The organism is bacterium, assembly GCA_028820935.1.
Lineage (GTDB): Bacteria > Actinomycetota > Acidimicrobiia > Spongiisociales > Spongiisociaceae > Spongiisocius.
The window spans coordinates 1-57,671 of record JAPPHZ010000018.1 but is presented as its reverse complement, the minus strand read 5'-3'; the positions used below and the strand labels follow the sequence as shown (position 1 = coordinate 57,671).

The following is a 57,671-nucleotide window of genomic DNA, read 5'->3' as shown; positions in this document are numbered from 1 at the left end:
TCCGCTCCACCGCCGTGCCGGACGAAACTCCGCGGCCCCCGAAGAGATGTAGTGGCATGTTCCCCACCATCCCTGACCTGCGGTGATAGGACCATTCCGACGGGGACTTCCACATTATCAGTGGGGGGGGACTTCCACATTCCCGCACATGCCCGCGCCATCCACCCGCAGCCACGGCCGCCGTTCCGCGGCCTGGTCCGTGAACGTCCATCCCGACCCCGCCCGTCTCTGACCCCGCTGGCCAGGGCACAGCCCCCCGCACCCGCTACGGATGCTAAGCCGGAGGCGGTGAACCCGGCCCGGTCGCCCTCGATGTGATCGAGGCTGAGCCGTTCGCCGCCGGCCGATGGTGGCGCGCCGCAAGCCCCGCCGGGCCAAGCGCCGGCCGGTCCCGGTATCGTGTTCTATCCTCGCCATGTTGGTACACGGTGCCGACGGTCGTACCCGGAGAGGCGTTGCATGACCGACACTGCGCGGCTGAAACCGGACACGAGGGCGGCGTCGTGGATGGGCGTTTCGGTGTTCTTGAACTCGTGGACTCCGCTCGCAGTGGCCCTTGTAGGCGGCACGGTCGGGCCTTTCGTGTTCCAATTCTGGGTTTACTCCACAGTGTCTCTGGTTTGGCTCGTCTATCTGATCTGGACTCATCCCGGGCTCGTCATACGAAGCGACTTTTGGGCCTGGATTCTTCGCCGACTTCCTACACGTGACGGTGTACTGGCAATGCTCAACGGCTTCAATTTGGCAGCCTTCGTGGGTGCCACTCTGTTCCTGGACACCGCATTAGTGACGGTCATTACGGGTGGCTGGCTTATTCTCTTCGTCGCTTATCGGAAGCAACACGACCCCCGGTACCAGCGGATGACTGGGCAGCATTGGCTGCTACTCAGTATTGCTATGGCCGGGGTTGCGCTCGTTACGTTTTCGCAGGCCGGTGGTATCACAACCGAGGGAGGTTGGCGTCTCCTGTGGGGTGTGCTGCTAGCCGCGGCGAGCGCGGTCTGTGGCTCCTGGATATCTTTTAGGTTTAGGTTAGGGATAGAACTGTATCATGATAGATGCAAGAGCATGTCAGATATATCTGATACTCAGAGGGATGAATTAGCCTGTGTACTAGCTGTTTCGATAGTAACAAGTGTGGCCAGCATACTAAGCGGCCTTCTAATCGGTCTGACCGTCTTCCCAGGCGATACAGGACCTGGCACACATCTGGGCGGTTTCGTGTCAACCCCGGTCGTCTGGTTGATCGCTATCGGGATAGTAAGTGCGTTGGGAAACATCGCTTTCCGTTACGCAAACCTGGAAGCGACGAATCTGGGTGTGAACGCCATGCAGTACCTGCGGCCGGTCCTGTCGCTGGTCTGGTTGGCGGCCTTCGCTACGATCACGGTGTACCGTACCGACTTTCTCTGGGTCGGCGCCGCGGCGGTGATAGCGGTAAGTGCGCTGATCAACTTCCGGTCCGAGGACCGGGCCGGGTTCAAGTGGCTTGTGCTGAGTCTGTTGGGGTTCGGGTTCGTCATTTATATGCGCGACGAATGGTTCACCCACATTCCCGGATACGGATGGTTCCCGGGATTCGGCGACTATTACGGCGTGCTGGGCGCGGGCGCGACGGTGTTCGTTCTGATCCTGTCGTTCCGCACTTCGCGTCTGACCGCCCGCACCGCCAGCGAGGAACAGCAAACCTACATGCTGTGGCGGCGGCTCGACGCGCTATCCGCCGACAAACAGACCCGCCGCGTCCTGCTGAACCATGTTCAGACCATTGACACGACCAGGAACATCGGCGAACTCGAACACGCTTACCACTATGTGACCGACCAGATCGAACAAGCCGGGTTGGACCGTTCCGAGGCGGCGGAGATGCAAGGGAACCTGGACACGCTGGTGAACAGCAAACAGAAGGGCCGGAACCTGGCCGAGCTGATCGTGCTGGTCATGCTGGCGTTCCTGGTGGCGGGTATGGCCGTGTTCGCCCGCACCGAAACGCAGGCGTGGCCCGCGCTGGTGAACGATGTGCTGTCGATGCTCTTGGCGTCGGCTGTCACGTTCATGACCGTTCACCTGTTCGACCGACGCTCCGAACGTGACCTTCCCCTCATCACAGGCGCCGGGAAGGTCATGTTCCGAACCGTCAAGACAGACGCGAAGCACAACCCCAGGGTGGAACAAACCACCACGGTCGGTATCGGGTTCGCCGTCATCGGAATCTACGTATGGCTGATGGCGGTCAAATGGCTGCCCCTCTGACCAGTCGGTCACACTAAGGGGGTCGGACAGTCCGCCGACGATCAGGCCGCCGCGGTGTGTCGGTTTGGCAGCCATTCGCCTAGCTCCGCGTCCGGTCCCCGCTGTTCGGCCAGGTGCGCAACCAGGACGACCTGTCCCAGGGGGCCGGCAGACGACCGTTCCGTCCGGGGTCGTTCCCCAGCGGTCCCGTTCCGGCTGTGTGGCGTCGCCCAGGGCCGGAAACCTCCACAACGGCACTTAAGGTTGTGGCCGTGTTCGGTGGACTCAGGCTTAAGCCGTTCCACGGGACGGGCCGGCGGGCCGCTAACCCTCCCCTGCGGGTGCCACTCGTCGGAGGGTTCCCGACGACGCGGGACCAGCCTTGATGAACGCGTTATCTGCCTATGGTCCCCAACTGGCGAGCCTCTTAGCCCTGTTCATTTGAGCCCGTCCGTCGTCCTCGATGAACCGCTCTGGGCTGTTTCGGCAGCACCCGAGGCTCCGACCTCTGACATGAGCAAACCATCCACAGAAGCCAGCACGCTGGTCGCCGCCGACGATCCGGGACGTCGGTAATGGCGAGTATCCCCTAGTGGCCCCGACGGGATTCGAACCCGCGTTTCTGGCTTGAAAGGCCAGCGTCCTAGGCCGGCTGGACGACGGGGCCTGTGGTTCCCGGATCCTACGCTTTCTGCAGAGCTGCGGAGAACCCTCGATCAACGGCCGGCGTTGCTCGGGTCCGGAGGCTAGTTGGGAATCAGCCTTGTTCGGACAGAGCGGCGGCGAGTTCGTCCGTGCTCAGCGACTCCTTGCGGACCCGCAGGTCCAGATAGATGACCGTGCCGAGCGCGGCGGTCAGCGGGATCGACAGCAGGCTGGCGACCTGCTGGACGAGGTAACCGGTCATACCACCGCTCACTCCCAGGCCGGCCGAAAGGATGAGCGCTATGACAGCCGAGATGACCCCTACGACGATGGCCATGAGGACGATGACGAGCACGCCGGCGCCGAACACCCGCCACCGCTCGCCCGACACGAGGCGCCACGACCGCTTGATGCTCTCCATCGGACCGATGCCTTCGATGATCAGGGCCTCCCAGACCACGGCGAGCGACACGAGAACGAAGATCCCGGGGATGATCAGGAGCACGAATCCGATGGCCAGCAGGATCCCGGCCACGATCGTCGCCGCGATGATCGCGACGATCCTCCGGATTGCGGCGCTCATCGCGCTCCGCCAGTCGGACGGGACATCTGCATACGCCTCCGCCGCCACCAGGATGGCGGCCACGCCCGCCACGAGCGAACCGACAACGCCCGCGTAATACCCGAGCCAACCAATGGGAGACGAGCACGTCGTCGTGCCGCCCGAGTCCAGGCTGCAGCCCCCGACCAGACTGACGAGGAAGGGGATGAACACGAGCACCAGCACGATGGCGAGCATCGGGCCGAAGCGGCGCCGGTAGACGGTGAAGGTAGCGTCGACGATCTCGCCGACACCGAGTGGACGCAGTTGTAGTTGAGCCATGTCGTCCAGCCTACCGGCCGACCTAAGCGCTGTCTATGGATTGATCGCCGGCCGGGCATTCAAGTACGTGCAATCGCTGGGTTGCTGTTGCTGCGGCCCGGATGCTCCAAACCCGTATTTAGGTCATGGTGACGGAGGCCGCGGGGTTCAGCAGCCCGTCCGAAACCAATGAGGTGGCGGCTACCTGACCACCCCAGCGGATACCACCTCTTTACGCTTCATGCTCCCGAACAGCCTCTTCATACTTTCTTCATACGTACTTCATGCTAAGGTTTCGATGGTTGGTGACGGAGGGACCGGACGGATGACTCTAACCGCCGACAGTGCGGTCACTCAGAAGCTCAGCCTGCTCGACGAACTCGTCCTCACACTCCTCAACGAGGAGAGTGGCTACTTCCGGCAGGTTCCCGGGTGGGATTTGAACTGTGCCGTTATCGGAGGGGTGCTGGGACAGCTGTCTCTCCTAACGCGTATAGACACGGATATGGATTCGCTGATACTTCTGGATCGGACAGAAACGGGCGATCCTGCCCTGGATCCTGTCCTTGAGAAAATCGCCTCCGAGCCGGTCCAACGAGACGCCCAGTACTGGATCGAGCGACTGGCCCCGCGCGCGGACTCAATTATCGACTTGACCCTTGAGCGGCTGGTCGATCTGAAGATTCTCCGGCACCACGACGGTGACTTCTGGTCGCTGGCGCGGGGCGCATGGCAACAGGATTCGTACGCCACGGCTGGAGAAGGTACCGCTGTTGACTTCGTCAAGATCCGCCTTAGTAGAGCCATCTTCGCCAACGAGATTCCGGATCCAAGAGATATCATCATCATCTGTCTCATCAATACATGCGACGTCTTGCGTTTCATATTCGAACTCGACGAAGCATCGGAGAAGCGAGTTGAGTTCATCAGCAACATGGACTTGATCGGCAGGTCCATCGCCGCAGCAGTTAGCCACAACCTCTCTCGTTCATTGTTCAGGCCTTCCGCTTTCGCCAAGCCGATTCCGGTTGTCCCACTTCGTAGGTTGCTGCGCAGCCGGCCCGCTCGCCAAGGCAATTTACCTGCTTTCTTTGCAGAGCTTGCCGAAGAATATGGACCGGTGTTCGAGCTCCGCCCGCCCTTGACCGGCCCGATGATTTTGCTTGCCGGCCCCGAGATGAATCACTGGGCACATCGGCATGGGCGCATGTACCTGAGATCCAGGGATTATCTGGAGGATTTCGAAAAGGTATACGGAGGATCAGGAATCCTGCCCACGCTGGACGGTGCCGATCATTTCCGGTACCGCAAGTCCATGCAGCCGGCCTATTCCCGCACCAGGTTGGAGGCTCGGCTGGATGAGTGCTACTCCACCGCCCGGGCCTACATGGCGGCTTGGTCTGTCGGTGACAAGCTCCCCGCAAAGACGATGTGCAGGCAGTTGGTCAATTCAACGTTGTCGCCGGCCATGGTCAGCATCGATACTCAGGATGTCGTCGCGGACCTGCACAAATTCAAGGAAAGAGCCCTGCAGACCCATGTCATCGGGAACCTGCCCAAGGTGATGCTGCGTACGCCCGCTATGAAGCGCCGGGCGAAGCTGGTCGGAGAGGTCATGGAACGAGTCCTGAGTAGCCACACACCCGCCCAGCGGGCTGGGTGTCCTCGCGACCTCGCCGATGACCTGCTGAGCATGCACGCGAGCGATCGGCAGTTCCTCCCGGAGTCGAACCTGCCCTTCGTGCTCTCGGCGGCGCTGATCGCAAGCATGTATGTCGGTGATCAACTCGGCCTAATCATCTACGCGATGCTGTCGCAGCCCGAGTTCCACGAGAGTATTAGCAATGAGGCAGACGCCCTGTTCGCCAAGGGGACGCCGGATCGTGACGAACTCACCGGGCCGGCGATCGACATCACACGCCGGTTCATCATGGAGTGCCTGCGTCTCTACCCGATCGTGCCAGCATCGTATCGAAATGTGATGAACACCTGCGCGGTCGAGGGATACGAGTTGCCGCAGGGGGCGCGGGTTCTGATTGCCCAGACGGCCACGCACTACATGGAGGACGTCTTCCCCGATCCCTTCTCGTTCGACATCGACCGCTACCTGCCTCCGCGCAAGGAGCACCTCGGGTCGTCATACGCGCCGTACGGCCTAGGTACCCATACGTGTTTGGGGTCCCGGTGGACATCCCTGCATCTGGCGATCCATCTGCTGCTGCTCGTTCACCATTTCAGGCTCGAGATCTCTCCCGCCAACTACAAGCTGAAGATCAGCTCCTTCCCGTCGTCGTCGGTGAACAACAAGCTGCAGTTCGTCGTCGCCGAGCAAAGGCACGAACTGCCGGTGTAAGGGAGTTCCATCAGATTCCCAGGCTAGTGGTCTGTCTGCGAAACAACCGGGCGCTCTGGCGGCCATCGGCGCCCCGTCGCTGCGTTCCGCTTCCTCAACGTACCGCTGCGGGTACGCCTTCGTCAGCGGGCCTTGCGAGGAACACCGCTGCCTCGCCATACCACACCGCCATTACACAGACAGGACCACTAGGGAGTCTCCAGATCGGCAGGATCGGGATAGAACTGGGCACAATAGCGCCGGAACGGCATGATCTCGCCGTCGGAGCGACAGAGGCGCGGGCGGGACCGGTACTGCTTGCGGCTCCAGATGATCTCATCCTGCTGGACGTCCCGGTATTGCTGGGACGAGATGAACCGGTTCATGATGGGCGCTCGCCACTTCACCGGTAGGAACCCCAGGCCTGCTATCCACCGGCCCGGATTTCGTATCTCCCGCACCTGCGAAACCAGCGACAGGTCGATGAGCGAACCGTCGACGGGCGTCGCCAGCACCCACAGCCGCAGATCCATCCCGATCGAGCGCTCGCGGATCTGCACGAACGAGTAACCCAACCCGAAGATTCGGGTGCGGGCGGCCACGTCGAAGGTGAGGGTCACAATCCCCGCAGTCGTCCGGGTACGCCTGAAGTCGAAGTCGCTCTCCAGACGCGCCCCGTCCACCGACACCTTCCCCACCCGGTCCACGCTGTCGTAGCCGTGGACGTAGCGCAGGTGGCCTACGTCGACCGAATTCTCCGTCGTCTCCTGCGGATGGCCGGGAAACCGGAGGGTCCTGATCTTGAGACCGGTCCATCCGGCCTGATCCAGTACATCGTCGGGCAGGCTCCACTGCGGCGCCCGTCCCCCGGCCCCCCACCAGGCGAAGATCAGCCCGGCGATTTCATGCGTCTCGAAGACGCGCAACCTCGCGGTCGTCGGCGGCGGGGAATAGGGGGTGGCCACGCACTGGCCGGTCGCGTCGAACTCGTACCCATGGAACGGGCAGACCAGCCGCCCTTCACAGATGCGTCCTCCTGCGGTCGGTCCCAGATCGGCGCCCAGATGCGGGCAATAGGCGCCGGCGACGCACACCTCCCCGTTCTCGTCGCTCCAGGCGACGATGTTCTCCCCCATCCACTTCTTTTCGATCAGCCCGGCTTCCAGCAGTGCCTCACGGCTCGTGACGAAGTACCAACCCTCGGGAAACGGAGACGGCAGCGGCGTATTCTCGAGCACCACCCTACGCCGGGTTGACATGGCTGACCCTTCTCATCCGGAACCTCGTCATGGGTCCGTAACCGTCACGCATAGGGCCTCCGGAACTGCTGTACACGACGCGGTCCGGCATACCCTAGCCCTGCCAATTCGCGTTTCCGGCACGCCATTGCGCATGAGACCACTTAAGAGTGATGAGTGCCAAGCGGCCGTCTTCGCCCGGCGACGAATGCCAGGCCGCTTCGGGTTGTCAAAAGACCGTGGCATCATCAGGACAGGCTTCGACAGGCCTTCCAGCAGAACGAGGATCGGAGCGCCGGATGAGTGATTGGACGAACGTGAACGACTGGAATGCGGCGATCATCGAGGAGTTCCGCGCCAACAACGGTCAGGTGGGTGGAATGTTCGAAGGGAGGACGCTGCTGCTCCTTCATCATACGGGCGCCCGCACGGGGACCCGCCGGGTCACACCGCTCGCGTACCAGGACCTGGCGGACGGCTACGCGGTCTTCGCCTCCAAGGCCGGCGCGGACACCAACCCCGACTGGTATCACAACGTGGTGGCTAATCCAGCCACAGAGGTGGAGGTCGGGACCGGGACCATCCGGGTCCGAGCCCGGGTCGCCTCGGGAGCAGAGCGGGACCGGATCTGGACCAGGCAGAAGCAGGACTACCCGCAGTTCGAGGAGTACGAGTCCAAGACGTCGCGGGTCATCCCGGTAATCGTGCTCGAACGCGCCTGAGCGCGTCAGCCGGGCCGGGTAGCTGGACGGCAGGCGGCTCGGACCGGCCCGATCTGGCAAACTCCGCCGTGTGAACCCCGAGCCGGAACCCCCGCTGCGGCCCTTGGACGTAGAGTTCGCCCGCCGCCAGTTTCCCGCCTTCTCCGACGCCCGACTCGCCGGGTGGGCCCACTTCGAGAACGCGGGCGGGTCCTACGCCTGTCGGCAGGTGATCGACCGGCTGACCGGCTTCTACCGCCGCACCAAGGTACAACCCGATCATGCCTTCCCGCTCTCGATCGAAGCCACCGAGGCGATGGAGCACTCCTACCGACGGATGGCGGAGTGGATGGGCGTGGGGGTGGACGAGATCCACTTCGGGCCATCCACGTCGCAGAACACCTACGTCCTGGCCCGGGCGTTCCGCTCGATGTGGCGCGATGGGGATGAGATCGTCGCATCCACGCAGGATCACGAGGCCAACGCCGGGGTTTGGCGGCGTTTGGAGGCCACGGGGATCGTGGTGCGGGAGTGGCGGGTAGATCCGGAGAAGGGAACCCTGGACCTGGCCGATCTCGACGGGTTGATGACCGAGCGCACCAGGTTGGTCGCCTTTCCCCACGCCTCCAACGTGGTGGCCGCCATCAACCCGGTCGCCGACGTGGTGGCGAGGGCGGCGGAGGTCGGCGCCCGGGTTGTGGTCGACGGAGTGTCCTACGCACCCCACGGCCTGCCCGACATCGGGGCGCTCGGAGTCGACGTCTACCTCTTCTCCGCCTACAAGACGTGGGGTCCGCACCAGGGGGTGATGTACGTCGGCCGCGAACTCGCCGACCGGCTCGGGAACGAGGGCCACTACTTCGTGGCCGACCAACCCCGCTCCAAGCTGGTGCCGGCCGGACCCGACCATGCCCAGGTGGCGGCGTGCGCGGGAGTGATCGACTACCTGGACGACCTATACACCCACCATGGAGGACCCTCCGCGACCCCGGTGGCGCGAGGCCGGGCGGTCCATGACATGTTCCGTGCCCACGAGACGAACCTGGCGGACCGGCTGCTCCGCTACCTGGCCGGGCGGGATGACGTACGGGTGGCCGGCCCGACCGACGCCACCCTGCGGGCCCCCACCGTCTCGATCGTCCCTTTGCGACGCCCGGTTACGGAAGTCGCGAAGTCACTGGTTCGCAGCCGGATGATGGTCGGCGTCGGGGACTTCTACGCCCCCCGCCTCCTCGATGAAATGCGGATACCTACGGAGCCCGGCGTGCTGAGGATGTCATTCATCCACTACAACACCGAAGGCGAGATCGACCGGTTGATCACCGCCCTTGACCGGGCACTCGATGATTAGTTTCTAGTCGGCGCCGGCCGGCAGGTCGAGGCGTGCGATGGCTGCGGTGATCCGGGCAAGGGCCACCTCCCTGGGGAGAGCCTCCAGGCTCTCGAACAGGGGTGGCGAGATGTTGGAACCCGTGATCGCCACCCTGATCGGCTGCCAGCCCTTGCGGGGGTTGAGGCTCTCGGCGACCAGCATCTCCCGCAGGGCCCTCTCGATGTCTCCGGCGGTCCAGCTCCCGACACCGTCCAGCATCCTGAGGGCGGCGGCCAGAGCTCGCCGGGCATCGGACTTCATCACCTTCCGCCAGGCCTTCTCGTCATAGGTGATGTCCGAGAACAGGAAGCGCGCCGCCGGACCGACATCGGTGGTCAGCTTGGCCCGCTCCTGTATGAGGGGCGCCAGTCCGGCCAGGCGGCTCCGCTCGTTACCATCCAGGTCGCGCCCCAGGTCTTCCTCGACCGAAGCTACCGCCAGATCGGTGAAGCGTCGCGTGGCCATCGACCGCATGTACACGCCGTTCATCCAACCCAGCTTGTCGGGGTCGAACACGGCCGGGCTCTTCTGTACATCCGCCAGATCGAAGGCGGCGATCGCCTCCTCGCGGCCGAAGACCTCGTTGTCCGGATCGAGCGACCAGCCCAGCAGGCCCATGTAGTTGAACACCGCCTCCGGCAGGTACCCGCCGTCCCGGTAGGCGCGTAGGGATGTATCGCCGTGCCGCTTCGACAGCTTCCGCCCGTCAGGACCGAACAGCAGCGGGAGATGGGCATAGACGGGCCGCTCCCCGCCGAGTGCCTCCGTGATCAGGATGTGCTTGGGAGTGGAGGAAAGCAGGTCCTCCCCCCGGGCCACATGCGTGATCCCGTAGTCGATGTCATCGACGGTGGACGCCAGGTGGTAGGTCGGGGAGCCGTCGGAGCGCAGGATCACGAAGTCGTCGATCGCGTCCGCCTCGAACAGCACCTCGCCCCGGACCACGTCCGTGAACCCCACCGCCCGGCCCGGATTGGAGAATCGAACCACCGCCCTCTCCCCGTCCCAGAGGCGCCGGCGGGCCGTGTCCGGGTCGCTGCCGGGCGGACGCCGCACGTAATAGCCGGGGGGCTTCCTCTCCGCCCGGGCCCGGGCCCGCAGGTCCTCCATCTCCTCCGCCGACCGGAAGTCGTGGTAGGCGCGTCCCATGTCGATCAGTTGGTCGGCCACTGCCCGGTAGCGATCGAAGCGGTCGGACTGGCGATAGGTACCGTGCGGCCCTCCCACCTCCACACCCTCGTCCCAGTCCAGACCCAGCCAGCGGAACCCGGAGACGATGTCCGCTATGTAGTGGTCGTCGGACCGGGCCCGGTCGGTGTCATCGATGCGGATGATGAAGACACCGCCATGGCGGCGCGCGAACAGCCAGTTGAACAGGGCCGCCCGCACGTTGCCGACATGGAGGTAGCCGGTCGGCGACGGGGCGATGCGGACCCGGACCCGGCGATGGCCGCTCACTCGGACACCACCGGATTGGTGAGGGCGCCCACTCCCTCGAGCGACACCTCCACCACATCGCCGTTCTTGACCGGCCCCGCGCCCGGAGGGGTACCGGTGAGGATCACGTCACCGGGCAGCAGGGTCATCACGGAGGTCACGAAGGAGATCAGCTCAGCCACCCCGAAGATCATGTCGTTGATCGATGTTCCCTGCCGCAAGACGCCGTTCACGTGGCACTCGAGTGAGAAGTCCTCCAAAGGATCGTATTCGGTTTCGATGGCCGGCCCGAGCGGGCAGAACGAGTCGAAGCTCTTGGCCCGAACCGGCTGCCCCTCCTCGCGGAGAAGATCCTGGGCTGTGATGTCGTTACCGGCGGTGTAGCCGAGCACCACCGAGGAGGCATCCTCTACGGCCACCTTGCGGGCCACCTTGCCGATAACCACGGCTACGGCTGCTCCGTGGTGGACCTGGCCGGACAGGGCAGGCAGCACGATCGCCTGGCCCGGGCCGATGACCGACGTGGAGGGCTTCATGAACAGGCTCGGCCTCTCCGGGAACACGCCGCCGACGTCGTCCGGGCCGGAGGTGTAGTTGGCGGCGACGCCGATCACCTTGGTCGGGAACACCGGCGACAGGAGGCGGGCCTCGCGGAAGTCGACCACCACCTCGGTTGGCTGCCAGGCCACGAATGGAGTCCCATCGTGGATGCGGATCCCCTCCGGCTCGACGGCGCCGTAGCGGATGCCCTCCGGGGTCTGCATGCGGACGATCTTCACCGTCGCACCGTCGCTGGCGCACGCGCCGGTCGAGGCCCTCGGCGAAGGTTTTTTCGCGTTCTCGGGGTGACGGGGCGGAATCTGTCACAGGCTCGCGCCATGTTGGAGATCACCAAATACCCGGCGGTTTCGAGCTCCGACGTCAGCCCGGCCGCCCGAGGGGTTATCGAACATCGAGAGCGGGCCCCGAGGCCCGGCCCGGCGGAGCGCGCTCTCATCCCACGAAAGGTGGCGGTGGGGGAGGGCCCGGCGGAGCCACCGGCGAAGCCACCGACGGCGGCGGTTCGCGCGCCCTCGATCGGTGGGCCCGGAGAGAGATCAGGCCGTGGCGGGCCGGCGTCCCTCATGACGCGGGCGGACCGGCGCCGGACGGCAGGAACAACCTGGCACCCTCGTCCGGCCGGTCAGGCGACCAGGGAAGGGTCAGCCCGGAGACGGGCCCGTATCCGGCGCGGCTCGTCCATGAGAAGATCGGCGGGGACAGACGCGAGCGCCGAGCGTCCCGGCCAGGGATCGTGCGCCAGCTCGTCCAGCCAGCGCTCTCTCACCTCGGCGAGCCCTGCCGGGGCCCCGCCCGTCCGGGCATAGCCATCGTGCAACCCCACCAGAGACAGCGCAACCTCCACGTCCTGGTGAGTAGGCCCCCGGCGAGCCCGGGACGCCCGGGCGCCCACCAAGGCGGAAAGCAAGCTCTCCAGATCTCTGGGCCTCCGGCCCCGGTCGAACGAGGCCACTCTGATCATCCGCAGTCCCCAGCCCGTGTCCGGGCCCGGGCGTCCGAACGACCCCCCGGAAGGAGTGTCGGCAGGAGATGTGATCTCGCCGGGACGGGTCGGGCTCCAGCGTCGCTCCGGGGCCCGTTCGAGGTCTTCCACCGGTCGCTCGGCAGCCCGCAGGCGGATGTTCGGTTGCCTACCCATCAGGACTAGTGGGTCTGTGGAATGGCGGTGTGTTATGGCGTCGGCCGCGGTGTTCCTCGCAACGCCCGCTGACGAAGGCAACCCGCAGCGGTACGTCAAGGAAGCGGAACGCCGCGACGGGACGCCGATGACCGCCAGACCACGCTGAGTTATTTCGCAGACAGGCCACTAGATGTAGTCGAGCCAGTCGGTGTATTCATCCAGTTTCCCGGTGTAGGCGTCGGCGTAGATCTCCTGCGCCCGCCTGGTCACCGGGCCGGGACGGCCCGAACCGACCGTACGATTGTCGACCTCGCGGACCGGCGTCACCTCGGCCGCGGTCCCCGTCATGAACAGTTCGTCGCAGTAATACAGGTCGGAGCGGTGGATCACCTTCTCCACCACCTCGTACCCGTCGTCGCGGAGGAGCGTCATCACCGAGTTGCGGGTGATGCCGTCGAGACACCCGGCCGACAGCGGGGGCGTGTAGATGACGCCGTCGCGGATCACGAACAGGTTCTCGCCCGAGCCCTCGGAGATCGAACCCTCCGAATTGAGCATCAGGGCCTCGTCGTAGCCGTCCGTCACCGCCTCCCGCTTGGCCAGGATCGAGTTGATATAGGTCCCGGTCGCCTTGGCGTTCGGGAAGGCCTCATGGGAGAAGCGACGCCATGAGGACACCTTCACCCGTATCCCGTTGAGAACGCCCTCCTCGCCGAGGTAGGCGCCCCACTGCCATGTGATGATCGCCACCTGAACCTGGGCGTTGCGAGGATCCAGACCGAGAGCGCCGAGACCGAGGAAGACGATCGGGCGGATGTAGGCGGATGAGAACTCGTTGGCCCGGACTACCTCCTTGGCGGCCCCGACCATCTCGTCCACCGTGTACCCGAGTTCCATGCGGTACGACTTGGCGGAACGGGCCAGACGTTTCATGTGGTCGGTAAGCCGGAAACCGGCCGTACCGCCCACTGCTTCGTACGCTCGGATGCCTTCGAAGACACCCGTGCCGTAATGCAATGCGTGGGTCAGGACATGGACGGTGGCATCCTCGAAGTCAACTATCCGACCATCCATCCATATGTATCTTGCCGTATCCATGAACACCATGATAGAACCCCCGCAGACAGAGGAACCCGGAACTGCTCGATGTTCCGAGTGGCCGGACCGGACGGGTCGGGGTCTCCGGACCGCCCGCACGGTATCCTGCTGGCTTGTCCTGATGCATTGCGTTCGTGAGTAGCCTGCTCTCGCCCGATATCTGGGTGTCCCTCGTGGCCCTTACGGCCCTCGAGATCGTGCTCGGCGTGGACAACCTGGTGTTCATCTCGCTGATGGCCAACAAGCTGCCTGCCGCGTCCCGGGACCGGGTGTGGAAGGTGGGCCTGGCAATGGCCGCTGGCATGCGGGTGGTGCTCCTGTTCGCCATCAACTGGGTTATCGGCCTCACCGCGCCGCTGTTCTCCGTCTTCAACCACAGCGTTTCGGGGCGGGACCTCATCCTCCTGGGCGGCGGCCTGTTCCTCCTGGGCAAGGCCGTGATCGAGATACACGAACAGCTCTATCCGGGATCGCGCCACGACGGGAGGGCTAAGCGGACCGCCGCCACCTTCAAAGGGGTGTTGGGCCAGATCGCGTTGCTGGACGTCGTATTCAGTCTGGATTCGGTGATCACCGCCGTCGGTATGGCCGACCGGATCGGGGTCATGGTCGCGGCAGTTCTCATAGCGGTCGGCGTGATGATGTGGATGTCGAGCCCGGTCATGCGGATCGTCAACGAGCATCCGACCATCCGGATGCTGGCGCTGGCCTTCCTCCTGCTCATCGGCGTCTCTCTGGTCGCCGAGGGCGGAGGCGCCCATCTCCCCAAGGGCTATATCTACTCGGCCATGGGGTTCGCCGTGCTGGTCGAGATGCTGAACATGCGCATGCGGCGCAACCAGACCACCGGCTCGTGACCCCGGCCATCGAATCGCTAGGGCAGGGCAGGGGGCGCCCACATCTACTCTGCTGTCCATGGCTAGGGTCGTAGCGTCGTGGCTCGGGTGCGGATTCATCCCGCGCCGGCTCCGGGGGGCTGACGAGGGCGCCGGGACGGTGGGCGCCCTGGCCGCTCTGGTGCCGGCTCTCCTCCTCGGCCGGGTGGGCTGGGGGATCCAGCTTGTGGCAGCCGTGGCGGTGTGCGCGCTCTCGGTGTGGGCGAGCGGGTACTTCGCCGACGAGGGAGATCCGGCATGGGTCGTAGTAGACGAGGCAGCCGGGACGTTCATCGCCACCATCGGGGTGTCTCTCGGGCCGGCTCTGGTGGGATTCGCGGTGTTCCGGGTTGCCGACATCACCAAACGGTTCCCGCTCGTGCGGAGGGCCGAGACTCTGCCGGGCGGGCTGGGGATCACCGCGGACGACGTGGTAGCGGGCTTGTGGGGTCTCGGGGCGGCCTGGATCGTTCAGGGTCTCACGGGTTGACCACGAAGGACCTTACGCGAGGCGCGCATGGGTGGCGGCCCGCGTTAGCCGGATTCCGTCCACTGGGCGTAGCGGTCAGAGTCCTGCTCGTTCGGTGATGAGGCTTCCGGCCAGTTTCGGGTCGGCTTTTCCCCGGGTCTTGCGCATCACCTGGCCCACGAAGAATCCGACCAGCTTGCGTTCGCCATCCCTGAGGCGGGCGAACTCGTCAGGGTTCGCCGCGATCAGCTCGTCGACAACCGACTCCAGCAAGCCGCTTTCGGAGATCTGCAACAGATCGCGGGCGGCTGCCACTACAGCCGGAGCACCCTCCCCTGCCATCACTCCTGCCAGCACCTCCCTCGCGGCCGAGCCGGACAGGGACCCCTGCCGGATCATGCCCAGCAGCTCGGCCAGCGACGACCCGGTCAGGAACGACCCTCCCACCGACGGGATGCCCGCCTTCCTCAGGGACGCCACGACCTCACCGGTCACCCAGTTGGCGGCCTGAGTAGCACCGGCCCCGGCTTCCACGGCGTCCTCGAACAGCTGGGACAGGCCGGTATCGGCTCCCACCAGGATGGCCGCTTGGACGGCGTCAATACCCATCTCCTCGTACCGCACCCGCCGGACGCTCGGCAGTTCCGGCAACAACGCCGCCATCCCCTCTTCCCAGTCACGGTCGATCTCCATCGGCACCAGGTCGGGATCGGGGAAGTAGCGGTAGTCCGAGCTGCCCTCCTTGATCCGCCCTCCCCTGGTGACGCCGGCCTCCTCGTCCCAGTGGCGGGTCTCCATGATGATCCTTTGCCCGCTCGACAGGCGAGAGGTCTGGCGCTCTATCTCGTACGAGACGGCCCGCTCCAGCGACCGGAACGAGTTCATGTTCTTGATTTCCACCTTCGTGCCGAGGGGCGCCCGGGGTCCCGCACGCACCGAGACATTGGCGTCGAAGCGGATCGACCCCTCCTCCAGCCGGGCGTCGGACACCCCGAGGGCCTCCACCAGCAACCTGAGCTCCTGCGCGTAGGTCCTGGCCTGGGGGGCAGACCGGATGTCAGGACGGGTCACGATCTCGACCAGCGGCACGCCGGAACGGTTGAAATCGAGCAACGAGTACTCGGCCGCGCTGATCCTCCCGTCGCCGCCCCGGTGGGTGCTCTTGCCGGTGTCCTCTTCCTGGTGGACCCGCTCGATACCGATCCGGGCGGGATGGTCCCCGCCCAGCTCGAGGTACCCGTCCACGCAGACGGGCAGGTCGAACTGGGAGATCTGGTAGTTCTTCGGCAGGTCGGCGTAGAAGTAGTTCTTGCGGTGGAAAACCGGCCGCCGGTTCACCGAACAGTTCAGCGCCAGACCGATCTGCATGATCCGGTTGATCGCCTCCCGGTTCGGCACGGGCAACGCACCCGGCAATCCCAGGCAGACCGGGCAGACGTTGGTGTTGGGCTCGGCGTCGAACCGGGCGGGGCAGCCGCAGAACATCTTCGACGCCGTGGACAGCTCCACGTGGGTCTCCAGGCCGATCACCGCTTCCCAGGTCAACGGACCCCGCCTCTCAGTCCGTATGCGGGATCGAACGGAACGGTGGTGTCGAAACCGGCGAGGGACTCCACCGCCGCGGCCACCTGGAACATGACCGCCTCCTCCAGGGCGGGGGCCATCACCTGGAACCCGATGGGCAGATCGTGGCGGTCCAGGCCGATGGGGACGCTGATGGCGGGATGCCCGGCCAGATTGGACGGGATGGTGAAGACGTCGCTCACGTACATGGACAGCGGATCCTCGGTCCGGTCGCCCAGCGGGAAGGCGGTGGTGGCGCTGGTGGGTGAGACCAGCACGTCGCACTGCCGGTAGGCGCGGGCGAAGTCCTGGCGGATCAGTGTGCGCACCTTCTGGGCCTGGCCGTAGAACGCCTCGTGGTAACCGGCCGATAGGGCGAAGGTGCCCAGCAGCACGCGGCGGGTGACCTCGGGGCCGAACCCGTCGGCGCGGGAGCGGGACATCATCTGCTCGGTGGTGGCGCCGCCGACCCTAAGTCCGTACCGAACCCCGTCGAAGCGGGCCAGGTTGGCGGAGCACTCGGCGGGTGCGACCAGGTAGTAGGCGGAAAGCCCCTGCTCCGTGGAGGGAAGATCGACCTCGACGGTTACGGCGCCGGCCCCCTCCATGGCCGCCAGCGTACGGTCGAATGCCGCCTCCACATCGGGCTCCACGGCATCGGCGCCGCCCAACCGGCGGGCCACACCCACCCGGAGCCCGTCCAGGCCCCCGTCCAGCCGGGCCCGGGACGGCTCGATCGCGCCGGGATACGAGGTGGAGTCAAGGGGGTCATGGCCGCAGATCGCATCGAGCAGGAGGGCGGCATCCTCAACGCGGTGAGCAATGGGACCGATCTGGTCGAGCGAGGAGGCGAAGGCGATCAGCCCGTAGCGGCTGACCGCGCCGTAGGTTGGTTTGGCCCCGACCACTCCGCACAGAGAGGCGGGTTGGCGGATCGAACCGCCCGTGTCGGAACCCAGGCCGCCCAGGGCCATCCCGGCCGCGACCGCCGCCGCGCTGCCGCCCGACGAACCGCCCGGGACCCGGTCGGTGTTCCAGGGGTTACGGGTGGGACCGAAGGCGGAGTTCTCCGTGGAAGACCCCATGGCGAACTCGTCGAGGTTGGTCTTGCCCGCGATCAGCGCGCCCGCATCCCGGAGGCGCCGGATTGCCGTGGCATCGTACGGGGGGATGTAGCCGGACAGGATCCTCGAACCGGCGGTGGTCTCCATGTGCCGGGTGGTCATGTTGTCCTTGACCGCGATCGGGATACCGTGGAGCGGGCCGCGATCCTGCCCCCCTGCCAGCTCCTTGTCGGCCCGGGCGGCCGCTTCCCTCAGCCCGTGCGAATCGAGGGTCAGGTAAGCGTGGAGTTGGGCCTCGACCATCGAGGTGCGTTCCAGGACCTGTTCGACCAGCCCGACCGAGGTGACCGATCCGTTCCGCAGGGCGCGGGCCGCCCCCACGATCGTGGTGAATACCACCGCTCAGGCCTCCTCGATGGCCGGCGGCACCCGGAAGAAGGGGCCTTCGGTGTCCGGCGCCTGGGCCAGCACCTCCTCGTGGCCCAGCACGGTCTCCGGGGTGACTCGATCCTCGCGGAAGCGGTTGGTCATGGGGAGGGGATGGGAGGTGGGCTCCACACCCTCGGTATCCACCGCCTGGATGCGAGCCACGTGCTCGAGCAGCTCCTGGCATTGGCGCCCGTAGGTATCCAGTTGCCGGTCGGACAACTCGAGGCGCGCCAGGCGCGCCACATGGACAATGTCGATCTCAACGGCCACGGACGGGAGGTTAACGGCACCGCAGCGGTCGGAGTAGCGCCCGCCGGTGCTAACGAGGCGTCAGAGCCGCCACCAGCCCGTCAGGGTCGTCGGTGCCTATCAAGAACTCCCTGTCGGTAAGGGTGACCCGCACCGCGTCCCGTCCCCAGACATTCCACATCCAACCCCTTGGCGTCCGCCGGATGCCCCACCCGTACCAAAGGGGAATCCGCTCCGGAACGGCGGAGATGACCCTGCCGCGGTCGATCCGCCGGCGCGGCCGGCCGAAGGTGTAGGCCAGAAGGATCTCAGCACCGCTGACCGTCACTGTCAGCCGGAGAAAACCCACGTAGATCAGCGAGAGCACCGGAAACAGCCCAAGCAGGTACGGGGTTCTTCCGGGATCGTTCACACCCGATAGGAGAGCGACCGGAATCCACCAGCAGCACACCAGTACCCACATCGCAGGTGGGCTGGCCTGGGAGTGCTGGTACAGGACCGCGTGATCCATCAGCCGGATGGCGCCTCCGTCAGGAAGCCGAGCAGCGCCTCGTACGCCGGATCCAGGTAGGCGATCGGCACGCTCTCCGTGGCCTGGTGGGCCTGGGCAACCTCACCCGGTCCGTAGTTGACGGCCGGAACCCCGTAACGCGCCAGACGTGCCACATCGGTCCACGCCTGCTTGGGAGTGAGCGGGGCACTCGTGGCTCGGATCAGCCGATCGAGGTGCGGGTTGCCTTCCGGCACCGGTGCGCCGGGAACGATCTCGTGAACCTCCACCGCGTCGGCGGGGGCCGCGATCTCGGACAGCCGCCTGCGCGCAGCTTCGGGGGTCACGTTGGGCGGGAACCGGTAGTTGAGGTGGAGATCGAAGGTCCCGGGGATCACATTGCGCGCCAGCCCTGCTGAGGCCTGGGTCACGGAGAACACCTCGAAGAAGGAAAGGCCCGACACCACGTGTTCCTCCGGCTGCCGCTCATGGAGATCGGCCAGCCACGCGCCAGCCTTGGTGATCGCGTTCTCACCCAACCAGGGGCGGGCGCTGTGGGCGGTCTTGCCCTCGAAACGGACGGTGGCGTTCGCGGTGCCCTGGCAACCGAGCTGGAGCTCGAGGTCGGTGGGCTCGAGCACCACCGCGAACTCCGCCTCGGACAGCCAGGACAGCTCCTGCAGAACCGGCTCGAGACCGTTCCCCGCATCGGGACCCTCCTCGGCATCGTAGAACACGCCGACCACATCGAAGGGGCCCTCCCGGACCATCTCCTCCTCGAGCAGGTGAACCATGACCGCGACGCCCGATTTCATGTCCGACGTTCCGAGACCGAGCAGCCGTCCTCCCTCGATCTGAGCGGGCCCCTGACCCTGGGGAGGCACGGTATCGATGTGGCCCACGAGCAAGAGCAGTGGCCGCCCGGTGCGTGGGCCCACTACCAGGCTCTTGCCGACACGCCGGACATGGTCCCTCGCATACGTGGAGCCGAGCCGGCGCGAGAGGGCTTCGCAAAGCCGACCCTCTTGACCGGTAGGAGACGGGATGTCAACCAGCCAGCACAGGGTGTCCAGTACCGTCATCGGCTACCCAGGCAGGTGCTGACTACTTCGATCGCCTGGTGGCATTCGTCCAGGGTAGGTACCAGCGCCAGGCGGATATGCCCTTCGCCGCCGGCGCCGAACACGCGACCGGGAGAGACCACTACGCCGTGTTCCAGGAGCCGCTCGGTAATGGCCACATCATCCTCTACCTTCAACCAGATGTACAGGCCCGCCTCGGAGCCGATCGTGGGGTAACCGAGCGTCTCGAACCCTCGGGAGATGATCACCCGCTTGCGCCGGAAGAGCGTACGCCGTTCCTCAACATGGGCGTCATCGTTCCAGGCGGCGATGGCAGCCGCCTGAGTGAACTCGGGAGGGGCCGTGCCCGTTCCGGTGCGGAGGGATCTGAGCACCGCAATCGCCCGTTCGTCTCCCACGATTGCTCCGCTCCGGTAGCCGGTCATACCGCTCCGCTTGGAGAGGCTCAGGTAGACGAGCACCCCCTCCGTGCCGCCCACCTCGAGAAGGGAAGCAGGCGGATCGTGGTCATATAGATCCACGTAGCACTCGTCGGAGCACAACAGCACCCCGTGTTGCTGCGCCCGTTCCCGGAACCGGGCCAGCTCGTCGAGTGAACTGACCACGCCGGTCGGATTGTGGGGGCTGTTCAGCCATAGCATGCGCGCCCGCTCCCAGGATCGGTCCGGGATGTCGGAGACACGAAACAGGAAGTCGTCCTTCAGGCGGACCGGGAGGGGTAATGCCCCCGCCAGGCGGGCGCCCCGCTCGTAGATGGGATAGCCGGGAGTGGGCCACACCACCCCGTCTCCGGCCTCGCGGTCAACGAACGCGAGCGCCGTGGAGAAGATGGACTCCTTGGACCCGGTTGTGGGCAACACCTGGGTATCAGGATCGACCTCCACGCCGAACCGGCGACCCGCATAGCCGGCGATGGCGCGGCGGAGGGCAGGCAGGCCCATCACCGTGGGGTACTGCGACACCTTCGGAACCGCTCTCTTGAGCGCCTCCGGGATGAAGGCAGGGGTCGGCTCGCGCGGATCGCCGATCGAGAAGTCGACCAGTGGCCTACCGGCCGCGCGGAGGTGGCGGGCCCGGTCGTGTATGGCCGTAATGGCGTGGGAGCCGATCTGGTCCAGCACCGGATTCACGCGCACGGGGTCAGGGTAGCGTCATGGCCATGGCAACCCGCCTCAACCCGCCTACTGCCCGGTGCGCTACCGAAACAGGCGGCGAACCCCGCACATGAGGCACCCCATAGAATCCCCTGCCGTGGAGACCCGGACGTGACCGATCGACGCTACCTCGCCGTTTTCCTGTTGCTCGGTCTGGCGGCGGGGCTGGTGGTCGTGATGGGGTTCGTTTTCGGGTCACCGGACACTGGTCGTGAGCCCTTGCCTCGTGCGCTCGAGAAGATCTCGCCCCAACCCGGCAGCCAGGTGCCGCTCCAGACACGCGTCGAAGTGGACGTCCCGGTCGGCTACCGGGTCGACATCTACATCGACGGGTTCCGGGTGCCCGAGTCGGAGGTACGTTTCGTGGAAGGTACCGGCGTGCACTCGTGGGCGCCGACGCGCTCCTCGACCATCCTATGGACGCCCGGCCCGCACACCGTTCTGGTGAGTTGGCGGAAGCTGAGCGGGCTTCCCGACGAGGGCCGTTACAGCTGGGAGTTCAGGGTTTTCTAGTCGAGGACGCTCGGCCCGCGCTCGATGAGTGCGAGCAGGGTGCTCTCGTCGATGACCTTCACTCCGAGCGAATTCGCCTTGGCGAGCTTCGATCCGGGAGATCCGCCCGCCACGAGCGCGGTCGTCGCCTTCGACACCGACGACACCAGCTTGCCACCCCGTGCCTCCACAGCGGTCGTGGCCGCGGCGCGGGTCATCGACTCCAGCGAACCGGTCAACACCAACCGCACCCCCTGGAGGGTCTTCTCGGGGCCCTGCCCCCAGTCGGGATCGGCGAGCCTGACCTCGGCCTCTTCCAACCGCTCCACCAGGTTCCGGTTGCCGTCGTCAGCGAACCACTCGGCCACCGATTTAGCGATCACGGGGCCTATGCCTTCGATGGCCGCCAGGGTCTCCTCATCCGCCTGCCGAAGGGCCTCGATGCTGCCGAACTCGCGGGCCAGGAGGCGCGCCACCGTGCCACCCACATGGCGGATACCGAAGCTCACGAGCAACCTTCCGATCGGACGGTCCCGGGCGGCCTCGATGGCATCCATCAGGTTGGTAACCGAGATCTCGCCCCAGCCTTCGAAGCCCAGCAGGTCGTCGGGCTGCAGGAAGAAGATGTCCGCCGGCCCCGCGATGAGGGCCTCCGAGAGGAGGAGGTCTACTGTCTTGTAACCCATCCCCTCGATATCCATCGCACCACGGGCGGCGAAGTGGAACAACCACTCCCGGAGCCGCGATGGGCATGTCAGGCCCCGAGTGCATCTGGCCACCTTCTCGTCATCAGGCCGGACGATGGGCGCCTCGCAAAAGGGACAATCGGACGGCATCGTCCACTTCTTCTCCCCGCCGGTCCGGCGGGACGGCACCGGGCCGACCACTTCGGGGATCACGTCGCCGGCTCGCCGGACGACGACCTGGTCACCCACCCTCACATCCTTGCGGTGAACCTCATCCTCGTTGTGGAGAGTCGCCCGCTCGACGTTGGCGCCTCCCACGAACACCGGCTCCAATACAGCAAAAGGCGTCGCTGCTCCGGTGCGTCCGATGTTGATCTCGATGCCGAGCAGCCGCGTGACCCGCTCCTCCGCCGGGAACTTGTAGGCGATCGCCCAGCGCGGCGCCCTGGCGGTGGAGCCGAGCTCGGCCTGCTCCCCTAGCCCGTTCACCTTGATGACCACTCCGTCGGTCTGGTACGGGAGGTGGTTGCGCGCCGCCTCGACACGCTCCACGTACCCGGTCACTTCAGCCACATCGGTCACGGTCTCGGTCCCCGGATGGACCCGCAGCCCCAACCCGCGGAGCCACTCCATCGTCTCGAAGTGGGTGGCCAGGGACGGCCCGCCCTCCAGGTAGCCCACCTGGTAGATCCACACGGCCAGGTTCCGGGACGCGGTGACCGCCGGATCCTTCTGCCGCACCGAGCCGGCGGCGGCGTTGCGGGCGTTGGCATAGAGCCGGTCACCCGTCTCGGCCTGCCGGGCATTGAGGCGATCGAACTCCTCCAGGGGAAGGTAAGCCTCTCCCCTCACCTCCATGTAAGCGGGAGGGTCCCCCAGCAGCCGGAGCGGGACGGACGCGATGGTCCGGACGTTGGCCGTGATGTCCTCGCCGGTCGCGCCGTCCCCTCGGGTGGCGCCGCGGGTCAGGAGACCGTGCTCGTAGGTCAGCGACACGGCCACGCCGTCGATCTTCAACTCGCACACCAGGCTTCCCGCGGGCCGATCCAGGTGGCGCTCGGCCCGGGCCAGCCACTCCTCGACCTCGGCCGCACTCTCGGCGTTGTCGAGGGAGAACATGCGCTCGCGATGGGCGACCGGAGCGAAGAGTTCGGACGGCGGCGCCCCTATGCGCCGGCTGGGCGAGTCGGCCGTGACCAGGTCGGGATGAGCCTCTTCCAGCGCCGCCAGCCGCCGGCGCAGATCGTCATAGTCGGCATCGGGAAGCTCCGGATCGTCCAGCACGTAGTAGCGGTGATCGTGGTGGCGAATGTCCGCGACCAGGTCCGCGATCAGGCTGGCCGGATCCCTCTCGCTCATGCCGCCCGCCGCACCGGTCAGGCAGTAGTCCTGATGATTCCCCCGCCGACCACCTCTTCGTCGAGGTAGAGAGCCAGGGTCTGTCCTCTCGCCAAGGCCTCCTGGGACTCGGCAAAACGCACGATCGCCACGCCGTCCTCCAGCGAGACCTCGGCCGGTGCGGCCCGGCCGTGGGCTCGGTACTGCGCCAGCAGAGAACCCGCAACGGGCCGGTCCACCCAGCTCATATCCTCCACCGTTACCTCGTCCACCGCCAGGTCCGACCGGTCACCCACGGTCACGATTCCGGCGTCGGGATCGACATCCGTCACGTAGAGGGGCTCGCCCACGGCCACTCCGAGACCCCGGCGCTGGCCGATCGTGAAGTTGGTGATGCCGTGATGCACGCCCAACAGCCGGCCGTCCAGATGGATAATCGGACCCTGGGTCGGCGCCACGCCCTGTCCGGCGAGGAAGTCGCGGTAGTTGCCCTGCCCGACGAAGCATATGTCCTGGCTGTCGGGCTTGCGTGCGGTGCGCAACCCGAGGCGGGCCGCCATCCGGCGGGTCTGGTCCTTGGTCAGGTCGCCCACCGGGAAACAGAGCCGGGCCAACTGGTCCTGGCCCAGCATCGAGAGCACGTACGACTGGTCCTTGTCGGTATCGACGCCCCGCCACAGGCGGTAGCGCCCGCCATCGGAGGTGATCCGGGCGTAGTGCCCGGTCACCACCACGTCGTAGTCCAAGGCGTCGGCATGAGCCAGGAGGCGCGAGAACTTGATCGTCCGATTGCATTCCACGCACGGATTGGGAGTGCGGCCCGTGAGGTAGTCGTCGATGAAGCCGCCGACCACGCCGGACATGAACTCCTCGGTGTAGTCCCAGACGTAGTAGGGGATGTCCAGCCGGGCGGCCACCCGCCGGGCGTCCTCGGCATCGGAGACGGTGCAGCATCCGGCGGTGGGCGCCTCGCCGTCCGGACCCTGCCAGAGCTTCATGGTCACACCCATGACCTCCCAGCCCTGTTCCTTCGCCAAGGCGGCGGCAACGGAGGAGTCGACCCCGCCCGACATGGCCACCAAGGCTCTCATCGCAGCGCGCCTGCCTCGCCGGCGACCAGTCTGGCCGCGCGGGCGCCCTCACCCTCCGGGGTCGACCACCCGAAGGAGAACCGGAGGCACTCCCTGGCCAGAGTTGGACTCATGCCCATGGCCTCGAGCACGTGGGAGACCGAGGCCGCGCCCGATTGGCAGGCGGAGGCCGCGGACGCGGCCAGCCCGGCCCGGTCGAGCCGGACCAGCAGCATCTCGTTGCGAACACCGGGAATGCGGAGGTGGCTGGTCTGGATCATCCGGGGCGCGCCGGCGCCGGTGACGACCAGGTCCGGAACCATTTCGGCCAGCGTGGCCTCGAAGGCGCTGCGTTCGATCCTGACCCGGGCCCGGAAGGAGGCCCGCTCCTCCTCGAGAGCGGCCATGGCGGCCGCCATTCCGACCACGGCCATCACGTTGTGGGTGCCGGAGCGCCGACCCAACTCTTGCCCGCCACCGTGGACCAAGGGAGCAAGAGGAGTCCCGGACCGGACGTAGAGGAGGCCCACGCCCTTGGGACCTCCGAACTTGTGCGCCGCGAGAGACAGCAGGTCCACACCCAGGGCGTCGACATCCACCCGTTCCGAGACGTAACCCTGGACGGCATCGGTGTGGACGATGGCCGCGGGGTGCGCAGCCCTTACCGCCTTGGCCACCTCCTCGACGGGCAACCGCACGCCGGTTTCGTTGTTGCCCATCATGATCGAGACCACCGCGGTGTCCTCTGTCACGTGGGAGGCGACCTCGGCCGGGTCGACGAGGCCATCGGTGGTCACCTTCGCGTAGGTGACCACGGATCCGAAGGAGTTGCAGTGCTCGGCGCTCATGAGGACGGCGTCGTGCTCCGTGGGCGACGTGACGATGGCGCCGCGGCGTCCGCCCGAGAACGCCCTGCCCTTGATGGCCAGGTTGTCGGCCTCCGATCCACCCCCTGTGAAAACGATCTCCTTCGGGTCGGCGTTGATGAGCGAGGCGACCAGGTCGCGGGAGTCCTCGAGGGCGTTCTTTGCTCTACGGGAGATGGCGTGGCTCCCTGACGGATTGCCGTAGACGTCGAGACGGAAGGGTTCCATCGCGGCCCATACCTCGGGTCGAAGGGGAGAGGACGCGGCATGGTCTAGATAGAGCATGGTGGGAATTGTGCCACGACCGGGACCGAACACGGCACCTCCCCCGGGGTATTCCGGTGTCATCGAGCCGGATGGGCGGGCTCTACGAAGAGAGCGCCGCCATCAGCTTGGCGATCCGACCCGTGCAGGTCTCGGCCTCGGCCGGGGGGACCAGCCCGACCAGCCTCCCGGCCACTTCCATGAAGACCCGGGCCGCAGCACCGTCGGGTCTGACCACCACCACCGGCTCGCCCCGGTCGGCCCCGGCGCCCAGGGCCGGATCCAGGGGGATGGCTCCGATGAGGGGGACGTTGAGCGAGTCCGCCAGCGCCTCTCCCCCACCCCGGCCGAACAACTCGAACCGTTGCCCGTCCGGAGTCTCGAAGTAGGACATGTTCTCGATCACCGCCACCACCGGCATGGCGGAGCGGCGAGCCATGTCGGCCACCCTGATCGCCACCTTCTGGGCGGTCAGGGAAGGGGTGGTCACCACGATCATCTCCGACTGTGGAAGGAGGCGTGACAGGGCCATCTGGACGTCGCCGGTGCCGGGCGGGAGGTCGATGACGAGGTAGTCGAGTTTGCCCCAGGCGACCTGCTGGAGGAACTGCTCCAGCGCTTTGGAGAGCATCAAGCCCCGCCACATTAGGGCGGTCTCCTCCGATTCGATGATCAAGCCCGTGGACACCACCTCGATGCCGTAGGCCTCGACCGGTTGCATGAGCCTGGTATCCGGGTCGGCCTCGATCCGGGCGTCGGTCCCCAGCATCCGCGGGACCGAGAACCCCCAGATATCAGCGTCGAGCAACCCGACCCGGTAGCCCAGCCGACCCAGTGCCAGGGCCAGGTTGACGGAGACCGAACTCTTGCCGACTCCGCCCTTGCCACTGCCGACCGCGATCGTCCTGGTGGTGGGCGGCACGCGGGTGGGCGCTGCGTTCTCCCGGGCGCGGCGGCGAGCCACCTCCATGAGCTCGGAACGCTGTTTCCTGGTCATGGCTCGGGTCTCGACCACTGCCCTTTCCACCCCGGGGATGGCCTCGATCCTGCGGACGGTGTCGTTCTCGATCTGGCCCCGCATCGGGCACTCGGCGATGGTGAGAGCCAGACCGATGGTCACAACGCCTTCATCGAGTACGACCTCGCGCACCATCCCCAGATCGACCACGTCCGAACCGAGTTCAGGGTCCATCACCCCTCGCAGGGCCTCCATGATCCGGTCTTCGGTGAGGGACTGTGGCATGGTCGTCTCCGCGCATCCGTCGGATCGACCCACCTTATCGGCAATGACGGCGTTTCCGATACGCTCAGCGTCCTGGTACCAGCTTCGACAAGCCGGATCACGAAGGTCGCAGTGCCGCAGGGATTCGCCAGTTTCCCGCGTCATCTCTCGGTTGCAGGCCAGCCGCTTGTATAATGCTCGCGTCGGGTTGATCCCTAGGGATAGCCCGGACGGTCGATCGGGAGTACCCGGATGGAACAGCTAGTCAACATCACCACGCGCCGACCGGTGAGGGCGGTCACCCTGACCGACGGAGCGGTTGCCAAGGTGCGTGAACTGCTGGTCTCCGAAGGGGACCCGGCGCTAGCCCTGCGCATGGCCGTCCGCCCCGGAGGGTGTTCCGGCTTCTCGTACGAGATGTTCTTCGACTCCGACAGATCCGAGGCCGACGTGGTCGAGGAGTTCGATGGCCTCGACGTGGTGGTCGATCGCCAGAGCGTGGACCTGCTGCGCGGCTCGACCCTGGACTACCAGGACGGCCTCATGGGGGCGGGTTTCGCCATCAACAACCCGAACGTCAGCAGGTCGTGCGGTTGCGGGAACAGCTTCAGCTAGCTACTGACCCGCCTATCCCGGGCGACACTTCCGGAACATCCGACCTCCTCCACCGGCGCGGTAGCCTTTGACGTGAGAAACGGAGGCATCGCCATGGCAAAGAGGATCCTCAAGACTCCCAGCGCTCCAGGTGCTCTGGGCCCGTATTCGGTGGCGGTCGAGGCCGCCGGCCTGGTATTCCTGTCGGGTCAAGTCGCACTCGTACCGGAGGGTGGACGGGAGGACGGTGACGTATCCGCGCAGACGCGTCAGGTCATGAACAACATCGGCGCCATGCTCGGAGACATCGGGCTCGACTACGCCGACATCGTGAAGACCACCATCTTCATGGTTGACATTGCGGATTACACCGCTATCAACCAGGTGTACGCCGAGTATTTCGAGGGTGGTGCCCCGGCTCGGTCGGCGGTACAGGTGTCCGCCCTACCGGGCGGGTTCCGGGTCGAGATCGAGATCGTGGCGGCGCGGAGCGGGAACCAGGGTTAAGCCTGGGTCCATGCGGCCCGCTGGGCTTGCCGAAGCCTCGGGCTACGCGCCAACCGCCTCCCATCACGAGAGCCGCACCGAACAGGCGTTGAACGGGCGCGACGCGAGGCATGGGCCGCGGCCGACACCAACCGGGTTCCTGGCCGACTATGCGACCGGGTTCGACCATCCGACACCAAACGGGCCCGCGGCCAGGCCTGATCCGAGGTGAACGGAACACGCATGCGTTTCCGATTCATGATCGGGCGGACTAGCCTTGCCACGCCACGCCCCGAGATGCCGGGGGTGCGATGATCGCACTGGGGTTGAGGCGGCCACTCGCCAAGCGATCTACTCACCGCGGCATGGGGACTCCCTTGATGAGAGGATGCTTGTATGGCATACAGAGCTATGTACATCTGGTCGGACGGGACCGAGCCGACCCCGCTCCTGCGGTCGAAGACCAACGTGCTCAAGGACGGAGAAGAACCGGGCATCTGGGGCTTCGACGGATCGAGCACCAACCAGGCGCCCGGAGGCGACTCGGACGTGGTGCTCCGGCCGGTGAAACAGGTGCCCGACCCGATCCGCGGCGGTGACGACATTCTCGTGCTCTCCGAGTGCTTGACGCCCGACTTCGAACCCCACCCCACCAACACTCGGGCCGCTTGCGTGGAAGCCTACGAGAAGTATGCCGACTTCAACCCGATCTTCGGTTTGGAGCAGGAGTACACCTTCATCACGATGATGGATCCGACGGCCAGCCAGTACTACGGTCCCCCGCCGGGGTTCCCGCTCGGCGGGTATCCGGCCCCCCAGGGCCCGTACTACTGCTCGGTGGGCGCCAATCGCGCCTTCGGGAGGCCCGTAGTGGATGCGCACAGCCAGGCCTGCATCGACGCCGGCCTGTCGATCGAGGGCACCAACGCCGAAGTGATGCCAGGGCAGTGGGAGTACCAGATCGGGCCGCTGCCGCCCGTAGAGGTGTCCGACCAGATCCTGATCGCCCGCTGGATGATCGAACGGATCGCCGAGGACTACGGCCTACAGGTGACCTTGCATCCGAAGCCGGTTACGGGTGACTGGAACGGCGCGGGATGCCACACCAACGTCTCGACCCGCCAGATGATGGAGAGCTACGACGCCGTGATCGCCGCTTGCGAGGCTCTGGGCGCCAACGCGCAGGAGCACGTCAAGAACTACGGCGCCGACATCGAGATGCGGCTGACCGGGGCGCACGAGACCCAGCGCTACGACCAGTTCAACTACGCGGTGTCCGACCGGGGCGCATCCGTGAGGATCCCCTGGACCACCTACAAGAACCAGAGGGGCTACATCGAGGATCGCCGTCCCAACTCGAACTGCGATCCCTACCTGGTTACCCGCCTGATCATGGAGACCATCTGCGGAGCGGCCTCCTCCTGAACCAACCGACCCTGTGGTCTGAGGCCCGATGCGTGCAGCAATGCGCGCATCGGGCCTTTACTCTTTCGCACCCTGCCGGCGGCCGGTAAGGCCTACTCGCGGGAGCCGACCTTCTCTCTTTCCTTGCCCGGTATTCCGATCAGCGCGCCGGTCAGCAGACCGACGTCCCTGACCAACTGGAGTAGCAAAGCGCCGTGCCTCTCCAGGCGCTCATCCTGTCGGCCCAGCCGCCCGTCCTGCCGGTCGAACCGCTCATCCTGCTTGGCGAAGCCTTCCCTGATCGCCGCATCTTGGCGGTCGAAGCGCTCGTTGGTAAGGGCCTTGAACTCCTCGAGGCTTCTCTCGATGCTTCGGGTCAGCACGAATACGACCCGCCAGAAGATAGCGACCGAGATGCCGAACAATCCGACGACCACTGCATAGTCCATATTGCTTAACTCCATTGCTGCCAGTGTAGCCCAGAGCACGGGATGGGTGTTGAGCTACACATCCTGCTTCTAGTCATCCCACACTCCATATATCGCTATCCGATGATGGTTTCAAGGGGGCTGGTCGGCGAAGCCTCAGTAGTAGCCAGCGTGTCGGGACAGGCAAGAGGCCATCGGGAACGTGCCCGGAACTGTCAGGCGGCGCCGAAGCCCTGCCGGACGATCTCGCTGATCTGGTCGACCTGTTGTTCGAAGCTGGCCGCTGCGGCCCGGAACTCCACCATGGCCGCTCGGCGGTCCTCGCCGGTGTCGGGCGCTCTCAATCCGGTCAGGGCGGCGGCTGCTGCTTCTGCAACTGCGGCCGCCGACTCGTAGACCCGCTGGTGAGCGTCGGTCAACCCGGCCACGTCCTCTGGTGGCCGGTGGAGCTCCACCGCCTCGCTGAAGACCACGGCCCGCTCGGAGGCAGCGACCATGCCGGCCTCCGTCTCGGCGAAGGTAACACCGGTCTCATCCCGGTTCTCCCAGGCGTCGTTGACAGCGTTCAACTCCTCGACCAGCGCCGCCAGCGCCGTCTTGTCCTCTGCCAGGTTGGTGAGGTACACCTCGATCTCGGGCGGTAGGAGGGTCGTAGGAGTGGTGTCTTCGGGCGTCTCGGCCTCGCCGTTACCGGGGGTGGTGTCCTCAGCGGCCGCCGAGGTCGCCGTCGTGGACGGAGCAGTGCCGGATACGTCGGCCGTGATCTCGACGGCAGGCGGCTCCAGACGGTTCACCCAGACCCAGGTGAACAGGATCATTCCCAGCACTACCAAGGGCAATACCCAACGGCCGGGCCTCGGGTCGGGGTTGGACACCATAGCGAACAACGTTAGTCCGCACGCGACCGGTTTCCCGGTTATCCGTGGCCGGCGGGTTATCCCGCAGGGCTGTTAATGCGGGGGCATTCGGGGTATGTTGTCCGGACGCGCGATGTTCGTCGGCACCGGGAGGAACGAAAGGGTCAGCCCGTGCCAAACCTTCCACCCGCAACCGACGACCAGGTGAGCGAGCACATACCGTGGGAACAACTCACCATCCCACCCCAACCCGACCGCAAGGTACTGGTCTACGGCATCGCAGCCGGCCTGATCGTCGTGGTGCTGGGCGTGGTCGTGTTCCGGCAGATCAACCGGCCTTCGGCGCCGGATCTGGTGCCGGTCACCCCGATTGCCGTCGCCTCCGAGCCGCTGGCCACGACCACCACCCTCCCGCCCGTGGCTGACCAGGGACCGGTGCCGGCCACCGTGGCCCTGGCCGAGCCGGAGGTCACCCCCGGGCTCTCCCAGGCCGACCTCATGGCGGTCGACCGGGAAGGTACGGAGCGGGCCCTGGCGGGCACCGCCGAATGGCTGGTGCTGGAGTTCTTCACCATCGACCCGTCCGAGGTGTGGGCCGAGCGGGTCCAGGCCGCTTCGGGCCTCCGGCTGCCCCACGGGGTGGCGCCTGAGCCGTCCAGCGCCGACACCGTGTCCTATGTGGAGTGGACCCGGACCCGATCGGTCACCCAGACCGGACCGGACACCTACCGAGCCCTCGTGCTGATCCGCCGGCTAGTGGCGCCCGACGGGACCGGCTTCCGGCGGCTTCCGGTGGAGCGGGTGGAAGTCGACCTCCGGGTCGAGGTGGACGGCGGGGTACGCGCCCTTTCGCTACCCGAGATCTCCGCTCCGACCGAGACGGATTTAGTCCCGCTGCCGGAGTCCGAGCTGGCATGGAGAGTGGACTCGGCCGGTATCGGCTGGCCGGTGACACGTTGAGGACTAAGCGTTCGGGAAGTGTCTCTCGAGGATGGCCGCGACCGCCGGGGAGATGCCGGACCAGTCGGCGTCCGGTTCCTTGGTGACGGTGACGAAGTCGGCGGTCATGAAGACGCTCATCACCCCCTCGATCCCGAACAGCTCTCGGGCCACGGGGTCGTCTGCAGCGTTGGCCGGCACGTAACTACGAGGACCGCCCACCTCCACCCCGACGCTGAATTTCAGCGCGTTGGGATTGGGGGTGTATTGGGGAACGATCGGCACCAGACCTCCTTTGCCGCGATGTTAACCCTGCTCCGGTTGCACAGCCCCTAACCACTACCATTCCGCTCTGTGATCCCGTCTCTCGAACTCGAACTCCGCCGCCGGCTCGGTGACGAGCAGGTGGCCTCCGACCCGCTCGACCTGTACGTGTTCGGCAAGGACTCCGGGCTGGTACGCGGCGAGCCGGGACTGGTGGTCTTCCCCCGCAATACCACCGAGGTGGCCACGATCATGTGCCTCGCCGGGCGCCACGGCGTGCCGGTGGTGCCGCGCGGGTCGGGAACCGGCCTGGCAGGTGGAGCGGTCACCACCGGGCCCCACGTGCTGCTGGTCACCACCCGCATGAACCGTATCGGCCCCGTCGATGTCGAGAACAGGTGCGTCTGGGTACAACCCGGGGTCATCAACCTGGACCTCAGCATCCATACCACCCCGTTCGGGCTCCATTACGCGCCCGATCCCTCCTCCCAGTCGGTCTGCACGATCGGAGGCAACGTGGCCAACAACTCGGGGGGGCCGCACTGCCTGGCGGAGGGCACCACTGTCAACCACGTGCTGGCGATGGAGATAGTGACATCGGACGGTGACGTCCTGTCGATAGGCGGGCCGGCGCCGGATCCGACCGGGCTCGACATACGGGGGTTGATGGTCGGCTCCGAGGGCACGCTGGGCATCGTCACCGACGTCCTGGTGAACCTGCTGCCCAACCCGCCCGCGTCCCGCACCATCCTGCTGGCCTTTCCCGAGGTGCAGAATGCGGCCGCCACCGTGTCGGGAATCATCGCCAACGGGCTGATCCCGGCAGCCCTCGAGATGATGGACCAGCCGATGACGATCGCGGTGGAGCGTTTCGCGAACGCCGGTTTTCCCACCGAGTCGGCGGCCGTGCTGATCGCCGAGGTGACCGGACACCCGTCGGCGGTGGACGCCGAGGCCGAGCTGGTGCGCCGGCTGGCCGTCTCCCATCGGGCCACCCTGACCCGGATAGCCTCCGACGAGGCCGAACGGAAGCGGATCTGGCTGGGTCGCAAGTCGGCCTTCGGCGCCATCGCCCAGATGAATCCCGACTATTACCTGCACGACACGGTGGTACCCCGGACCCGGCTGGTGGAAGCGATAGAGAAGACCTATGCCATCTCGAAGCGTCACGACATCCCGATGCTGAACGTCTTCCATGCCGGTGACGGCAACCTGCATCCGCTCATGTCGTTCGATGCCTCCGTTCCAGGGGTCATGGAGCGGGTGGACGCGGCCGGGAGAGACCTCATCGAGATGTGCGTAGCCATCGGCGGTTCGCTGTCCGGTGAGCACGGCATCGGCATGGAGAAGCGGGATTACATGCACCTGGTCTTCGACGAGATGGGCCTCGATGCTCAGGCGCGCATCCGCGAGGCTCTCGATCCCGACGGAAGGCTTAACCCCGGCAAGATCGTGCCGCAGGGCTCACGATGCTTCGACTTCGGCCGACCGCCGCCGGTGGGGGCCTGGGTTTGAGCCTCGCCAGCTCGGCGGATGGGGTCTCGGGCCTACCGACCGCCACGCCCGAGACCATCGAGGAGGCGGCCGGCCTGATGGCCAACCTGCCGGCCGGCCGAGACCGCATCCGGATCCACGGCGGCGGCTCCCACCGGGGCATCGGATACCCGGTGACCTCCGACGTGATCCTTTCCACGTCCGGCCTGGATCGCGTGGTGGCGTGGGAGCCGGACGACCTGACCGTGGTGGTGGAGGCCGGGGTGCTGGTCGAGGAACTCGAGCAGATGCTGGCGTCGAAGGGCCAGACCGCCCTGCTGGCCGAGCAACCCGGAACCGGCACGGTGGGCGGCGCGATCGCCACCGCCATGTCTGGATGGCGGCGTTACCGGTACGGCCCGATCCGGGACCGGGTGCTGGAGACGACCCTGGTGTCCAGCGATGGCCGGGTAGTCACCGCCGGTGGCCGGGTGGTGAAGAACGTGACCGGGTACGACATTCCCCGCCTCGCCACCGGATCCCTCGGAGCCATGGGCCTGATCGCCCAGGTCTGCCTCAAGTTGTGGCCGGTCCCACAGGCGTCCGCAACCGTGCCCGTGGAGTCCCCTGAGGAGGCGCTCGAGGTGGCCTATCGCCCTCTGGCCGTGCTGGAAACTCGGGGAAGCGCCGCCGTATTCCTCGGTGGCACCCCCGAAGAGGTGGCAGGCCAGGCAGCCGCACTGGACGCCGAACCCACCACCGGGCTGGATTGGCCCGACCATCCCGCCGGAGCGGTTCGCTTCTCGGTGCGGACCCCTCCCTCCTCCCTGCGTAGCATCGTCGATCGGCTCGACCCCGGCTGGAGGTACCTGGCCCAGTTCGGAGTCGGCGAGGTAACAGTCGGCGCCGGCGAGGTCGACCTCGAGGAGCTCGGCGAGTTGAGGGGCCGGGCCGAGTCCCTCGGAGGCGCTCTGGTGATGCTGGACGCGCCCCCATCGGTAGCCGGGGCGTTCGACCCGTGGGGAACGCCGCCCCCATCGATCGAGATCCAGCGGCGCGTCGTCAACCTGTTCGATCCCGGCCGCAGGATCAACCGGGGCATCCTGCCGGGCCGGATCTGAGATGAGCTGGGTCACCCCTCACGCGCCACGCGCGGACGAACTCTCCTCATGCATCCAGTGCGGGCTGTGCCTGCCCAGCTGCCCTACCTTCCGGCTGACCGGACTCGAGACCGCCTCGCCGCGGGGACGGCTGACCGCGATGTCGGCGGTCGCCGCCGGACGACCCGTGGACAGCCGCTTCGAGGAGATCATGGGGGCATGCCTGCAGTGCCGCGCCTGCGAGGTCGTCTGCCCATCGTTCGTACCGTTCGGCCGAGCAATGGAGGGCGCGAGAGCCGAGATAGCCGCCCAGACGTCGGGTGTCGACCGCCGGCTCCGGCGGCTGGTGACAGCCCGCCTGTTGCGTAGCCGGACGGCGGTCCGATTCGGGACGCTGGCCGCATCGATCGCCCAGTCGTTCCGGCTCACCACGCTGGCGCCGCGCCGGATCCGGGGCAACCTGAGCGGGCTCCGACCGCTCAAAGGGTGGCCTCGCTCGATCGTGGGGAGGATCCGCGCCGCAGAGGGAGAGAAACGGGGGGTGGCCGCTCTGGTGGCCGGTTGCGTCATGGACGCCTGGTTCGGAGATGTGCACACGGCCACCGTCGAGCTGCTGGCAGCGGCCGGGTGGGAGGTCGTCTCACCCCGGGGTCAAACCTGTTGCGGAGCGCTCGCCGCGCATGACGGCTGGGCGGACGACACCCGGAAGATGGCATCCGTGAACATGGCGGCCTTCCGAGGTGTGGATCTGGTGGTCGTCAACTCGGCCGGATGCGGGGCACACATGAAGGAATACGCCCATTGGGTCGACGGCGGGGAGGAACTCGCCGCGAGGGTGGCCGATGTGAACGAGGTGGTGGCGGAGGCGATCACCGACGGGAGGCTTCCCCGATTGAGCACCGGTGGCGGCCTGGTGGCGGTACAGGACCCATGCCATCTCCGGCATGTGCAGCGGATCACCGACCAGCCCCGAGCAATCCTGGCCGCGGCCGGGCTGACCGTTGTCGAGATCGACCCGAACGGCCTGTGTTGTGGCGCGGCGGGCATCTACAGCCTGCTGGAACCCGAGATGTCGCGCCGCCTCGGCTCCTCGAAGGCGGAACAGGTGGAAGCGACCGGAGCCCTTCTCGTAGCCAGCGCCAATCCTGGATGCGAGATACAGTTGCGCACGTATCTGAACGAACTCGGGCATGCGGCCCGGGTCGCTCATCCGGTGGAGCTCTACTGGGAGGCACTGCAGCGAGCCGGGAGACGGGCGGCCGTCCGGTGACCGACTACCCGCCATACGACCGGCGGCGCCGGAACCTCCTGGAGCTGCTCCCCCAGATCCTCCAGCCCGGTTCCGAGGTCTGGCGGTGGGCAACCATCGGCATGCAGTCGCTCCGGATGGTGCTCGGGGTGGTCCTGGCGGTCATAGGCACCGGACTCGCAGGAATGGGGATCGGGCTGGCCCTGGGTGGGCTCGGCCTGCTCGCGCTCGACCTGGCACCGCCCGAGTCCGAAGTCCTGGCGGTCGGGGTAGCGGTATTGATGCTCGGCGCGGCGGTTGTCGGGATGGCCACCGAGTGGGGCCTCGGGCCCTCCGGTCTGCGGGTGGAGGCCGAGCCGTGGGAGACGCTGCTCACCTGGGTGCCGGCCATTCTGGTCGGCATCTGGGTGACCGGCCGGCTGGCAGGCCTTGCGACCTCGACTCTGGCCCGCTTCTCCGAATTGTTCGACCTCGTGCCGGCCTATCTGGGCGTGGTGGGCAACCGGGCCTTGCCGGCAGGCCTGATCGCCCTGGCGCTGGCCTGGCCGGCCCTCCAATACGGAGCACCCCGCTACCCGTGGATCGCCGGCAACGTCCCTTCCCTGCTCTACGCGCCCTGGATGCTCCTCGTCATCCTGGAATACCGGACCGGTTGAGCGGCACCTACATGCGAGCCGGAACTTCGATACCCAGCAGGTCGAGCAGGAGTTCCAGCACCCGGCGGGTGGTCCGGACCGTCCCTAACCATGAGGCCTGCAGTCCGGGGTCGCGCTCGGTCAGGATGTGGCAGGCCTCGTAGAAACGGCTGAAGTCGGCGGCAACCTCGTAGGCGAACTCAGCCAGGTGGTTGGGGGCGCGCAGTTCCATGGCCCGGTCGATCACCTCGGGTAGCTGGAGGAGGCGCAGCACGAGCCTGGTCTCCGTCTCGTGGCGCGGCGGCAGGACGGCGCCCGGCGCCAATCCCTGGCGGGAGGCCCGCCCGAGGATCGAATCCATACGCACGGTCGCCATCTGCAGGTAGGGACCGGTCTTGCCTTCCAGCGCGGTAAACCGGCGCACGTCGAAGACGTAGTTGGAGGCACGGTTGTTGACCAGGTCGCCGAACTTGAGGGCGGCGATCCCGACCTGGCGAGCGATCAGCGCCCGCTCGTCCCCGGAATACCGGGCTGCCAGATCCGACTCCTCCAGGCGGGCCGCCGCGGCCTCCGTAACCGTCTCGATCAGATCTCCCAGCCTGAGCACGCCGCCCTCACGCGTCTTGAAAGGGGTTCCATCCGGCCCGTTCATGGTTCCGAATCCGATGTGCTCCATGACTGCCCCGCCGGACAAGCCGGCCCGGCGGGCGGCCCGGAAAACCTGCTCGAGGTGGTAGGACTGGCGAGAGTCGACGACGTAGAGGATCAGGTCCGCCCCCAGTTCCGAGACCCGCATCTGGATGGTGGCCACGTCGGTGGTGCCGTAGAGGAACGCCCCGTGGGAGGTCTCGAGCACGAGGGGCGTGATCTCGGCTCTGTCGTCAGGCCGGCTCACATCGATCACCACCGCTCCGTCCGACCGGACCGCAATCCCCCGAGCAAGGGTCTCATCCACGAGGGGGCGGAGCAGATCCCGGACGGTGCTCTCCCCGTACCAGAGGTCGAACTCCACCCCCAGGTCGGAGAAATCCTGCTCCTGGGAGGCGCGCGACACCCGGACGAAGTGCTCCCAGATCGCCACGTACCCCGGCCGGCCCGACTGGAGATCGGTGGTGGCTTGCCGAGCTTCGGCGGCCACCGCCTCGTCATCGGCGACCTGGCGGGCCATCTCCGGATACCACTCCTGGAGGTCGGCCAGGGTGACGTCGAGGGGGTCCTCGTAGGGACCCTCGGACGATCCGTCGAAATGCGCCAGTTCGGGATGTCGCCGGCGGGTGGCCACGATGAGCATGCCCATCTGAAGGCCCCAGTCACCGAAGTGGGCGTCTCCCAGCACTTCGTGTCCCGCGAAACGGAAGAGCCGCTTGAGCGTGTCCCCGATGATCGTGGCCCGAAGATGCCCGACATGCATCGCCTTGGCCACGTTCGGCCCCGCGTAGTCCACTATCACGTTGAGCGGTCGCCCGACCGGGGGAACGCCCAACCGCTCGTCCCGCGCCATGGCGTCCACGCCGTCGGCGAGGGTCCGACCGGTCATGGTCAGGTTTATGAAACCCGGCCCGGCGATCGACACCGAGGCCAACCGGCGGTCGCCCTCGATCCGCCTCACCACCTCCCCGGCTATGTCGCGAGGGTCACGACCGGCGCTCCGCGCGGCGGCCAGCGCGCCGTTGCACTGGAACTGGCCCAGATCGGGACGATCCGAGACTTGAACGGCGCCGAACGAAGCGTCGAGACCGGCTGCTTCGAAGCCGGCCGCGACGATCCTGGTCAGATCCGAGAGAAGGCTCATACGAACCCGGCAGGATACAGCAATCAATAGTTGCTAGTTGATAGTTGCTAGTCGATAGTTGCTTATAAACTAGAAACTAACAACTAGAAACTAACAACTAGAACGCGATTGCGAGCCAGGCTCCGGCGACCATGAAGGGGCCGAACGGTAGGTGATCATGGCGGGTGATGCGGCGCAGGGCCAGTAGCAGAACGCCCACCGCCCCAGCCAGCAGGAACGCGCCCACCAGGGCCGCCACGGCGGTTTCCCAGCCGGTGTAGCCGGCGAACAGTCCCAGCAGTAAGGCCAGCTTGACGTCGCCCATTCCGATGGCGCCTCGGGTTACCAGAGCCGGGATCAGCAGCGCGACCGAGTAACCGAGGCCGCTGGCCAACGCTTCCGGCACGTCGCCGATCCGACCGTCCACAAGAGCGCCACCGGAGAGCAGCAGCAAACCCACCACCGTGCCGGGTACGAGTACCCGGTTGGGAAGCCGGTAGCTCCGGACATCGACGAAGCTCAGCACCACCGTCACCGCCACCATCCAGAGAAACGATGCGAGGGTCCACCGCACGCCGACCAGCCCGACCGTCCCGGCCCAGGCAATCGCAGTCACCGGCTCCACCAGCCGGTAGAAAGCCCCGGCCGGCCGGTGGCATCGTGAACAGGAGTCCCTATCCCTGCTACCCGCCCACCACCAGAGAGGCACGAAGTCCGCCGGTCGGACAGGACAGCCGCAAGCCGGACGGCAGGCCATGGCCGACCTGAACGGCGCCCGATCCAGCTCGGCCCGGATCAGGCTCACCAGGAGCCGGCCCGCAAAGAGGCCCAGGACTCCCGCGACCAGGTAGAGCGGCACCGCCTGGATGACTAGACCACGTGGTCTGTCTGCGGAATGGCGGTGTGGTGTGGCGCCGCCAGCAGTGTTCCTCGCAAGGCCCGCTGACGAAGGCGTACCCGCAGCGGTACGTGGAGGAAGCGGAACGCAGCGACGGGACACCGGTGACCGCCAGAACACGCCTGGCTGTTTCGCAGACAGACCACTAGCGGGTCGCGGGCTCGGTGGGCGGATCGCGGTGTCCGGCGAGCGCCGCCAGCATCACGCCAGGAGGCACCTCCACGCCGGTCCAGATGGCGAACGAGGCCGCCCCCTGGCCGACCAGCACCAGCTCCCCCGACGCCACCGGCAGCTCCCGCGCCGCCAGCACGGCTTCGGCCGGGGTCGGCCCGCCGCCGTAGGCCAGTTCCACCAGACCCCCCGCCTCGTCCAGCACGCCGGCCGGGAGGGCCTCGCCACGCATACCGAGCGGGGTGGCGTTGACCAGTACCGCACCCGCCACCGGCTCCCCCCACGGCGCGACCCCGGCCCTGGCGCCCACTCGGGCTACCAGTTGGTGAGCTGCTTCCGGACGCCGCGCCGCCACGAAGACCTCCCGATCGGCCAGAGCCAGGAGGGCCGCGGCGGCGGCCGAACCCGCGCCCAGCAGCAACACCGGAGCATCGGCCGGGAGTCCGGCATGCCGCCACGCGAAGCGCACCCCTTCGGGGTCGGTGGAGTCGGCATGAAGCCGGCCGTTCTCCATCCAGAGGGTATTGGCGCCGCCCGAGCGGACCACGGCTCCCGAGCGCCGGTCGGCCAGCCCGGCTGCCAGGGCCTTATGGGGCATCGTCACGTTGGCGCCGGTCAAGCGCCCGGAGCGGAGATCGTCCGCAGCCTGTCTCATGCCGACGTGGTCAACCCGGCGCCTGCCGTACGTGCCCTCGAGTCCGGCGAACTCCAGCGCGGCGGCGTGGATGACCGGCGAGAGCGAATGGGCCACCGGATCGCCGAGGACCGCCAGACGCAGGTAGGCCATCCGGATCAACCGATCCCCAGGGCGTCCGCCTGCTGCTTGGCCACCAAGAAGTCGTCGTAGTCACTGAAGAAGGAGTGGGCGCCGTCCTCCGAGGTGAGAACGTAGTAGAGGTAGTCGGTATCCGCCGGGTCGATGACCGCTTCGATGGACTTGGCGCCTGCCGCACCGATCGGCGTCGGCGGGAGACCGGCTATCAGGTAGGTGTTGTAAGGGGACTCGAACCGGAGGTCCTCGAGCGTGGGCGACCGGCCCCGGTCCGCCATGGCGTAGAGAACGGTGGCGTCGATCTGGAGCGGCATGCCCCGCGCCAACCGGTTATTGATGACGCTGGCGATCAGCGGCCGGTCCTCATCCGTACCGGCCTCGGCCTCCACCAGAGAGGCCATCACCAGGCCTTCGTAAACCGAGAGGCCTCGTGCGGTAACCGGGGACCAGTCATACGTCTCCAGGCGTCGCTCCAGCTCGGTAGCCAGCCTTTGCAGCATCTCGGCCGGGGTGGCGTCACCGAAGAACTCGTAGGTAGCCGGGAAGAGGAGCCCCTCCCATACCGTCCGGTCGAGACCGGCGGGCAGGTAGGCGGATGTCACGTCCCCGCTCAACAGGGCCGCCGTGAAGTCCCCCTCCGAATAGTCGCGGGTGGCCTGAGCCAGCACGTCCAGGACCTCGGCGAGACGGAGTCCTTCGACCACCGTCACCCGGAAGACATCGAGGGACGGCCCCGCTATGAGTAGGTCCACGATCTCGTCGAGGTCGGTCCCGGTAACCAACTCGTAGGTACCGGCCTTGAGGAGGCTGCCTGCCTCGCGAGTCCGGACCAACGACTCGAACTCGATGGCGGAGGGCACCACGCCGTTGCCCACCAGGATGCCGGCGATGCTACGGGCGCTGGACCCAGACGGGATCTCCACCACCACCGTACGGCCGGGCACGACCTCGGCGGTCTGATCCCCTCCACCGAGCCCGCCGAGCCGGTTTACCCAGTTGCCCACGCCCGTGCCCCCCACTACCAGGGCGTAGCTGACGACAGCAGCTACGAGCAGACCGGTGATGGCGCCTCGGGCGCGGATCCACCACCGGTCGTCAGCTCCGTCGTAACCCTCCGGTGGAACGTCCGGTCGCCGGTAGGCGCTCATTCGACCCCCGTCCGGGATTGACCATCAAGATATCCCTGGAGCATCACCGCGGCGGCTACCTTGTCGACCCGTCGGCGGCGCTTGGCCCGGGATGTCCCGGCCGCCACCAGTACGTCTTCCGCGATCCGGGTGGTCAGCCGCTCGTCATACAGGACCACCTCGACCCCCACGAGCGGCCGGAGCCGATCGGCGAACCGGCGCGTCCTGCGGGCGGCAGCCTGCTCGGTGCCGTCGAGCGAGACCGGTAACCCCACCACCACCTTGGCCACATCCTCCGAGCCGACCAGGTCGGCCAGCCGGCGGCCGAGCCCGGGGCCCGCCTCGAGTACTCCGAAGGGATGGGCGGCGATACCAAGACGGTCGGAAAGCGCCACACCCACGCGCCGGCTTCCGTAGTCGATGCCCATGATGCGGCTGGCCCGCTCCGGTCCGGCGCTCATCAGGCACTCAGACGGCGTGCCACCGCCTCCCGAATCGCGTCCAGAGCCTCACCCACCTTGTCGCCCCTGGGTCCGCCCGCCTGTGACAGCTCGGGATCGCGGCTGCCGCCTCCGCCTAGGAGCTTGGCGCCCACCAGCACCAAGTCGGCCACGGAAACACCCTGGTCGACCAGGTCACGGGTCGCCAGCCCGACAAGCGCCCCCTTGCCGCCTGCCCGGCTACCCAGCACCACGACACCGGACCCGAGCCGGTCCCTGACCTGCGCTCCCACCTGGCGTAGCGCCACCGGGGCGTGATCGTCGAGTTCGGCCACCAGCCACGAGGTATCGCCGGTACGCCGGGCGGCGCCGGCTAGATCGGCGGCGATCGCAGTCCTTTCGTGCCGGCGGCGCTGATCCAGTTCGGTCTGGAGGGCGTCAGCGCGCTCGGCCAGCCGGCGCACTCCCGCCGGGACCTCCGACATCGACAGACCGAGGAACCGACCTGCGTCGGTCAGCTGCTCCCTCGCTGCCCTGGCATAGGAATAGGCCGCCATGCCGGTCAGGGCCTCCACCCGGCGCACGTTCGATCCGATGGAGGATTCGGAGGTGACCAGGAGCGGTCCCACCTCCGCCGAACTACCCACATGGGTGCCTCCGCAGAACTCGACCGAGAAGTCGCCCACCGAGACCACCCGTACCCGCTCACCGTACTTGTCGCCGAAGAAGGCCAGCGCTCCCATCGCCTCGGCCTCGTCCTTGGACGTCTCGAGCAGCCCCACCCGGTGGTTGTCCACCACCCGCTGGTTGACCAGCCGCTCCACCTCGCCGAGTTCTTCGGCAGGCACCGCCGTGTAGTGGCTGAAGTCAAAGCGGAAACGCCCGTCCTGGACCAGCGAACCGGCCTGGTTGGCGTGTTCGCCTATCACCTCCCGGAGCGCCCAATGGAGAATGTGCGTGCCGGTGTGGGACTTGCGGATGCGCTCGCGCCGCGGGCTGTCGATACGGGCGTCGACTTCCTGGCCGGTCTGGACGAACCCGCTCTTCACCATGCCGTGGTGGCCGTGCAAGCCCGTCACGGCGGCCTGCGTGTCACCCACCTCGATCCGTCCGGTCACCGACTCGATCAACCCGACGTCGCCCACCTGCCCGCCGGCCTCGGCGTAGAAGGGCGAACTGTCCAGGAAGACCTCCACCTCCTGCCCCTCCTCGGCCCTCTCCACCAGCTCCCCCTCCCGGAGGATGGCGAGGACGAGGGCCGGCGAATCGTCCCTTACGTAGCCCAGGAACTCGGTGGGGCCTACGGTGTCGAGGATGCGCTTGTAGGACTCGACGCGGACCGCCTCCGCACCCCCCTTCCAGGCGGCCTTGGCCCGCGCCCGCTGGGCGGCCATCTCGGCCTCGAATCCGTCCAGGTCCACCTCGCGCTGCTGCTCCTCCACGATCTCCCGGGTTAGGTCGATCGGGAAGCCGTACGTGTCATGCAGCTTGAAGGCCAGGGCGCCGGACACGATAACGCCCGGCTCCGAACCCACCAGCGCCTCGTCCAGCATCTGGGTGCCGGCCGAGAGCGTGCGCCGGAATCGGGACTCCTCCCGCTCGAAGACATGCTGGATGAAGTCGAGGTCGGCCTTGAGTTCCGGGTAGGCGTCCTCCATGATGTCGGCCGTCACCCCGGCCAGGCGGGGCATGATGAGCCTCTCGCTACCCAGTTGCCAGGCGTGGCGTACCGCGCGACGGATCAGGCGCCTCACCACGTAACCCCGGCCCTCGTTCCCGGGCAGGGCGCGGTCGCCGATCAGGAACGTGGAGGCGCGGGCGTGGTCGGCGAGCAGGCGAAGCGTCACGTCGACCCGTTCATCCTCGCCATAGGTCCGGCCCAGGGCGCCCGCCGCGGCCGCCAGCACGTCATGGACGCAGTCGGCCTCGAAGAGGGTGTCGACTCCCTGGAGGATCATGGCCAGACGCTCCAGCCCGGTACCGGTGTCTATCCCCTTGGCCGGGATGTCGCCGACAACGTGATAGGGCTCGTCCTGGATGTTCTGCATGAAGACCAGGTTCCACAGCTCCACGAACCGGTCCTCGCCACCACCGATCGGGCCTCCGTCATGTCCGTAGGCAGGGCCCCGGTCGATGAAGATCTCCGAGCACGGACCGCACGGACCCGGAATGCCCATCTGCCAGAAGTTGTCCTTACCGCCCCGCTGCACCCGGTCAGGTGGAACCCCGATCGAGTCGATCCAGATTTCCTCGGCCTCATCATCGGTCTCGTAGACCGTGTACCAGAGACGTTCGGGATCCAGGCCGAGCGGCCCGGTGACGAAGTCGAAGGCGTAGCGGATGGCCAGTTCCTTGAAGTAATCACCGAACGAGAAGTTCCCGAGCATCTCGAACATGGTCAGGTGGCGGGCGGTGGTGCCGATGATGTCGATGTCAACCGTTCGCACGCACTTCTGGATGCTGACCGCCCGGGGCCAGGGCGGCTCCTCCTCGCCGAGGAAATAGGGCTTGAACGGGACCATGCCGGCGTTGGTCACCAGCAACGTGGGATCGGTGGGGATCAACGACGCGGACGGCCGGACAACGTGATTGCGTTCGGCGAAGAAGTCGGTGAAGGCGCGCCGGATGGCATTGGCTCGCATCCGATGCAGGTTAGCCCTGAGTGGCAGGTTGCCGGTGACCCCGGATCAGGAGCCGGAGACTCCCCTTTCCACCCATCGCGCCCACTCGAGCCATGATCGGGTTAGCGGTATGGATCGCCTTCCCTGGTGGGACGGCCCATGACCCTGTCCCATTCCTCGAGCCGCTCGGCGACGCCCGCCTCCCGGCCCTGTCGGGTGGGCCGGTAGAGGATCCTTCCCTCCATCTGCTCCGGGAGGTAAGGCTGGGGAACGAGGTGTCCCGGTCCCCTGTGGGGATCAAGATACCCCGCCGGCGTGCCGTCCACCTGGGACGACACCAGCCGCCCGCCGGTGGAGCGCAGGTGGGCGGGGACGGTGGCAGCGGGGGTCTCGTCGACCGCCCGCCGGGTCGCACCCATCGATCGCTTCACCGAGTCGGACTTGGGGGCGGTGGCCAGGTAGATCGCGGCCTGCGACAGGTTGTAGGCCGCCTCGGGCAGGCCGACCACGGCCAGAGCCTGGGCGGCCGCCACCGCCTGGACCAGAGCGTCCGGGTCGGCCATGCCTACGTCCTCGGAGGCGAAGATGACCATCCGCCGCGCCACGAACTCGGGATCCTCGCCGGCCGACAGCATGGTGTGGAGCCAGTAGAGGGCGGCGTCGGGGTCGGAGCCCCGCATCGACTTGATGAAGGCCGAGATAACGTCGTAGTGCTGGTCACCCTTCTTGTCGTAACGGATGATGCGGCGCTGGAGGGCCTCCTCCACATCGTGGTACGTGATGGTGGTCCGCCCTGCGCCGCCGGCCACGATGGCGGCCAACTCCAGGACATTGAGCGATAAGCGGGCGTCTCCTCCCGCCCGACCGGCCAGGGCCCCTGCCGCCGCCGGGTCGATCGCCATCCCCGCCGTACCCAGCCCCCTCTCGCGGTCGGCCAGCGCCCGCTCGAGAAGCTCGACCACTTCGGCAGCGGAGAGCGGGACCAGTCGGAACAGGGTGCATCGGCTGATCAGGGGGGAGTTGACCTCGAAGAACGGGTTCTCGGTGGTAGCGCCGACGAGTATGACGGTGCCGTTCTCGACCCCAGGCAGGAGGGCGTCCTGCTGAGCCTTGTTGAAGCGATGGATCTCGTCCAGGAAGAGCACCGTCCGTCTCCCGTCCTCCCCGAGCCGGCGCTCGGCTCCTTCCAGGACGCGGCGGACGTCACGCACCCCGTGAGCGGACGCGGTCAGCTGTTCGAAGACCGCGTCGCTTTCGGAGGCAATAAGCCGGGCCAGGGTCGTCTTCCCGGTACCCGGCGGTCCGAAGAGGAGGACGGACACCAGGCGGCCCGATTCGACCATGGCGCGGAAGGCGGCGCCCTTCCCCAGAAGATCCGGTTGGCCCACCACCTCCGGCAAGGACCTGGGACGCATGCGGTCAGCCAGTGGGGCCACCCGGCGCCGGCGTCTCTCCCGGCCGGCGGAGAACAGGTCGGGCTCGGACGGCATCCCGGTTACCGGTCAGGGTCGGAAGGCCCCGTAGGGGGTTGGTCGGTGGCAGCCAGGGCCGCCTTGGCGCCGGCGGTGAGATCCAGGCCGAGTTCCTCCAACTGGTCATCGACCACTCGGGTCGGAGCGGTGGTGAGCGGATCGGCGCCGCTCTGGGTCTTGGGGAACGGGATCACCTCTCTGATACTGGTCTCGTTCTGGAGGATTGCTACCAGGCGATCGATCCCCACCGCGAAGCCGGCATGGGGTGGTGTCCCGTAGGCAAGGGCCTCCATGAACCAGCCGAAACGGGACTCGGCATCCTCATCGGAGATTCCCAGGGTCTCGAACACGGCCCTCTGGGTTTCGGCGTCATGGATCCGCACGGACCCGGATCCCAGCTCGGACCCGTTGAGCACGAGATCGTAAGCCTGGGCCACCGCCGTCTCCGGCCGCTCGCGCATCTCCTGCACCGAGACCGGGGCGGTGAAGGGATGGTGGGAGGGAACCAGGTCACCTCTCTCGGTCGTCTCGAAGACCGGGAAGTCCACTATCCAGAGGAAACGCAGCTCCTCGTGGCTACCGGGCCGGCCTAGGTCCAGTCGGATCGCGCCCAGCACCGAGGAGGCCATGGCAGCCCCGCCGGCGACCAGCAGCAACAGGTCGCCCGGCGATGCGTCCAGTAACCGGGTCGCCTCCGCTATCTCGGCGCCGTCCAGGAACTTCGCCACCGGCGAACGCCAACCGCCGCCGTCCTCGACCACGGCCCAGACCAGGCCGGCAGCGCCCAACTCCCTGGCCCGGCCCACCAGACCGTCCAACTCCGCCCGGGAGGGACTCATCGGCCCTGCGTTGATGCCCCGGACCGCTCCCCCCGCCTCGAGGGCGCCGCCGAAGCCGCGGAAGCCGGTGCCCGAGAATGCATCCGACAGCTCGGTCACCTCCATGCCGAACCGCAGATCGGGCTTGTCCGTGCCGTAGCGGGCCAGCGCCTCGTCGTAGGTGATCCTGGGCAGTGGTAGGGGGAGTTCGATGCCGCGCAGGTCTCGCACTACGGCCACCACCACCCGCTCGATAGCGGCGAAGACGTCCTCCCGTTCCCAGAACGATCCCTCCAGATCCAACTGGGTGAACTCGATCTGGCGATCGGCCCGCGTGTCCTCGTCCCGGTAGCAACGGGCGATCTGGTAGTAGCGCTCGACGCCCGCCACCATGAGCAGCTGCTTGAAGAGTTGGGGACTTTGGGGTAGGGCGTAGAACCGGCCGGGCCGCAGCCGGCTCGGTACCAGGAAGTCCCGGGCCCCCTCGGGCGTCGAGTTGACGAGCGTGGGAGTCTCCACATCCAGGAATCCCAGACCGTCGAGGGTACGCCGGATGGCGCTGATGCACCTGGAACGGGCTCGCAGATTGGCGGCCATACGAGGGCGGCGCAGATCCAGATAGCGATACTCGAGCCGGACCCGCTCCTCCGAGTGGGAACGGTCGTCGATCATGAAGGGGAGCGGAGCCGCCCGGCTCAACACCTCGAGCACACCGGCCTCCACCTCGAAGTCCCCGGTGGGAAGGTCGGGGTTCTCGGTCCCCGCCGGCCGGCGGCGGAGCGTGCCCTCGACCCGGACGCAGTACTCCATGCGGAGGTCCGATGCCGATGGGACCACCGCCGGATCGACCACCACTTGCACTATCCCCCGCCCGTCCCTCAGGTCGAAGAACGAGATACCGCCCAGGTCCCTGACCCGAGCCACCCAGCCGGCCACCTTCACATGCTGATCCAGCTGATCCGGTCCGAGCTCGTCGGCGAAGTGGGAACGGTAAGCAGTCATCACCGCCCTCCCCCGGGACCGCCGATCACCCACGCCGCCACCTCGCCGGCAGGTATGGTGCGCTCATCGCCCGAGCTGAGATCCTTGACCGTCACCATCCCCCGGTCCCACTCGGCGCCGATCACCACCGCCAACGCCGCGTCACGTCGATTGGCCGCCCGGAACTGGGCCTTGACGGATCGGCGGCCCGCCACCAGGTCACACCGGACCCCCGCTGCCCTGAGGCGACGGGCGAAGGCATGGGCGAGGCTGCGGCGCTCCTGGTCGGCCACCACCAGGAACACGTCCAGCGCCCTCGCCGGAGGGCTCTGCCCGGCCGCCGACAGTATCCGGTCGAGCCCCAGCGCCAGACCGACGCCCGGTAGGTCCCCGCCGCCGAGCAGCCGGGACAATCCGTCATAGCGGCCGCCGCCGCCGACCGCGTTGTGGGCCGCGGCATAGCCGGGCGGGATGTACTCGAACACGGTGCGGTTGTAGTAGTCCAGCCCCCGCACCAGCCGGGGGGCGAGGCGGTGTGCTATGCCTCGTTCCTGGAGACCGGCGATGAGTTGGTCGTGATGGGCGGCGGCCTCCCCCTCCAGATAATCGACGGGAACGGGAGCGTCGGCCACGACCTCCCGATCGGCTTTGGAGTCGAGTACCCGCAAGGGGTTGGTGTGGATCCTCCGGGCGGCATCCTTGGAGAGCAGGTGACTTCGCTCCTCAAGCCAGCCCGACAGCAGGGCATGGTAGGCCACCCGGTCCGGGGCGTCGCCGATGGAGTTCACGTGCACGACCACGTCGCCGAGGCCGCAATCCAGGAGGTAGCGATAGCCCAGTTCGATCACCTCCAGGTCGGCCTCCGCTTCAGGCGTGCCCAGGTATTCGACGCCCAGTTGCCAGAACTGCCGGCGACGGCCCTCCTGCGGGCGCTCGTACCGGAAGCAGGGTCCCGAGTAGGCGCCCTTGAACTCGCCCGACAGGCCCGCCTGGATGTAGGCCCGCAGAACACTGGCGGTGACCTCGGGACGGAGGGTGAGATGCCGCCCGCCCTTGTCCCGGAAGCTGTACATCTGCTTCTCGACCACCTCGGTAGCCTCGCCCACCCCCCGAGCGAACAGGTCGGTGGCCTCGAACATGGGGGTGGCTACATAGGCATACCCGTACTGTTCCGCCAGCAGGTCCCAGGAACGGAGCAGCTCGCGCCAGCGCCGGGACTCCGGGGGCAATACGTCGTCGGTGCCCTTGGGCGCCCGGAAGCTCATTCACACACCCGGGAGGGTGCTGAAAAAGACGGGGATCTTGGTTGGCCGCACATCTTGACCAGGGGTTTCATTCTAGGCCTCCAGGCCAACTGGACATTTTTCAGTACCCTCCCAGAAAGGGATTGGAACGCCGCTCGCGGCCCACCGTGGTCGAGGGACCATGGCCCGGCATGACGGTTACCCCGTCGTCGAGGGGGATCACTTTCTCCCTCATGCTCTTCATGAGGGTCTGGTAATCCCCGCCGGGGAGGTCGGTTCGGCCGATCGAGCCGGCGAACAGCTGGTCGCCCGAGAAGAGTATCGCCTCTTCGGCCAGATAGAAGCAACAGTGCCCGGGAGTATGTCCCGGCGTCGCTATCACGTCCAGCCGGAGGCCGGCCAGATCGAGAGACAAGCCGTCGGAGAGATCTAGATAGCTCTCGGGCGGCCGGTAGTCACCGGGCGGAACGGTCCCCATCAAGTAGCGGAGCTGATCCTCCGGGCTCCGGGCCAGGAAGTCATCGTCGGGGTGTAGGTAGACGGCGGCCCCGGTTCGAGCCACGAAGTTGCCGGCGCCTCCCAGGTGATCGACATGGCCATGGGTGAGCAGCAAGGCCGTCGGGATCAAATCGTGCGCCGCCAGCAGATCGGTGAGGGGATCGAGGCACTCCGGTGGAGCATCGATGACGACAGCCGGCCCACCGGTCTCGCTGGCGACCACGTAGGTATTGGTGGCGGCCAGCCACAACTCGAGTCGGCGGATGAACATACGGGGGACAGGTTAGAGTCGACGGATTGCGCCCCACGGGCGGCTGGCAGGCATCAACCCGGCCTCAGGCGGAAGGCTTCGTAGACGCTGGCAACCCGGCGCACGCCCGCCAGCAGGCGGTCCAGCTGGCCGGGATCCGATAGCTCCACCTCGTACCGGAGGACCGCGACCCGGTCGCGGTCGGTCCGCGAAGACGCGCCGACGATGTTGGCGCCCGCATCCGATATGACCGAGGTGATGTCCCGCAGCAGGTTGGGCCGGTCGAGAGCCTCCACCTGAATCCACGCGCTGAAGCTGCTGAGCTGGCCCGGCGCCCAACTCGCCTCGATCATGCGCTCCTCCTGGCCGGCCAGGCGCTGCATGTTGCTGCATTCGGTGCGATGGATCGACACTCCTCGACCGACGGTGACGAACCCCACCAGGTCATCGCCGGGTACAGGACTGCAGCACCGGGCGATACGAACCCAGACGTCATCGAAGCCTTCCACGATGACGCCCTCCCCGGCCGGTCGGTCCGTCCTCCGCCGCACCGGGTCGAATGTCTCGAGATCCTCCCCCACCACCGGCACCGCGAGCACTTTCTTGATCCGGCTGACGACGGTCTGCGGGGCCACCGCGCCGTCCCCGACCGCTATGTACATCGTCTCCGTGTCGCGGTAGCCGAGAGCGAGCGCCGCGTCGTGAAGCACCCTGGCCCGCTCGTTCTTGATGATGTGAACCCTGTCCCGCCTGATCAGGTCCTGGACGGTATCCCGCCCCGACTGGAGGGACTCCTTGCGGCGAGCCCGCGAGAACCACTGCTTGATCTTGGAGCGGGCCTTGGAGGTGCGGACGAAGCCGAGCCAGTCCCTGGTGGGTCCGGAGTCGTCGGACTTGGTGGTGATGATCTCCACGATGTCGCCCGATTGGAGCTCGGTGGCCAGCGTCACCAGCCGTCCGTTCACCTTGGCGCCCACGCACCGGTGCCCCACCTCGGTGTGTACCGAGTAGGCGAAGTCCACGGGAGTGGCGCCACGCGGCAGGGTCTTCACATCCCCCTGCGGGGTCAGCACGAACACCAGGTCCTCGTACAGGTCGAGCTTCAGGTTGGCCAGGAACTCGGCCGGGTCCTCGTAGTCGGCCGGCAGGTTGCGGAGATCCACCATCCACGCCAGATCGGTACTGGTCCCACCTTCCTTGTATCTCCAATGGGCGGCGATGCCGAACTCCGCACGCATGTCCATCTCATGAGTGCGGATCTGAACCTCCAGCGGTTTGCCGTCCGGGCCGATCACGGTGGTGTGCAGGCTTTGGTACAGATTGAACTTCGGGAGTGCTATGTAGTCCTTGAACCTCCCCTGGACCGGAGTCCACCGGGAGTGGACCAGCCCCAGCGCGCCGTAGCAGTCCTTGACTATCTGCACCAGGATCCGGATCCCGATCAGGTCGTGGATGTCCTCGAATGACAACCGGCTGTCGACCATCTTGCGGTAGATCGAGTAGTGGTGCTTCGGACGTCCCTTGAGCTCCGCTTCTATCCCGGCTCGGGCCAGTATTTCCCGCGCCTCGGCCATGAGCTGGCGGATCACGGCCTCCCGCTCGGGCGCCCGCTGCCGGATGAGGTCCTCGATCTCCTGGTAGCGGCCGGGGTAGAGGATCTCGAAGCAGAGGTTCTCCATCTCATGCTTTGCCTCCTGGAAACCCATCCGGTGGGCCAGCGGCGCGTAGATCTCCAGACTCTCCTTGGCCTTGACCTGCTGGCGCTCCACCGGCAGCGGATGGATGGTCCGGAGGTTGTGGAGCCGGTCGGCGAGCTTGATGATCAGCACCCGCACGTCCTGAGCCATCGATACCACCATCTTGCGGATGGTCTCGGCCTGGGCCTCCTCCCGCGTGATGTCGAACTTCACTCCGTCCAGCTTCGTGACCCCGTCGGTGATGCGGGCCACGTTCTCGCCGAACAGGTGCTCGACCTCGCTGAGCGTCAGGTCGGTGTCCTCCACCGTGTCGTGGAGTAATCCGGCGGCGATCGTCTCGGCATCCAGCCCGTACTCGGCCAGGATCTGGGCGACCGCGATGGGATGGGTGATGAAGGGGTCGCCGGACAGCCGGAACTGGCCGGCATGGTAGCTCTGAGCCAGGTCGTAGGCATGGATGACGATGTCATCGTCAGCATCCGGGAAGTGGCGTCGAAGGGCGGCGAGGATCGGTTCCAGCTCGGCTTGGGCGGCATCGTGGCGACCGCGCGCTACCGCAAGGTCAGTCATGGCTCAGCTGTCATAGGTCAGGATCGAATGCAGATCGACTCCGTCCAGTGTTTCCCTTCCACCCAGAAAGGTCAGCTCGATGAGTACCCCCATGCCGACCAGTTCCGAGTCCAGTCCCCGGATCAGGTTGGTAGCCGCCCGGGCCGTGCCGCCGGTGGCTATCACGTCGTCCACGAGCAGAACCCGGTCGTCCGGACCGACGCCATCGACATGGATCTCCAGCGCATCCAGCCCGTACTCGAGCTGGTATTCCTCCTTGCGGGTGTGGTAGGGCAGCTTTCCCGGCTTGCGCAGCGGTACGAATCCACTACCGAGGGCCAGGGCTACGGTTGGCGCCAGCACGAAACCGCGGGCCTCGATCCCTGCCACCACGGTCACGCCTGAATCTTCGAACGGAGCCGCGAGCAACTCTGTGACCAACCGGAGGGCGTCGGGATCGGCCAGGACCGGCGTGATGTCCTTGAACGTCACCTCCGGGACCGGGAAGCCGGGGACGTCGCGGACCAGCGTGCTCAGCCGACCGATATCCATCGCCTTCATCCTAGGAGGGTGGTCCCGTACAGCCGAGCGGGGCAACGCGGCATCTCATCTACTTCCGCCTACGAGCGGTCTGCTGGCCTCGGGAACTGAGCCGGTGACCGGAGGGGCTCGTTCCACGGGTCTTTCGTTCCGACCGGTAGCGGCGCCTCGACCACTCGGTCTCGCGTTCCTTCCAGAGGGCGAGCAGCGGCGCGGCCACGAAGATCGACGAGTAGGTACCGGCAGCGATCCCTACGAACAGCGCCAGCGCGAAGTCGCGGAGCGTACCGGCTCCCAGCAGCAACGAGCCGATGAACAGCAAAGAACCGACCGGGAGCAGGCTGGTGAGCGAGGTGTTGATGGATCTCATCAACACCTGGTTCATGGACCGGTTCACCAGGTCGGTGTAGGTACGCCGGTCCCGGTCGGACTCCACGTTCTCCTTGATCTTGTCGTAGACGACCACGGTGTCGTAGAGGGAGTACCCGAGGATCGTGAGTACCGCCACCACCGTGGCCGGGGTGACCTCGAAGCCCACCAGCGAATACGCCCCCGCCGTCAGGATCAGGTCATGCAGCAGGGCCGCTATGGCGCCGATTGCCATCTTCCACTCGAACCGGATACTGATGAAGACGACCACCACGCCTAGGAACACCAGCAACGCTTGCACCGCCCGTCCGGCGATCTGGCGCCCGAACGTGGGGCCCACCGACTCGACGTCGGTCACTTCGATCGTGGTCCCGGTCACCTCTACGAGCGAGAGCACCATGGCGCGCTCGGTGTCGAGGTCGACCGCCTCGGTCTGGATCCGGACCGAAGCGCCGTCGTCCACCAGCTGCACGCGGGCCGCGGCGCCCATCGATCCGAGGGCCGAGCGGATCTCACCTATCTCGGCAGCAGCCGGGTTGGGCATGTTGATGGAGGTTCCTCCGGTGAAGTCCAGGCTGAGGTTGAGGTTGCGGATGCCCAGGCTCAGCAGGCAGAGCGCGATCGCGACGCCCGAGACAATGAACCACCGGCGGGCCTGGCCGACGAAGTCGATCGAGGTCTCGGCACGGTAGAGGCGGCCGATCGCGCTCATCGCGTGGTCCCATGGGACAGCTGCTGACCGGTCGTGCCCCGGATGCTGAAGAACCCGCCGTCGCCGAGCCGGCTACGGGCCATGATCCCCGACGCGTTGCGCGTGAACACGACGAACACGATCACGTCGAGCACCGTGGCGATACCCAGTGCCTGGGCGAAACCCTTGACCGGACCGATCGCCAGTGCCCACAACAGCACCGCGCCGACGAACGACACGAAGTCGGCGGTGAGGATGGTCCGGAAGGCCCGCCGGTACGCCTCCCTGTTGGCGTCGACGACGGTCCGGCCGTTGCGGATCTCCTCCTTGGTCCGCTCGAACAGGACGATGTAGGAGTCGGTGGTGATCCCGATCGACACGATCACCCCGGCCACCCCGGAAAGGGTCAGGGTGAGGCCCTGCCAGGCTCCGAGCACCCCGAAGATGACTACCAGCAGGCTGCCGAACACGGTCAATCCCAGCAGGGTCACCAGTCCGAGTGACCGGTAGTAGACCATCAGGAAAAGGATCACCAGCACCAAGGCCCCCACGCCCGCGATCAGTCCCGCTCGTAGGGAGTCCTCTCCGAGAGTTGCCGAGACCTTCTGGACGGCGGACCGCTCGAAGGCCACCGGCAACGACCCATACCGCAATACCGTGGTCAGATCCTCGGCTTCCTCCTGCTCGTTCCCGGACGCGCCCAGCGTTATGACCGCGGTGCCCCCGCTGATTCCGTCCGGACCGACGCCGGCAGAGATCTCCGGCGCCGAGACGACCGCTCCGTCCAGCACTATCGCCAACCGGCGGTTGGGAGTCCCCAAGGGATACTGGGCGAGCAGTCCGGTGACCGCCGCGAACCGGCCGGCGCCCTCTCCGGTCATGTTGAGCTGCACGGTCCATGCGCTATCGGCATGCTGCCCGAAGAGCGCCAGGGCCGAAGCCACCTCCGCGCCGGTTAGGAGGCTCGGCACAGTGGGCAATCGGGAACAGTCCAGCCCGTGGTTGCAGATGCCCTGGCGGTGCGCGGAGATATCGGCCGGGCCCACCTCGTAGACGGCGACTATGTTCCCCAGGTCGTCGTACTCGGGCAGGAGAGACCTGTCCGCGTTGATGTCGTCCTCGATGGTGAGCCCGGTCTCGGGGTCGACGCCGTCGGGGAACACGAAGCCTTCACCCCGCTCCTCCGCCTCCAGATACGGTGAGATGGACAGGACCGGCCGGAAGGACAGCAGCCCGGTTCGCCCCACCGCGTTCAACGCCCGCTCCTGATCGGTCACGCCGGGCAGCTGGACCAGTATCGACGTTCCGCCGGTGATCGAGATCTCCGGCTCCTGTACGCTGCCGAAGTCCTCGATCCGCCGTCTCATGACCTCGACCGCGGTCTCGATCACCCTCTCGTCGGTACCCTCCGGCCCCTCCAGGATGACCGAGGTTCCGCCCTGCAGGTCGAGGCCCAGCCGGGGGGTCCAGCCGAGAGCGAAGATGGCGACCAGCCCACCCCACGCGAGACCCGCCAGGATGACGACCGCGAGCCAGCGGCGGAACACGAGAGGGTTCTGCTCCTAGGTGGAGTCGGCGTTCATGCGGGCGGCCACGGCGCTCCGCAACACCCTGATGCGCCCTTCCTCGATGCCGAGGGTCACCCAGTCGTCGCCCAACCCGACGATCACTCCCATGAGGCCCCCGATGGTGCGAACCTGGTCGCCGACCTCCAGGGCGGCCGACAGAGCTTGCTGATTCTTGGTCCGCTTGCGCTGCGGCCGGATGATGAGGAAGTACATGAGCGCGCCGAGAAGCAACAGCGGCCACAGGACGCTGAGACCGCCACCGGCGTCTGTCTGGGCAATGTAGGCAACGGACACCTTTTCACACCTCTTTCGGATCGGTTTTGCTTGAGACCGGCTCGGATACGTACCCGCCAGTAGGAGGGTGAGTCGATGGTAGCGGTCATGGCGGAGAGAGGAAGTCGGGGTTTACCGGGATGTGTCCTCGGGTCCGTGCCCACGCCGGGCCACCACCCGTCTGTGAAGTCGGGCGAAGGCGCCGGACGCGATTGCCTCCCGGACCTCCTCCAGCAGCCGGTGCGTGGCGGCCAGATTGTGGATGGAGAGAAGCCGGGGCAGCGACAGCTCACGGGTGTTGGCGAGATGGCGCAGGTAGGCACGCGAATAGGTGCGGCAGGTCGAGCACCTACAGTCGGGATCGAGAGGCGCCTCGTCCCCGGCGAACCGGGCCAGCCGGATGTTGTAGTCGCCGCGGCTGCTGATGACCTTGCCGTGACGGGCCAGCCGCGTCGGCCACACGCAGTCGAAGAGGTCCACTCCCCTGGCGATGGCCTCGAGCAACCCCTCCGTGTCGCCAAGGCCCATGAAATAGCGGGGCGCCCCGGCGGGAAGGCCGGCCACCGCCGCCTCCACGGACTCGTTCCGGCGTCCGAGGTCCTCGCCAACCGACAGGCCTCCGATCCCGAACCCGTCCACATCGAGTTGGGCGGTGCGGCGGGCGCTGTCGTAACGCAGGTCGGGATCGGCGCCGCCCTGGACGATGCCGAACAGCGCCTGATCCTCCCGAGTGCGAGCGCGAACCGAGCGTTCGGCCCACCGCAGGGTGCGCTCCATGGCCTCCGCCACGGCGTCTGAGGGCGCCGGAAGGCCAATACAGACATCGAGCACCATGGCGATGTCGGGGCCCAACTCCTCCTGGACCGACACGGCCTGCTCGGGAGTCAGGAACTGAGGCGAGCCGTCGTAGACGGACCGGAACCCGCACCCCTCCTCGGTTATGGAGGCTCGCAGGGAGAAGGCCTGGTAGCCGCCCGAGTCGGTCAGGATCGGGCCGTCCCAACCCATGAACGTGTGGAGCCCGCCCAGGGCGGAGATGCGCCCGGCGCCGGGCCGGAGCATCAGGTGGTAGGTGTTGGCAAGCACCATCCCCGTGCCGACGGCGCGCAGGTCGTGGGAATCGAGGCCCTTCACCGAAGCCCTCGTGGCGACCGGCATGAAGGCGGGGGTCTCGACGGCGCCGTGGGGGGTTACGAGAAGGCCCCGGCGGGCCGCGCCATCCTCGGCCAGGCACTGGTAGGTGACAGGGCGCGTGCGCGTCATCGGGAACCGGCCCGGGTCGGTGCCCGCTCCAGGAGCATGGCATCGCCGAAGGAGAGGAAGCGGTAGCCGCGGTCGCGGGCCGTCTCGTAGACCGACCGCCATGACTCCCCTATGAAGGCCGCCACCAGGACCAGCAGTGAGGACCCCGGCATGTGGAAGTTGGTCAGGAGCACATCCACCGCGCCGAAGTGGTGACCGGGCGTGATGTAGAGGCTGGTCGAGCCCCGGAACGGGGCCGGCCGGCCGTCACGCCAGGCCGTTTCGAGGGCCCGTACCACCGTGGTCCCCACCGCCACCACCCGGCCCCCGGACCGGCGGGTTTCCGTCATCCGGTCCACCGTGGCTTCGGGCACGTCCATCCATTCCGAGTGCATGCGGTGATCGGCGATCTCCTCGGTCGTGATCGGGCGAAAGGTGTCCAGGCCGATCCGGAGCTCGATCCGCGCCAGGCCGACCCCCCGTTCCGCCAGGTCATCCAGGACACGGGCGGTGAGGTGGAGGCCCGCCGTGGGGGCGGCGGCCGAGCCCACCCGGTCCGCGAACACCGTCTGGTACCGCTCCGGGTCGTCGAGTACCCGGTGGATGTAGGGAGGCAGCGGGACCAGGCCCCCCTCCGCGATGGCGCGCTCCACGACCTCCTCCCCTGCTTCGCCCGTGGTGGTCCGGAGTGTCAGGTCGACCTGGCCCTCCACCGGATCGGTCTCGACACGGGCCACCAGCCCGCCGGTCCGGATCATGGAACCGGCTCCGAGGCGGCGAGCGGGCCGCGCCAGCGCCTGCCAGCGATCGCCCCGGCGGCCCAGGAGCAGCAGTTCCACCCGTCCGCCGGTGGGTTCCCGCCGGCCGAACAGGCGGGCGGCCCGCACCCTCGTGTCGTTGACCACCACCAGGTCGCCGGGACGCAGGAGATCCGGCAGGTCCCGGACCGTCCAATCGGTCAGATCGGACGCCCGGATCAGCCGCGCCGAGTCCCGGGGCTCGACCGGGGACTGGGCGATCAGGTCATCGGGAAGCCGGTAGGCAAAGCGGGAGGTTTTCAAGGGATCAACCTGGTGGTGGGCCGGTGGCGAGGGCTCGGTGACATGGGACAGTCTGGCAGGGATCTCCTCGATGGCCGGGCCGTACGGGAGATCCGCCCGGCGTCAGTTGGCAGAGGTTCACTCGCTGAACAGACCATATCGAGTGTCTAGTGGTCTGTCTGTGGAATGGCGGTGTGGTATGGCGAGGCAGCGGTGTTCCTCGCAAGGCCCGCTGACGAAGGCGTACCCGCAGCGGTACGTCGAGGAAGCGGAACGCAGCGACGGGACGCCGATGGCCG

51 protein-coding genes and 1 tRNA gene are annotated in these 57,671 nt (G+C 67.0%); 15 read left to right on the top strand and 37 right to left on the bottom strand.

The window, feature by feature from the left end; genetic code table 11:
- The first annotated feature begins 1,269 nt into the window (after nt 1-1,269).
- Nucleotides 1,270-2,253, top strand: a complete 984-nt coding sequence (locus tag OXM57_03835; protein ID MDE0351800.1) for a hypothetical protein — start codon at nt 1,270-1,272, stop codon at nt 2,251-2,253.
- A gap of 572 nt (nt 2,254-2,825) precedes the next feature.
- Here the strand turns inward: OXM57_03835 and OXM57_03830 are convergent.
- Both OXM57_03830 and OXM57_03825 read right to left on the bottom strand, forming a co-directional pair.
- Nucleotides 2,826-2,899: transfer RNA gene (locus OXM57_03830), tRNA-Glu, on the bottom strand.
- 90 nt (nt 2,900-2,989) lie between these two features.
- Nucleotides 2,990-3,760 (bottom strand): hypothetical protein, encoded by a 771-nt coding sequence (locus OXM57_03825; GenBank protein MDE0351799.1) that lies wholly within the window; start codon nt 3,758-3,760, stop codon nt 2,990-2,992.
- A gap of 304 nt (nt 3,761-4,064) precedes the next feature.
- On the opposite strand from OXM57_03825, the gene OXM57_03820 reads away from it, so the two are divergent.
- Nucleotides 4,065-6,092, top strand: coding sequence for a cytochrome P450 (locus OXM57_03820; GenBank protein MDE0351798.1), 2,028 nt, complete (start codon nt 4,065-4,067; stop codon nt 6,090-6,092).
- A gap of 188 nt (nt 6,093-6,280) precedes the next feature.
- On the opposite strand, the gene OXM57_03815 is transcribed toward OXM57_03820, so the two are convergent.
- Nucleotides 6,281-7,330 (bottom strand): Rieske 2Fe-2S domain-containing protein, encoded by a 1,050-nt coding sequence (locus OXM57_03815; protein ID MDE0351797.1) that lies wholly within the window; start codon nt 7,328-7,330, stop codon nt 6,281-6,283.
- 296 nt (nt 7,331-7,626) lie between these two features.
- Between OXM57_03815 and OXM57_03810 the strand changes: the two genes are divergently transcribed.
- Nucleotides 7,627-8,031, top strand: coding sequence for a nitroreductase family deazaflavin-dependent oxidoreductase (locus OXM57_03810; protein ID MDE0351796.1), 405 nt, complete (start codon nt 7,627-7,629; stop codon nt 8,029-8,031).
- A gap of 70 nt (nt 8,032-8,101) precedes the next feature.
- The gene (locus OXM57_03805) at nt 8,102-9,361 is read left to right on the top strand and encodes an aminotransferase class V-fold PLP-dependent enzyme (protein ID MDE0351795.1); all 1,260 of its coding nucleotides are present in this window, start codon (nt 8,102-8,104) and stop codon (nt 9,359-9,361) included.
- Nucleotides 9,362-9,364: 3 nt separating this feature from the next.
- Here the strand turns inward: OXM57_03805 and gltX are convergent, their stop codons facing one another.
- The 4 genes from gltX to OXM57_03785 form a co-directional block, all read right to left on the bottom strand.
- The gene (gene gltX, locus OXM57_03800; protein MDE0351794.1) at nt 9,365-10,840 is read right to left on the bottom strand and encodes a glutamate--tRNA ligase; all 1,476 of its coding nucleotides are present in this window, start codon (nt 10,838-10,840) and stop codon (nt 9,365-9,367) included.
- Nucleotides 10,837-11,598, bottom strand: coding sequence for a fumarylacetoacetate hydrolase family protein (locus tag OXM57_03795; protein MDE0351793.1), 762 nt, complete (start codon nt 11,596-11,598; stop codon nt 10,837-10,839). Before OXM57_03795 ends, gltX begins: the two co-directional genes overlap by 4 nt.
- Nucleotides 11,599-12,002: 404 nt before the next feature.
- Nucleotides 12,003-12,518: a hypothetical protein gene (locus OXM57_03790; protein ID MDE0351792.1), complete on the bottom strand. Its 516-nt coding sequence runs from the start codon at nt 12,516-12,518 to the stop codon at nt 12,003-12,005.
- 168 nt (nt 12,519-12,686) lie between these two features.
- Nucleotides 12,687-13,607 (bottom strand): branched-chain amino acid transaminase, encoded by a 921-nt coding sequence (locus OXM57_03785; GenBank protein MDE0351791.1) that lies wholly within the window; start codon nt 13,605-13,607, stop codon nt 12,687-12,689.
- 125 nt (nt 13,608-13,732) lie between these two features.
- Here OXM57_03785 and OXM57_03780 point away from each other — a divergent pair, with 125 nt between their 5' ends.
- Entirely contained in the window at nt 13,733-14,455 is a 723-nt protein-coding gene (locus OXM57_03780) for a TerC family protein (GenBank protein ID MDE0351790.1), read from the top strand.
- A gap of 58 nt (nt 14,456-14,513) precedes the next feature.
- Nucleotides 14,514-14,963, top strand: coding sequence for a phosphatidylglycerophosphatase A (locus OXM57_03775; protein MDE0351789.1), 450 nt, complete (start codon nt 14,514-14,516; stop codon nt 14,961-14,963).
- 75 nt (nt 14,964-15,038) lie between these two features.
- On the opposite strand, the gene gatB is transcribed toward OXM57_03775, so the two are convergent.
- Genes gatB through OXM57_03745 form a run of 6 tightly spaced genes read right to left on the bottom strand, consistent with a single transcriptional unit; the run spans nt 15,039 to nt 20,955 of the window.
- On the bottom strand, nt 15,039-16,487 hold the full coding sequence (gene gatB / locus OXM57_03770) for an Asp-tRNA(Asn)/Glu-tRNA(Gln) amidotransferase subunit GatB (GenBank protein ID MDE0351788.1): 1,449 nt from the start codon (nt 16,485-16,487) through the stop codon (nt 15,039-15,041).
- On the bottom strand, nt 16,484-17,968 hold the full coding sequence (gatA, locus tag OXM57_03765) for an Asp-tRNA(Asn)/Glu-tRNA(Gln) amidotransferase subunit GatA (protein ID MDE0351787.1): 1,485 nt from the start codon (nt 17,966-17,968) through the stop codon (nt 16,484-16,486). The genes gatB and gatA overlap by 4 nt, the downstream gene beginning before the upstream one ends.
- 3 nt (nt 17,969-17,971) lie before the next feature.
- Nucleotides 17,972-18,268 (bottom strand): Asp-tRNA(Asn)/Glu-tRNA(Gln) amidotransferase subunit GatC, encoded by a 297-nt coding sequence (gatC, locus tag OXM57_03760; GenBank protein MDE0351786.1) that lies wholly within the window; start codon nt 18,266-18,268, stop codon nt 17,972-17,974.
- A 49-nt stretch (nt 18,269-18,317) separates the two neighbouring features.
- Nucleotides 18,318-18,758, bottom strand: coding sequence for a hypothetical protein (locus OXM57_03755; protein MDE0351785.1), 441 nt, complete (start codon nt 18,756-18,758; stop codon nt 18,318-18,320).
- Complete coding sequence (dapE, locus tag OXM57_03750; GenBank protein ID MDE0351784.1) at nt 18,758-19,819, bottom strand: succinyl-diaminopimelate desuccinylase; 1,062 nt, start codon at nt 19,817-19,819, stop codon at nt 18,758-18,760. The genes OXM57_03755 and dapE overlap by 1 nt, the downstream gene beginning before the upstream one ends.
- A complete protein-coding gene (locus OXM57_03745) occupies nt 19,816-20,955 on the bottom strand; it encodes an aminotransferase class I/II-fold pyridoxal phosphate-dependent enzyme (GenBank protein ID MDE0351783.1) in 1,140 nt (379 codons plus the stop codon). The genes dapE and OXM57_03745 overlap by 4 nt, the downstream gene beginning before the upstream one ends.
- 129 nt (nt 20,956-21,084) lie before the next feature.
- Here OXM57_03745 and OXM57_03740 point away from each other — a divergent pair, with 129 nt between their 5' ends.
- Entirely contained in the window at nt 21,085-21,486 is a 402-nt protein-coding gene (locus tag OXM57_03740; protein ID MDE0351782.1) for a hypothetical protein, read from the top strand.
- Here the strand turns inward: OXM57_03740 and ligA are convergent.
- The 4 genes from ligA to OXM57_03720 all read right to left on the bottom strand — a co-directional run bounded on the left by ligA (nt 21,483) and on the right by OXM57_03720 (nt 26,932).
- On the bottom strand, nt 21,483-23,510 hold the full coding sequence (ligA, locus tag OXM57_03735) for an NAD-dependent DNA ligase LigA (GenBank protein MDE0351781.1): 2,028 nt from the start codon (nt 23,508-23,510) through the stop codon (nt 21,483-21,485). The two genes, OXM57_03740 and ligA, sit on opposite strands and share 4 nt — an antisense overlap.
- Nucleotides 23,511-23,527: 17 nt before the next feature.
- Entirely contained in the window at nt 23,528-24,580 is a 1,053-nt protein-coding gene (gene mnmA / locus OXM57_03730; GenBank protein MDE0351780.1) for a tRNA 2-thiouridine(34) synthase MnmA, read from the bottom strand.
- The gene (locus tag OXM57_03725) at nt 24,577-25,710 is read right to left on the bottom strand and encodes a cysteine desulfurase family protein (protein MDE0351779.1); all 1,134 of its coding nucleotides are present in this window, start codon (nt 25,708-25,710) and stop codon (nt 24,577-24,579) included. Before OXM57_03725 ends, mnmA begins: the two co-directional genes overlap by 4 nt.
- 82 nt (nt 25,711-25,792) lie before the next feature.
- Nucleotides 25,793-26,932: an Mrp/NBP35 family ATP-binding protein gene (locus tag OXM57_03720; GenBank protein ID MDE0351778.1), complete on the bottom strand. Its 1,140-nt coding sequence runs from the start codon at nt 26,930-26,932 to the stop codon at nt 25,793-25,795.
- A 231-nt stretch (nt 26,933-27,163) separates the two neighbouring features.
- Between OXM57_03720 and OXM57_03715 the strand changes: the two genes are divergently transcribed.
- From OXM57_03715 to OXM57_03705, 3 genes are all read left to right on the top strand, one after another.
- Nucleotides 27,164-27,526: an iron-sulfur cluster assembly accessory protein gene (locus OXM57_03715; protein MDE0351777.1), complete on the top strand. Its 363-nt coding sequence runs from the start codon at nt 27,164-27,166 to the stop codon at nt 27,524-27,526.
- A gap of 93 nt (nt 27,527-27,619) precedes the next feature.
- A complete protein-coding gene (locus tag OXM57_03710) occupies nt 27,620-28,012 on the top strand; it encodes a Rid family detoxifying hydrolase (protein ID MDE0351776.1) in 393 nt (130 codons plus the stop codon).
- A 375-nt stretch (nt 28,013-28,387) separates the two neighbouring features.
- Nucleotides 28,388-29,416, top strand: coding sequence for a glutamine synthetase beta-grasp domain-containing protein (locus OXM57_03705; protein ID MDE0351775.1), 1,029 nt, complete (start codon nt 28,388-28,390; stop codon nt 29,414-29,416).
- A gap of 92 nt (nt 29,417-29,508) precedes the next feature.
- Here the strand turns inward: OXM57_03705 and OXM57_03700 are convergent, their stop codons facing one another.
- Nucleotides 29,509-29,859 (bottom strand): hypothetical protein, encoded by a 351-nt coding sequence (locus tag OXM57_03700; GenBank protein ID MDE0351774.1) that lies wholly within the window; start codon nt 29,857-29,859, stop codon nt 29,509-29,511.
- 179 nt (nt 29,860-30,038) lie between these two features.
- Nucleotides 30,039-30,656: a hypothetical protein gene (locus OXM57_03695; protein ID MDE0351773.1), complete on the bottom strand. Its 618-nt coding sequence runs from the start codon at nt 30,654-30,656 to the stop codon at nt 30,039-30,041.
- Between the two features lie 195 nt (nt 30,657-30,851).
- On the opposite strand from OXM57_03695, the gene OXM57_03690 reads away from it, so the two are divergent.
- Nucleotides 30,852-31,640 carry a hypothetical protein gene (locus OXM57_03690; protein ID MDE0351772.1) on the top strand — a complete coding sequence of 263 codons (789 nt, stop codon included), beginning with the start codon at nt 30,852-30,854 and terminating at the stop codon, nt 31,638-31,640.
- 3 nt (nt 31,641-31,643) lie between these two features.
- Here OXM57_03690 and OXM57_03685 read toward each other — a convergent pair whose 3' ends face one another.
- Nucleotides 31,644-31,904, bottom strand: coding sequence for a NifU N-terminal domain-containing protein (locus tag OXM57_03685; protein ID MDE0351771.1), 261 nt, complete (start codon nt 31,902-31,904; stop codon nt 31,644-31,646).
- 69 nt (nt 31,905-31,973) lie between these two features.
- Here OXM57_03685 and OXM57_03680 point away from each other — a divergent pair, with 69 nt between their 5' ends.
- From OXM57_03680 to OXM57_03665, 4 genes are read left to right on the top strand one after another with little or no spacing between them, the layout of a single operon-like run.
- Nucleotides 31,974-33,398, top strand: a complete 1,425-nt coding sequence (locus tag OXM57_03680) for an FAD-binding protein (protein MDE0351770.1) — start codon at nt 31,974-31,976, stop codon at nt 33,396-33,398.
- On the top strand, nt 33,395-34,477 hold the full coding sequence (locus tag OXM57_03675; protein MDE0351769.1) for an FAD-binding oxidoreductase: 1,083 nt from the start codon (nt 33,395-33,397) through the stop codon (nt 34,475-34,477). The genes OXM57_03680 and OXM57_03675 overlap by 4 nt, the downstream gene beginning before the upstream one ends.
- 1 nt (nt 34,478) lies before the next feature.
- Nucleotides 34,479-35,726: a (Fe-S)-binding protein gene (locus OXM57_03670; GenBank protein MDE0351768.1), complete on the top strand. Its 1,248-nt coding sequence runs from the start codon at nt 34,479-34,481 to the stop codon at nt 35,724-35,726.
- Nucleotides 35,723-36,361, top strand: coding sequence for a hypothetical protein (locus OXM57_03665; protein MDE0351767.1), 639 nt, complete (start codon nt 35,723-35,725; stop codon nt 36,359-36,361). Before OXM57_03670 ends, OXM57_03665 begins: the two co-directional genes overlap by 4 nt.
- 7 nt (nt 36,362-36,368) lie before the next feature.
- Here OXM57_03665 and argS read toward each other — a convergent pair whose 3' ends face one another.
- The 17 genes from argS to queA form a co-directional block, all read right to left on the bottom strand.
- The gene (gene argS / locus OXM57_03660) at nt 36,369-38,132 is read right to left on the bottom strand and encodes an arginine--tRNA ligase (GenBank protein MDE0351766.1); all 1,764 of its coding nucleotides are present in this window, start codon (nt 38,130-38,132) and stop codon (nt 36,369-36,371) included.
- Between the two features lie 97 nt (nt 38,133-38,229).
- Nucleotides 38,230-38,970 carry an A24 family peptidase gene (locus tag OXM57_03655; GenBank protein MDE0351765.1) on the bottom strand — a complete coding sequence of 247 codons (741 nt, stop codon included), beginning with the start codon at nt 38,968-38,970 and terminating at the stop codon, nt 38,230-38,232.
- Between the two features lie 184 nt (nt 38,971-39,154).
- A complete protein-coding gene (locus OXM57_03650; GenBank protein MDE0351764.1) occupies nt 39,155-39,967 on the bottom strand; it encodes a shikimate dehydrogenase in 813 nt (270 codons plus the stop codon).
- 5 nt (nt 39,968-39,972) lie between these two features.
- Nucleotides 39,973-41,100 carry an endolytic transglycosylase MltG gene (mltG, locus tag OXM57_03645; GenBank protein ID MDE0351763.1) on the bottom strand — a complete coding sequence of 376 codons (1,128 nt, stop codon included), beginning with the start codon at nt 41,098-41,100 and terminating at the stop codon, nt 39,973-39,975.
- Nucleotides 41,097-41,540, bottom strand: coding sequence for a Holliday junction resolvase RuvX (gene ruvX / locus OXM57_03640; GenBank protein MDE0351762.1), 444 nt, complete (start codon nt 41,538-41,540; stop codon nt 41,097-41,099). Before ruvX ends, mltG begins: the two co-directional genes overlap by 4 nt.
- The gene (alaS, locus tag OXM57_03635; protein MDE0351761.1) at nt 41,540-44,161 is read right to left on the bottom strand and encodes an alanine--tRNA ligase; all 2,622 of its coding nucleotides are present in this window, start codon (nt 44,159-44,161) and stop codon (nt 41,540-41,542) included. Before alaS ends, ruvX begins: the two co-directional genes overlap by 1 nt.
- 101 nt (nt 44,162-44,262) lie before the next feature.
- Nucleotides 44,263-45,630, bottom strand: coding sequence for a replication-associated recombination protein A (locus tag OXM57_03630; protein ID MDE0351760.1), 1,368 nt, complete (start codon nt 45,628-45,630; stop codon nt 44,263-44,265).
- A 5-nt stretch (nt 45,631-45,635) separates the two neighbouring features.
- Nucleotides 45,636-47,432 carry an aspartate--tRNA ligase gene (gene aspS, locus OXM57_03625; GenBank protein ID MDE0351759.1) on the bottom strand — a complete coding sequence of 599 codons (1,797 nt, stop codon included), beginning with the start codon at nt 47,430-47,432 and terminating at the stop codon, nt 45,636-45,638.
- Nucleotides 47,432-48,676 (bottom strand): histidine--tRNA ligase, encoded by a 1,245-nt coding sequence (gene hisS / locus OXM57_03620; protein ID MDE0351758.1) that lies wholly within the window; start codon nt 48,674-48,676, stop codon nt 47,432-47,434. The genes aspS and hisS overlap by 1 nt, the downstream gene beginning before the upstream one ends.
- Nucleotides 48,677-48,776: 100 nt before the next feature.
- Complete coding sequence (locus OXM57_03615; protein ID MDE0351757.1) at nt 48,777-49,424, bottom strand: MBL fold metallo-hydrolase; 648 nt, start codon at nt 49,422-49,424, stop codon at nt 48,777-48,779.
- 53 nt (nt 49,425-49,477) lie between these two features.
- Nucleotides 49,478-51,670, bottom strand: coding sequence for a bifunctional (p)ppGpp synthetase/guanosine-3',5'-bis(diphosphate) 3'-pyrophosphohydrolase (locus tag OXM57_03610; GenBank protein ID MDE0351756.1), 2,193 nt, complete (start codon nt 51,668-51,670; stop codon nt 49,478-49,480).
- 3 nt (nt 51,671-51,673) lie between these two features.
- A complete protein-coding gene (locus OXM57_03605) occupies nt 51,674-52,201 on the bottom strand; it encodes an adenine phosphoribosyltransferase (protein ID MDE0351755.1) in 528 nt (175 codons plus the stop codon).
- A gap of 58 nt (nt 52,202-52,259) precedes the next feature.
- Nucleotides 52,260-53,270: a protein translocase subunit SecF gene (gene secF, locus OXM57_03600; protein ID MDE0351754.1), complete on the bottom strand. Its 1,011-nt coding sequence runs from the start codon at nt 53,268-53,270 to the stop codon at nt 52,260-52,262.
- On the bottom strand, nt 53,267-54,796 hold the full coding sequence (secD, locus tag OXM57_03595; GenBank protein ID MDE0351753.1) for a protein translocase subunit SecD: 1,530 nt from the start codon (nt 54,794-54,796) through the stop codon (nt 53,267-53,269). The genes secF and secD overlap by 4 nt, the downstream gene beginning before the upstream one ends.
- Nucleotides 54,797-54,811: 15 nt before the next feature.
- Nucleotides 54,812-55,111: a preprotein translocase subunit YajC gene (gene yajC / locus OXM57_03590; protein MDE0351752.1), complete on the bottom strand. Its 300-nt coding sequence runs from the start codon at nt 55,109-55,111 to the stop codon at nt 54,812-54,814.
- A 111-nt stretch (nt 55,112-55,222) separates the two neighbouring features.
- On the bottom strand, nt 55,223-56,353 hold the full coding sequence (tgt, locus tag OXM57_03585) for a tRNA guanosine(34) transglycosylase Tgt (GenBank protein ID MDE0351751.1): 1,131 nt from the start codon (nt 56,351-56,353) through the stop codon (nt 55,223-55,225).
- On the bottom strand, nt 56,350-57,393 hold the full coding sequence (queA, locus tag OXM57_03580; GenBank protein ID MDE0351750.1) for a tRNA preQ1(34) S-adenosylmethionine ribosyltransferase-isomerase QueA: 1,044 nt from the start codon (nt 57,391-57,393) through the stop codon (nt 56,350-56,352). The genes tgt and queA overlap by 4 nt, the downstream gene beginning before the upstream one ends.
- Nucleotides 57,394-57,671 lie beyond the last annotated feature (278 nt).

Bases quoted from the DNA above. Each gene is read 5' to 3' on its own strand.
- OXM57_03715 (MDE0351777.1), top strand. From the start codon at position 27,164: ATGGAACAGCTAGTCAACATCACCACGCGCCGACCGGTGAGGGCGGTC.
- OXM57_03720 (MDE0351778.1), bottom strand. From the start codon at position 26,932: ATGCCACAGTCCCTCACCGAAGACCGGATCATGGAGGCCCTGCGAGGG.
- aspS (MDE0351759.1), bottom strand. From the start codon at position 47,432: ATGACTGCTTACCGTTCCCACTTCGCCGACGAGCTCGGACCGGATCAG.
- OXM57_03610 (MDE0351756.1), bottom strand. From the start codon at position 51,670: ATGACTGACCTTGCGGTAGCGCGCGGTCGCCACGATGCCGCCCAAGCC.
- OXM57_03820 (MDE0351798.1), top strand. From the start codon at position 4,065: ATGACTCTAACCGCCGACAGTGCGGTCACTCAGAAGCTCAGCCTGCTC.
- OXM57_03815 (MDE0351797.1), bottom strand. From the start codon at position 7,330: ATGTCAACCCGGCGTAGGGTGGTGCTCGAGAATACGCCGCTGCCGTCT.
- argS (MDE0351766.1), bottom strand. From the start codon at position 38,132: ATGAGCCTTCTCTCGGATCTGACCAGGATCGTCGCGGCCGGCTTCGAA.
- OXM57_03755 (MDE0351785.1), bottom strand. From the start codon at position 18,758: ATGGATCACGCGGTCCTGTACCAGCACTCCCAGGCCAGCCCACCTGCG.
- tgt (MDE0351751.1), bottom strand. From the start codon at position 56,353: ATGACGCGCACGCGCCCTGTCACCTACCAGTGCCTGGCCGAGGATGGC.
- OXM57_03605 (MDE0351755.1), bottom strand. From the start codon at position 52,201: ATGGATATCGGTCGGCTGAGCACGCTGGTCCGCGACGTCCCCGGCTTC.
- OXM57_03710 (MDE0351776.1), top strand. From the start codon at position 27,620: ATGGCAAAGAGGATCCTCAAGACTCCCAGCGCTCCAGGTGCTCTGGGC.
- ruvX (MDE0351762.1), bottom strand. From the start codon at position 41,540: ATGAGCGCCGGACCGGAGCGGGCCAGCCGCATCATGGGCATCGACTAC.
- hisS (MDE0351758.1), bottom strand. From the start codon at position 48,676: ATGAGCTTCCGGGCGCCCAAGGGCACCGACGACGTATTGCCCCCGGAG.
- OXM57_03630 (MDE0351760.1), bottom strand. From the start codon at position 45,630: ATGCCGTCCGAGCCCGACCTGTTCTCCGCCGGCCGGGAGAGACGCCGG.
- OXM57_03725 (MDE0351779.1), bottom strand. From the start codon at position 25,710: ATGCTCTATCTAGACCATGCCGCGTCCTCTCCCCTTCGACCCGAGGTA.
- OXM57_03705 (MDE0351775.1), top strand. From the start codon at position 28,388: ATGGCATACAGAGCTATGTACATCTGGTCGGACGGGACCGAGCCGACC.
- OXM57_03670 (MDE0351768.1), top strand. From the start codon at position 34,479: ATGAGCTGGGTCACCCCTCACGCGCCACGCGCGGACGAACTCTCCTCA.
- OXM57_03785 (MDE0351791.1), bottom strand. From the start codon at position 13,607: ATGGTGTTCATGGATACGGCAAGATACATATGGATGGATGGTCGGATA.
- ligA (MDE0351781.1), bottom strand. From the start codon at position 23,510: ATGAGCGAGAGGGATCCGGCCAGCCTGATCGCGGACCTGGTCGCGGAC.
- secF (MDE0351754.1), bottom strand. From the start codon at position 53,270: ATGAGCGCGATCGGCCGCCTCTACCGTGCCGAGACCTCGATCGACTTC.
- OXM57_03650 (MDE0351764.1), bottom strand. From the start codon at position 39,967: ATGGCCTACCTGCGTCTGGCGGTCCTCGGCGATCCGGTGGCCCATTCG.
- alaS (MDE0351761.1), bottom strand. From the start codon at position 44,161: ATGCGAGCCAATGCCATCCGGCGCGCCTTCACCGACTTCTTCGCCGAA.
- OXM57_03790 (MDE0351792.1), bottom strand. From the start codon at position 12,518: ATGGGTAGGCAACCGAACATCCGCCTGCGGGCTGCCGAGCGACCGGTG.
- OXM57_03775 (MDE0351789.1), top strand. From the start codon at position 14,514: ATGGCTAGGGTCGTAGCGTCGTGGCTCGGGTGCGGATTCATCCCGCGC.
- OXM57_03615 (MDE0351757.1), bottom strand. From the start codon at position 49,424: ATGTTCATCCGCCGACTCGAGTTGTGGCTGGCCGCCACCAATACCTAC.
- dapE (MDE0351784.1), bottom strand. From the start codon at position 19,819: ATGACGGTACTGGACACCCTGTGCTGGCTGGTTGACATCCCGTCTCCT.
- OXM57_03825 (MDE0351799.1), bottom strand. From the start codon at position 3,760: ATGGCTCAACTACAACTGCGTCCACTCGGTGTCGGCGAGATCGTCGAC.
- OXM57_03700 (MDE0351774.1), bottom strand. From the start codon at position 29,859: ATGGAGTTAAGCAATATGGACTATGCAGTGGTCGTCGGATTGTTCGGC.
- mnmA (MDE0351780.1), bottom strand. From the start codon at position 24,580: ATGAGAGCCTTGGTGGCCATGTCGGGCGGGGTCGACTCCTCCGTTGCC.
- mltG (MDE0351763.1), bottom strand. From the start codon at position 41,100: ATGAGCGCCTACCGGCGACCGGACGTTCCACCGGAGGGTTACGACGGA.